The organism is Williamsia sp. SKLECPSW1, from assembly GCF_054332755.1.
This window is the reverse complement of the sequence record NZ_JBTGLI010000001.1, coordinates 3053064-3109549: the sequence shown is the minus strand read 5'-3', so window position 1 is coordinate 3109549 and position 56486 is coordinate 3053064. Positions and strand designations below refer to the sequence as shown.

The window sequence follows — 56486 nt, the reverse complement described above, 5'->3', positions numbered from 1 at the left end:
GCTGCTCCTGCCGCTGTCCCTCTGGTACGGCGGGTGCGCTCTCGCCATCCGCGAGGTGGTCCGCGTCCGGGGCGGCGGTTGGCCGTCGATCGTGCTGCTCGGCCTGGCCTTCGGGCTCGTCGAGGAGGGTCTGCTCACGATGTCGCTGTTCGCGCCGGACTACCTCGGACAGCACTTGACCACACCGGGGCACGTCGACTCGCTCGGCATCGGGGTGCCGTGGACGATCTTCGTCCTCACACTCCATACGGCGTGGTCGATCGCCACGCCGATAGCGCTGATGGAGGAGGCGTCGGGGGGACGGCGGCACGTGCCGTGGCTGAACCGGCGTGGTCACGTGGTGCTCGGAGTCCTCGTCACCATCGGTGCCGTCATGACATCGGTGGCGAACCAGGGGGCGAACGACGGGTACGTCGCGTCGCTGCCGCAGCTCGCGACGACGGTGGTGCTGGTCGTCGTGCTGATCGGTATCGCGCTGTCGCGTCGCGGCCGGGGCGGCACTGCGTCGGCCGACCACCGTTGTCCCCCGGCCGTGGTCGTCGGTGCGTGCACGGTCGCGGCCGGCGTCGTGTTCGAGTCCTCCCGGCCCGCCGGGACCGTCCCGGGCACAGCGATGATGATCGTCGCGATCGCCGTGGTGATCGTCGCCGTCGTCTGGTGGTCCCGCTCCACGGCGTGGGGCGGCGTGCACCGGGTCGCCGTCGCGGGCGGCGCAGTGGCCGTCTACGTGGGGAACGCGTTCTCCACCGGTAGCGGCCTGGGTTCGGCGTCGACGATCCTCGGGCTGGTGACCCATGTCGTGTTCGCGCTCATGGGCGCCGCGATCGTCGCGGTGTGTGCCCGTCGGGCACGCCGGTCGGCCGCCGTCGAGACGCGCACTCTCGCCGGCGTCTGACCGACCCGTCGGAGTCGGCGCGAGGTTCCACACCACTTCGCCGACCGTGCCGAAAACCGCCGCCGAGTGGGCCGAAAACCGCCGCCGACCGTGCCGATGAACGCCGCCGCGTGGCCACCGATCCGACACAGCCGGTGGTGTCGGCCCGCTCGGCGAGCAGTTGTGGCCCAGTCGGCGAGCAGCTGTGGCACGCTCGGCGCACCGGCTCAGCGGCCTTGTCGGTCAGGGCGCGTCGACCTCGTCCCCGTCGGAGCCCGAGGCGTCCGAATCACGAACGGGCAACGGGCGCAGCAGGGCCCACGCCACGAATACCGCGGCCACGGCGGCGAGGATCAGGCCGACCCAGAGGTTGGCTGTCGTGCCCGCCTCGAGGTCGACGCGGTTGGCGTCGGACGGCGTGTGGGACTCGATGCCGAGGACACCCGGCGCCGCACCCCCGACGATCAGGACGATGCCGTAGATGCCGATGAGGGCCGCGACGATGATGCGGATGTCGAACAGGCGGGCGAGGATCTGGGCGCGCCGCCCGAGGGTCGGATGCGGTTGCTCGGTGATCATGCGAGAACTCCTGCGACTCAGTGGAAGACGATGTTGAGGGCGATGACCAGTACCAGGGCCATCCCGGCGAGCGGGACGGGCCTTGCGTACCAGGAGGCGCCGGCGTCGGCGGGGTCGGTGAAGTGTGACTTCGGGGTCTCCGAGTACACCAACCCGACGAGTTCCTTCGCCGGCTTCGGCGCCGTCACCATCGTCACCACCACACTGACGAGGATGTCGACCACGAAGGCCGCGGACGCCGCGACGAACGGCATGCCCTGACCGGGCAGGTTGATCACCCCGACCTCGGAGAGGATGAACACCACGACGGCGGAGAGGGTCCCGGCCACCAGCCCGGTCCACCCGGCGGTCGCGGTCATCCGCTTCCAGAACATGCCGAGCAGGAACGTCGCGAACAGTGGCGCGTTGAAGAACCCGAACAGCGTCTGCAGGTAGTCCATGAGGTTCGAGTACCCCGACGCGATGAGCGCGGTGAAGATGGCGAGCACGGTGGCGGCGACGGTCGCGACGCGGCCCACGCCGATGTAGTAGCCGTCCGGCTTGTCCTTGACGATGTACTGCTGCCAGATGTCGTAGCTGAACACGGTGTTGAACGCCGAGATGTTCGCCGCCATACCGGCCATGAACGACGCGAGCAGGCCGGCGACCGCGACCCCGAGGAGCCCGTTGGGCAGGATGTCGCGGATCATCAGCAGCATCGCGTCGTTGTAGGTGACGTCGGCAGCGTTGGGTCCGGTCTTGAGCGAGATCATGTCGCCGATGACCGCGGCGCAGATCATCCCGGGGATGACGACCACGAACGGGATGAACATCTTCGGGATCGCGCCGATGATGGGTGCACGCCGGGAGGCGTTCATCGAGTTCGACGCCATCGCGCGCTGCACCTCGACGAAGTTCGTCGTCCAATAGCCGAACGACAGCACGAAACCCAGACCGAACACGATGCCGATCACCGACCACACGGGACTGTCGAAACCGCTCAACGCATTCCCGGGCCACGAGGTCACCTGGTCGTGGATGGTCGCGGTGACCTTGTTGTCGCTCGTGGTGGCGACGATCTTCTCCTTCAGGCCGTTCCAGCCGCCGACCTTGATGAGGCCGAAGACGGTGAGCGGGACGAGAGCGGCGAGGATGACGAAGAACTGCAGCACCTCGTTGTAGATGGCCGCCGAGAGACCACCGAGCGCGGTGTAGGTGAGGACGATGACCGCGGCGACGATCAACGAGACCCATTGGCTCCAGCCGAGGATGACGTTGACGATGGTCGCCAGCAGGTACAGGTTGACCCCGGCGATGAGGACCTGCGCGACGGCGAAGCTGATCGCGTTGACGAGATGCGCTCCGGTGCCGAACCGTCGTCGCATGAACTCGGGGACGCTGCGGACCTTCGACCCGTAGTAGAACGGCATCATCACGACGCCCAGGAACAGCATCGCCGGGATCGCGCCGATCCAGTAGTAGTGCATCGTCGCCAACCCGATCTGGGCGCCGTTGGCGGACATGCCCATGATCTCGACAGCACCGAGGTTGGCCGACACGAACGCGATGCCCGTGACCCAGGCGGGCAGGCGCCGCCCGGACAGGAAGAAGTCGAGGCTCGACGAGATCTGGCTGCGGGCCAGATACCCGATGCCGAGGACGAACACGAAGTACAGGGCGATCAGCACGTAGTCCACGGCCCCGGCGTTCAGCCGGAGCACGGAGTCCGCGGCAAGCGTCATTCGACAACTCCTTCGGGTGGGCCACTGCCGTAGTGACCCGGGTCACGAGTGAACACAACCTCACACACTTCCGAACAGATTTCAACATCCAGCTTGTTTGATACTGTTCGTTTCACTTGTTGGCCCCGACAGAGGAGGTGCCGTGCTCCCCGCAGAACGCCGTCGCCGCATCCTCGACGTCCTGGACCGCGACGGCACCGCGCGCGTCACCGACCTCGCGAACGACCTGAACGTCTCCGAGATGACGGTGCGCCGAGACCTCGAGGCGCTGCAGGACGACGAGGCGCTGCACAAGGTCCACGGCGGTGCTGTCGCCCGACACAGCCGAGGTGAGGAGCCGCGGTCCTCGGCCAAGGCCGTCCGCGAGACCGCCGAGAAGCGGGCGATCGCCACATGTGCGGTCGACCTCGTCGAGGACGGCATGACGGTCGCCATCAGCGCGGGGACCACCACCCTCGAGGTCGCACGTCTGCTACGGGACCGGCCCTCGCTGACGGTGGTCACGAACTCGATCCCCATCTTCGTCGAGCTGACGGATCCCGATGTGGCACTGCGACCGACGAGACCGACCGTCGTCCTCACCGGCGGCACCCGCACACTGTCGGACGGGCTCGTCGGGCCCGTCGCCGACGCCGCACTCTCGTCGTTCCGGGTCGACGTGACACTGCTCGGTGTGCATGGGCTCGACATCGACGCCGGCTTCACCACGCCGAACATCGCCGAGGCCGCCACGAACCGTCGTCTCATCGAGATCTGCCGCACACTGGTCGTCGTCGCGGACCACACGAAGGTCGGGGAGGTGGGCGCCAACGTGATCGCGGACGTGGACCGTGCGGACACCCTCGTCGTCGACGACGGCCTGTCCGACGCCGCCCGGACGGTGCTCGGTCGTCGGATCCATGACGTCCGGATAGCGCAGGTGGTCCGGTGACCCCACGCCCTCTGCGCTCACCCGCCGTGACCACGCACCTCGCCGACGGACGGGCGATCGACTTCTTCGCGCTCGACGGGCATGCGCCGCACCCCGTCCCGGATCGGCGACCGCTCCCCGATCGCGCCGGACTGCACTCGGAGATCCGCTTCGACCGCCAGACCGGTGACTGGATCGCCGTCGCCGCCCTGCGTCAGGACCGCACCTACAAGCCGCCGGCCGATCAGTGTCCGCTGTGTCCGTCGCCGGACGGCACCGTCAGCGAGGTCCCGGCTCCCGACTACGACGTCGTCGTCTTCGAGAACCGCTTCCCCAGCCTGTCCGGGGCGGCTCCCGGGCAGCGGTTCGATCTCCCCGATACGGCGTCGGCCGACCTTGTCAGCGCAGCCGGACACGGCCGGTGCGAGGTCATCTGCTTCTCCAGCGACCACACCGCGTCCTTCGCCTCGCTCTCGCACGACCACGCACGCCTCGTCGTCGACGCGTGGCGCACCCGCACGGCCGCGCTGCTCGCTCTACCCGGCGTGGCGCAGGTGTTCTGCTTCGAGAACCGCGGGGAGGAGATCGGCGTGACGCTGACGCATCCGCACGGCCAGATCTACGCCTACCCCTACCTGACCCCACGGACCCGGTCGATGATCGCGCGCGCCGACGAGCACCGAGACCGCACCGGCCGCAACCTCTTCGAGGACATCGTCGCCTCGGAGGTGACGTTCGGATCCCGGATCGTCGTCGACCACCCGCTCGCGGTGGCGTTCGTCCCGTTCGCCGCTCGATGGCCGGTCGAGGTGCACATCCACCCGCGTCGCCGTGTGGCGAACCTCGTCGAGCTGACCGACGACGAACTCGACGCACTGACCACCGTCTACCTCGACGTCCTCGGTCGATTCGACCGCCTCTACGACGCCCCCCTGCCCTACATCGCTGCGTTGCATCAGTATTCGGGTCGTGAGATCGACGCCGAAGGTGCTCTGCACATCGAGTTGATGTCGGTGCGGCGTTCGGCGACCAAACTGAAGTTCCTCGCCGGGTCGGAATCGGCCATGGACGCCTTCATCACCGACGTGACCCCTGAATCGGTCGCCCGACGCCTGCGCGACATCATCGCCGAGGCCGAGGCGTGACCGTCGTCGCGTCCGCACCAGGACGCGTGAACCTGCTCGGTGAACACACCGACTACAACCACGGTTTCGCACTTCCCATCGCACTGACCGAACGCACCGAGGTCCGCTGGTCACCTGACGAATCCCGTCATCTCCTCATCGACGCCGACGGATACGGGCGGCTGTCGATCCCGGTCGGCGTCGCGCCCGGTGAGGTCGACGGATGGGCCGCCTACGTCGCCGGCGTCGCGTGGTCTCTGGGGGTCGAGGGCCGACCGGTGACCGGCGGCCGACTGCACGTCACCAGCGACGTCCCCGTGGGGGCCGGCCTCAGTTCGTCGGCGGCGCTGCAGTGTTCGCTCATCGGCGCCTTCACCGCTGTGACCGGGACACCCGATCGACTCAGCTGGGCCCGAATCGCCCAGCGCGCGGAGAACGACTTCGTCGGTGCCCCGACCGGCCTGCTCGACCAACTGGCGTCGCTGCACGGCGAGGTCGATCGGGCGCTGCTGATCGACTTCGACTCGCTGACCGTCGAACCGGTCCCGTTCGACCCGACCACCGCCGACGTCACCCTCGTCGTGATCGATTCGCACATCACCCATGGACACGCCGGCGGCGAGTACGCCGCCCGTCGGGCGTCGTGTGAACGAGCTGCCGCCGATCTCGGTCTGCCGAATCTGCGCTCTGCGACCCCGGGACACCCCGACGACGTGCTGGCCGCGGTGCGCGACGACGTCGACCGACGACGGGCGCGCCACGTGCTCACCGAGAACACCCGCGTCCTGCGCGTGTGCGAGTCCCTCCGCGACGGTGACCTCGCTGCGGTCGGCGAGATGATGGACGCTTCCCATGCCTCCATGCGCGACGACTTCGAGATCACCACGCCAGGAATTGATCTCATCGCGGCGACCGCGCGCTCGGCCGGTGCGCTCGGCGCCCGGATGACCGGCGGCGGCTTCGGAGGCTGCGTGATCGCCCTCGTCGAGACGGCCCGCGTCGACACCCTTGTCGCATCGGTGGTCGCGGCCGCGGAGCACGCGGGTGGGCCCACACCGACCGCGTTCACCGCGCGCGCCGGCCGCGGCGCCTCGGTCGATCAGGTGCGCTGATCGCCGCGGCCCGCGGCGCCGATGATGTCGAGCAGGTCGTCGGGGCAGTCGCGCATCAGGTTGTGGCCGCCCGCCAACGCATGTGTCGTCCATTCCGTGTCATCGGCCAGTCGGCGATGGGTCGGTGCGAACGGTGAACCCTCCCATCCGGCCGCAAAGACGTAGATCCGCTCGCCGATCGCCGAGAGATCCGCACGCAGGGTGATGCGCTGCATCAGCGACGCCAGCGGGTGGGCCGACGCCCGGGCATCGAAGAACGGCATGGCCGGAACACCGAAACCCGACGCGTCCACCTCGGAATACCACTGTCGCTGTTCATCGTTGGTGAGCATCCAGCACGATTCGCCGTCGCGGGGCACGAACGCGTCGAGGTACACCGCGGCCACCACCCGCTCGGGAGCCCCCAGTCGGTCGACGACTCCGGTGATCACCATGCCGCCGTAGCTGTGCCCGACGAGCACCAGCGGATCGTCGGCAGCGTCGACGGCGAGCGCCGCGACCACATCGTCGATGTGGGTCTCGAGGTTCACGCCACGATCGGCGAGGTGGGCCCTCTCGGACACCCCGGTCAACGTGTAGGCGAGGACGCGGTGTCCGGCCGCGCGCAGTGTCGCGGCGAGTTCGTCGAAGCACCATGCGCCATGGCAGGCGCCGGGGATGAGGACGTAGGTGGGTTGCTGGGTCATGGTCTCTCCCTTCCACCCTCCACGCTGGCCGTCGGGAAACCATAAGTCCAATACATTGCTGCTCTACAAAGAATAACCTCTCGCTATGGAACTACGTCAGCTCGAATACCTGGTGGCCGTGGCGGAGGAATCGAACTTCACCCGCGCCGCGGACCGCTGTCGTGTCGCGCAACCGGCCGTCAGTGCCCAGATCGCGCGCCTGGAACGCGAGCTCGGCCGCCCTCTCTTCGACCGGAGTCGGCGCGTCGTCCGACTCACCGACGCCGGGCAGGCAGCACTACCTCATGCACGTGCAGCCCTGGCGTCCGTCGCCGACGTCGCCGCCGCCGTCGACGAGGTCGGAGCCGTGATCCGCGGAACCCTCCGCATCGGGACCGTCGCCTCGCACGACGTCGATCTCGCGTCGCTCCTCGCGGACTTCCACGATCAGCACCCCGCCGTCGACATCTCCCTGGACACCGACGATTCCGACGCGTTGATCGCACGGCTACGTGACGGCCGGATCGACGTGGCGATCGCGTCGATCGCGGTCGACGACACACCCGCGTCCCTCGCCGTCGAGACCATCACCGATCAGGCGATCGTCGCGGCGGTGTCGACCGGCCATCCCCTCGCGGCGAACGAATCGGTGGGACTCGACGAGCTCGTGGGGCTCCCGTTGATCGCCCTACCGGGCGGAACAGGTCTGCGTCGGCAGTTCGACAGGGCCTGCGCAGCTACCGGGGTGTCGGTACGCATCGCCTTCGAGGCCGGCACACCATCCGCACTGGCCGATCTCGCCGCCCGCGATCTCGGAGTCGCGATCATCCCGGAATCCCTGGCCCGGTCTCGGCCGGACGTCGCGTCCGTCGAACTGCATCCGCAGATCCGGGCCCGCCTCGTGTGGGCGTGGCGGGGCGACGGCCGTGTCGACCCCGCCACCGGGGCCTTCCTGCACAGCGCTCGTCGGCCCGACACGGGTCGGTGGCACTGAGCCGACGACTGCGCCAGGCAGATGCCAACGGCGTCAGAGCCGGTCGAGGACGAGTCCGGTCTTGAGGATGTCCCCGTGGTAGAGCCATCCCTTGCCGTCGGCGATCGAGATCGCCTGCGATCGTAGGTTCGACGCCTCCGACCGGGTGTCGACGGTGAACGAGAGCTCGATCACCGTCTGTGTTCCCGATCCCGATGCCGCGGGCACCGTCACCACCTCGATGCTCGGCTCGGTGCCCTGCCAGGATCCGCGGTAGACCGTGGTGGTCACCGGTCCGTGCGCCGATGAGCCCGAGAGCCGGTCGGTCCCCCAGTGCTTCGCCGTCCAGTCGTCGAGTTTGCCCGGGATCTTCGACACCAGCAGTGATCGCGCGGTGGATTCACCCGGGAGCGTGGTGCCGGGACACGCCGACGCGCTCGATGTCTTGTCGTTGCTGAAGCTGAGCTCCTGCCGGCCGTACCCCCAGTCGACCTGGGCGTCGTAGTTGGTGTCGGAGGAATCGAACCCTGCCGCATCGGCCGTGGTGAGCGCGGCGTCCACGTTGCCGTTCGTCACGTCGAAGCGCTTCTTGTAGTTCACCTCCAGGTCCTTGCCGCTCTTGTGGCGCAGCCGCACGCTCCACCCCTGCCCGGCCAGGGCCCGCGAGTCGGTGTCGAAGTACTCGTAGGAGCGTGTCGAGGCGGATGTCGAGAGGCCGAACGCCGACCGGACCGCCGCGGTCGGGACACCCGATCCGTCGATCGCCGAGGCGAGGAGGTCCAGCTTCACCTCGTAGTCCGGAACGGCATTCGTGTCGGCGTGAGCGGTTGCGGCAGCGGCACCCAGCGAGACGGTCAGGGACGAAGCGATCACCAGTGCGCGGAGACGACGGGTCATGACCGGAGATCGTGCGCCGCGCTCATGAACTGCGGGGGCCACGCCATCCCACCGCCCGTTCACCGTGCCGTCACCGCGTGGCAGCCCCACCTTGGTAGGTCTGCGCGATGCACATCACGCGAGAACCCCTGCTCCGCAGGGCATTGATGGTCGCCGGCACCGCCTGCCTGGTCGCGACGAGCGCATGCTCGTCGGGGTCGTCCGCCGCCGACGACACCCTGGCCGCGGACGCAGGACGCCCCACGACGTTCAGCTACGAGCAGATCCTGCGGGCGACCGGGGGCGCCACTCCCGTGCGGTACGCCGCACCCGCTCACGGGACCATCCGACCGGCATCGGACGGCGGGATCACCTACATCCCCACCGACGGGTACACCGGCACCGACAGGATCGTCGCCACCACGTCGGCGGCGGTCTCGCTGTACCCGTCGGACATCGGCCCCCTGGCCACCGTCGGCGGCGTCCCGATCGGCGGCAGCGGCTACGGCTCGGCGTTCACCCCGGTTCCCGGTACCACCGACGAGTTCTACGGTCTCACCGATCGCGGGCCGAACGTCGACGGACGCACCGACACCGAGAAGGTGCTGCCGCTTCCCGACTTCCATCCGGCGATCGGTCGTTTCCGCCTCGTCGACGGCCGGGCCGAGCTCGTCTCGACCATCACGCTGACAGGGCCGGACGGCAGGCCGCTCAACGGTCGGGTCGACCCCCGGGCGTCCACCGGCGAGACCCTGGTGGACCTGTCGGGGACAGCGCTGCCGACGTCGGACCACGGACTGGACACCGAAGGTCTCGTGGCCCTGCCCGACGGGACCTTCTGGGTCTCCGACGAGTACGGACCGTTCATCGTCCACCTCGACTCGTCCGGCAGGGAGTCGGCCCGTCTCTCCCCGTTCGACGGATCGCTGCCCCGCGAGTTGTCGCTGCGCACACCCAATCAGGGGATGGAAGGCCTCACGATCACCCCGGACGGCACCACGCTGGTCGGCATCATGCAGTCGGCACTGAGGACACCCGGGTTGTCCGGCTCCGCGAAATCGGTTCCGGTGACACGCATCGTGACCGTCGACCTCCGGACGCGCGCGGTCTCGGAATACCTCTACCCCCTGGCGAACCCGCAGAAGACGAAGGTCGCGGTCTCGGAGATCACCGCGCTGAGCGGCACCCGGTTCCTGGTGGACGAGCGTGACGGGAAACTCGAACCCGGCGCGAACAAGAAGCTCTGGATCGCCGACATCTCCGCCGCGACCGACGTCGGCCCCCGTTCGCGCGTCGCCGGGGCGCGCTACGACGCCGGCGCGGGCGGCCTGCTCGTCGGGGGACGCCCGATCGAGACCGTGGTCGGTGTCACCACCGACACCGCCGCCGTCGCGCACCTGCGGTCGATGGGGATCACCCCGGCGAGCAAGACCCTCGACGTCGACCTCGGCGGGCTCGTCACACGCCTCGACCCGAGCGGCGGATTCTTCGGCCACGACAAGGTCGAGGGTGTCGCCGCCCTCGACGGGGGGACGCGACTGGCGATCTCGAACGACAGCGACTTCGGCCTGGCCGGGCTCGCGTCGACGACGCCGCGGTTCACGCTCAGGCCGAAGGTCCTCGCGAACGGCCTGCAGGACTCCGGCGAGGTGCTCGTCCTCGACACGACGCAGCTCTCCGGGACCGGCCGGGACACCGTGCCGACCGCCGAGACCGACATCTCGGTGTCCGTGCGCTGACCAGGCGGCGTCGTCCGCGGTCGGCAGCGTCCACACGCCGTCGGATGCCAGACTGATGCGATGACGCGCTCCCGATGGGTCCCCGTGTCCGTCGCTGCAGCCTGTGCGGTGCTGGTGGGCGGGGTGGCCGCCTGCGGTTCCGACAGCCCGTCCCCGACGTCGGACCCGCCCGCGGTGACCGTGACCGGCACCGGCGAGGTGCAGGGCACGCCCGACACCCTCACCGCGACCGTGGGCGTCACGACACGGGCCGACGACGTGTCGAGCGCGATCGCCCAGGCCGGCAGCAGGGTCCAGGCCGTCACCGCCGCGGTCGAGAAGGCCGGCGTCGACCGCAAGGACGTGCAGACCGAACAGGTGTCGCTGCAGCCGCAGTACGCGGGCTCGGCACCCGGAGTGGGCCCGTCGGTGACGGGGTACGAGGCCACCAACACCGTGCGGATCACCGTGCGCGACCTGTCCCGCGCGTCGACGGTTCTCGGCGCGGCCGTGGACGCAGGTGGCAACGATGCGCGACTGTCCGGTGTGGCGTTCCGCATCGACGACGACTCCCGTCTGCTCGGTGACGCACGACAGCGCGCGTTCGACGACGCCAAGACCCGCGCGGAGCAGTACGCGAAGCTCTCGGGCACCTCGCTGTCGCGGGTCCTGTCGGTGCAGGAGAACGTGACCGGACAGCGACAACCGCTGTCCGCCGACAGTTCCGCGCAGGCGTCGACCGTCCCGATCGAGCCGGGGCAGCAGAGCGTGACCGTGTCGGTCACCGTCAAGTGGGGGCTGCGGTAGGCGCCCACGGTCGCCACACGCCGCGTGCTCGGCGGGTGGTGCTCGTCGTGCTGCTGGTGGCACTGGTGCTGTGCATCGGGGGCGCGGTGGACTCCGACGCCGAGGACGTCCAGGCCAACCGGCGCATCGGTCCGGTGTTCATCGACGGCGACAGTCGCCACACCTGCACGGCGTCTGTCGTGCACTCGACGCACGGCGACCTGATGGTCACCGCGGCGCACTGCCTGACCGGCGTGCACGGCGCGATCACCGTCGCGCCGGGTTACGACCGTGGCCGGACACCGTTCGGCACCTGGCGGGTCGACGCGGTCTACCTCGATCCCGACGTCGCTGCCGAACCCGACGTCCTCGACTTCGCGGTGCTGCGCGTCGAACCCCGCCACGGGCGCTCACTCGAGGCGGTCACCGGCCGCGGGTGGTCGCTGGCGGCGTATCGCGCAGGGATGCGCATCCGCGTCGTCGGGTACGGGGCGGGTGAGGGCGACGCACCGGTCGGGTGCCGTGCGCGGACCGCCACGATCGAGGGCATCCCGACCATCCGCTGCCGTGGCCTGGTCGACGGCACCAGCGGCTCCCCCTGGCTGCGGGGCCGGTCGATGGTCGGGATCGTCGGCGGGTTCCGCCAGGGCGGGTGTGTCAGCTTCATCTCGCATTCGCCCCCGCTGCTGCCACGACTGGCCGTGCTGATCGCCCGCGCCGACCGCGGCGGCCCCGGCGACACACCACCCGACACGTCTCCCGACGACTGCTGACCCTCGGGGTCAGTAGATGTAGACCACCGCGTCGTCTCCCCCGGTGCACGTCACGATGGCGGCCCGGGCGGCGCACCGCATCGTGATCCGCTCGCCGGTCTCGGGGCTGGTCGCGGTCACCGGACGCGGGAGCTGACCGGGGCGCCCGCTCTCGGCGTAGGCACGCCGGACCCGTTCGGCGAAACCACACGTCGTCACCGACGACCCGACCGACGAGGCGCGGTACAGGTCGTAGGGAGGGAACAGGACCGGGCACGGTCGGGAGCCCCGGGGTGCGCCGGCGACGGTCGCGGGCGCCTGTGACGGACGCGTCGACGACGATGTGGACGACGACGGTCCCGATGTCGAGGGTCCCGACGTCGAGGGTCCTGATGCGGTCGACGGAGCCGGGCCGGGGGTGACCGTGACCGTCGAGGGGGACGTCGAGGCGATGACGGTGTCGAATGCCCCGCCCGATCCACCGCGTCCGAGGACCGTGTAGCCGACGATGGCACCGGCCGCGAGCAGGAACACGACGACACCGACGATGAGCACGATGACGGCCACCCGCGTCGGGCCCGCGGGGCGGACAGGGCGCGGCGGCTCGGTCATACCGGCTGATCCTACGGACACCCGGGCCGGGTGACTCGGCTACGGCGCGGTGCGCTGCCTCGACATCTACGGCGCAGTGCGCCAGGAGTTCATCCCCAGGATCACCATCACGAGTTTGCGCTGGGTCCGGGCGATGAGTTCCTCGTCGTCGTCGGCACCGCGGGACTCGAGCAGACTCGCCACCGCCTGCAGCATGACGGTGACGATGAGTTCGGCGGCGAGCTCGAGGTCATCGGCGTTCCAACGCGCCATCTCGGGGATGCGTGAGAGGTCGATGGCCAGTTCCTTGACGAACAACTGCAGCTCGGTGTCGATCGCGCGCCGGATCTCGCTGACACCGCCGTGCTGCTCGCGCACGAGGAACCGGAACTGGGCCTCGTTGGTCCGTACCTGACGGACGAGGATGTCCAATGAGCTGGCGGCTGTCGGGACGGCCGCCCGAGCCGCGAGATCCCGACGGCCGTCACGCAGCATCCGCCGCAGCACCCGCATCGCGTCCTCGACGAGGGTGACGCCGAGATCGTCCATCGACGCGAAGTGACGGTAGAAGGCGGTCGGGACGATGCCGGCGGCCTTGGCCACCTCCCGCAGGCTCAGACTCGAGAAACTGCGCTCGGCGACGAGCGCCAGCGTCTCGTCGAGAAGCGCCTGTCGGGTGCGGCTCTTGCGTGCCGAACGGCTCTCCGAGGCATCCACGGCCGGACGCGCCGAGCCCACGGAGTCGCGCGCTCGACCGTGCGGGCGCGCGGAGGCGTGATCCCTGGGCCGCGGCACGGTGCCGAGTCTAGGCATCTGACCTGTTGTGACAGCGGTTACACGGCTCTGCCCTTGACCGCGTACCGCGCGACGGTGGCACACTGTCAGTGCACACCTGTTCACTGAAATGCCCGCGGGAACCCGCCCGCCCCACACCGCCGACCCCAGGAGGCGACGATGTTCGACCGCTTGCCCACGTTCGTCGGATCGGTCATCGAGGCCGCGCTGGCGCCGCACCCCGTCGACCGCTACCTCGAGCTGGTGGACCCCATGGTCACCTGGGACGAGATCCGCGCGCGTGTCGTCGAGGTCTCGCGTCCCACCCCGCGTGCGGTTCGTCTGACCCTGGCACCCACACGCCAGTGGAAGGGACACAAGGCGGGCCAGTACGTGCAGCTCAGCGTGGTGATCGACGGCGTCCGGCAGACGCGTTGCTTCTCGCCCGCGAACGCCGAGAGCGGCCCCGACGGCACCATCGAGCTGACCGTCACCGCCCACGACGGCGGCCACGTCTCGCGCCACCTCTACGACACCGCGGCGGTCGGCGACGTCGTCGGCCTGACCCCCGCACAGGGCGAGTTCGTCCTGCCCGAGGATCGTCCGCACGCGGTCACCTTCGTCAGCGGCGGCAGTGGGGTGACACCTGTTCTCTCGATGGCCCGCACCCTGCTGGCGCAGGGGTACCGCGCGCCGATCCTCTTCGTGCACTACGCGGCCGGGCCCGACGACGTCGCCTACGCCGACGAGCTCCGAGAACTCGCCGATCGCCACGACACCGTCGACGTGCGGGTCGTCCACACCCGCGTGGACGAGACCGCTGCGCACAGCGGCCATTTCGTCGCCGACCATCTCGTCACGTCGTCCGCCTTCACCGACGACGCCCCCGTGTTCGTCTGCGGCCCGGCCGGGCTCATGGACGACGTCCGCGAGTTCTACTCCGCGCGCGGTGCGCTCGAGCTGGTCCACAGCGAGGCGTTCACCGCCCCGGACGCGTTCGTCCCCGACCCCGACGAACCGGTGACCGGCGAGATCCGCTTCAGCCGGTCCGGCGCGCAGGCCGAGAACGACGGTCGCACCCTGCTCGAGCAGGCGGAGGCGGCCGGGCTCACCCCGGAGTTCGGGTGTCGCATGGGCATCTGCTTCTCCTGCACCGCCCCGAAGAAGTCGGGCTGCACCCGCAACGTGCTCTCCGGCGAGCTGGACACCGACACCGACAAGCACATCCAGCTGTGCATCTCGGCGCCCGTCGGCGACGTCGAGATCGAGATCTGACCCGCACGCCACCGCACCGACCAGGATCCATCGAACGGCGAACCCCAGGAGGATTCGATGACCATCATGACGCTCCCGACCACGGTCGAGACCGACGACACCGACACCACGACGTCGGCGGCGACGGACCCCACGCAGCTCACCCTGTCCTACGAACAGGTCGAGGAACTCGGCCGCGACCTCGACGCCCTGCGCGCCCGGGTCGTCGGCGACCTCGGCCAGTCCGACCGCGACTACATCTACAAGATCATCAAGGCGCAGCGGACCCTCGAGGTCACCGGCCGCGGGATGTTCTTCTTCGGCTGGTTCCCGCCGGCGTGGATCGCCGGTGTCGCGGCACTCAGCGTGTCGAAGATCCTCGACAACATGGAGATCGGCCACAACGTCATGCACGGCCAGTACGACTGGATGCGCGAGCCGTCGCTGAACTCGCGGGAGTTCGAGTGGGACACCGTGTGCCCGGCCGACCAGTGGCGCCACAGCCACAACTACATGCACCACACCTTCACAAACATCGTCGGCGAGGACCGCGACATCGGTTACGGCATCCTGCGCATGGACCGTGACCAACAGTGGAACCCGTACTACCTCGGCAACCTCGTCTACGCCTCGGCGCTGATGGTGCTGTTCGAGTGGGGCGTCATGCTGCACGACCTCGAAACCGAGAACATCGTCGCCGGCAAGCGGAAGTGGAGCGACGTCAAGGGCCTCGTGAAGGGCATGTGGCGCAAGGCGAGCAAGCAGGTCCTCAAGGACTACATCGTCTTCCCTGCCCTCACCGGGCCGCTGTTCCCGCTGACGCTGGCGGGCAACGTCAGCGCCAACCTCGTGCGCAACCTGTGGACGTTCTCGATCATCTTCTGCGGCCACTTCCCGTCGGGTGTGCAGACGTTCACCCCGGAGGAGTGCGAGAACGAGACGAAGGGCCAGTGGTACCTGCGACAGATGCTCGGCTCGGCCAACATCGAGGGCAGCCCGCTGTTCCACATCATGAGCGGGAACCTCTCGCATCAGATCGAGCACCACCTGTTCCCCGACATCCCGGCCAACCGGTACCCGGAGATCGCGCCGGAGGTGCGCGCCATCTGCGAGAAGTACGGATTGCCCTACAACACGGGCGGTTTCACGCATCAGATCGCCTCGACGTGGAAGAAGATCGCGAAGCTGTCGCTGCCGAACTCGTGGACCTCGGACGACGTCGAGTTCAGTGTTAAGGTCGAGCGCCAGAAGGACGCCGCGCAGGCGTCCTGACGTCGCGTCGCACATCCCGGGAGGTCACATGGTCGGGCGGTTCGAACGCAACAAGGACCTGCTGCAGGAAGCAGTCGAGTCCACCGCCACCCACGTGGGTCGGATCGCCACGATCATCACCGGGGCAGTCGCCGACATCACCCGCGAGATCGGCGATCTCGTGACCGACGGTCTCGAGATGCGTGACGCGGCCAAACGCGCACAGCTCGACGATGTCGACGACGTGGCCGCGCTCCCCACGGCACGGTCCGCTGCGGACCAGGATCTCGAGGACCTGGCAGACCTCGACGTCGATCCGACGCGCGAGGGCGACATCGACGACCACCGCGTCTGACCGATCGAGACCGACGGCGGCCCACACCACGTGCGGGCCGCCGTCGTCGTCTCGTCCGTCCGCGCTCGCCCGACTACGCTCCGTCCATGACAACGGCCCACCGGCTCCGCGTGCCGGCGATGATCATCCTGACCTTCGCCATGTTCATGGACCTCATGGACGTCACCATCGTCAACGTCGCGCTCCCCGCGATCCGCGGTGACCTGAACGCCTCACCCTCCCAACTGGAGTGGGTCGTCGGCGGGTACATCCTCGCGTTCGCGTCGGTGCTCATCACCGCCGGTCGCCTCGGTGACCGGTACGGGCGCCAACGCGTCTTCATCGCCGGGATCGTGGGGTTCACCCTCGCGTCACTGCTGGCGTCGCTCGCCCAGAACGGCGACGTACTCGTCGCGTCCCGCGTCGTGCAGGGGCTCTTCGCCGGGCTCATGGTCCCGCAGGTGCTCGCCAGCGTGCAGGCGCTCTTCGCGCCCTCGGAGCGCGCACCGGTCTTCGGCGCCATCGGTGTGGTGACCGCGATGGCCGCCGTGATCGGTCCGGTCCTCGGCGGCTGGCTCGTCACCTCCGACCCGCTGGGCGGGGAATGGCGCTCGATCTTCTACATCAACGTCCCCATCGGCGTCGTCATCGTGATCGCCGCCCTGATCGTCGTGCCCAACACCACCGTCGACCGGCCCTCCCCCATCGACCCGATCGGCGTGGTGCTCGCGGTCGGCGGCATCCTGCTGCTGGTGTACCCGCTCATCGAGGGTCGTCAGCTCGGCTGGCCCGTGTGGGCGTTCGTCCTCATGGCCGCCTCGCCCGTCGTCCTCGCCCTGTTCGTCCTCTACGAACGGCGGCACGGCGCCGACTCCGCGATGATGCCGATGCGACTGTTCGCCGACCGCGGGTTCGTCGGCGGCGTCGCCATCCAGTTCCTGTTCGCCGGGTCGATCAACTCGTTCTTCCTCATCCTCGCGCTGTACGTCCAGACCGGACTCGGCTTCTCCGCCATCGGATCCGGGGTGCTGACGCTGCCGTTCAGCGTCGGTGCCGTCCTCGCCGCCGGCATCGCCGCCGCGTTGGTGTCGAGGGTCGGTCGTGTGCTCCCGATGGTCGGGGGTGTGTTCATCTCCGGTGGGACCGCCGGGGCCATCTGGGTGTTCCACCACGAGGGCGGTGGCTACTCGGGGTGGGACACCGTCATCCCGATGGCGATCGCCGGTGTGGGGCTCGCACTGACGCTCGTACCACTGCTCGACATCGCCCTCGCCACCGTCGCCGGACGGGACTCGGGCGCCGCGTCCGGCGTCCTCAACACGTTCCAGCAGGTCGGCGGTGCCGTCGGCGTGGCGGTGGTCGGTGTCGTGTTCTTCGACAACGTCGGTCGCTACACCCCCGACGACCTGCTGCACGCACTGGTCCTCGCGGCTGCGGTCCCCGTCATCGGTTATGCCCTGGTGGCCGTGGCCTCGATCCTGCTCCCGTCGATCTCGTCGGTGCGGGCACACCTCGCGGCACAGACCGAGGGCGCCGACACCGAACCCGATGCCGACGGTGTCGTCGTCGCGACATAGAACCAGCGTGACGCGAATGGTGGGCGCCCCGATCTGCGATGTCTACCCTGGTCGGGTGCTTCCCGAATCCCTGCGCTTCCCCAACCCGGTCAACGAGTACGCAGCCCGCTCCACCGCAGCTCTGGTGGTCGTGCTGGCGGTGATCGCCATCGTCGTCGACTCCCCGGTGGTGTACGGGATCCTCGCACTGGGGTTCTTGCTCCGCGTCATCTCGGGTCCGACGCTGTCACCGTTCGGCCAGCTCTCGGTCCGGGTCATCGTGCCGGCGTTGAACAAGACCAGGCTCGTCCCCGGCCCGCCGAAGCGGTTCGCGCAGGCGATCGGCCTCACCATCACCGGTCTGGCCTTCGTGTTCAGCCTCGCGGGTCTCGGCGCCGCCGCCCAGATCACCGTCGGGCTCGTCGTGGTCGCCGCGCTGCTCGAATCCGCGTTCGGGATCTGCCTCGGCTGCATCGCCTTCGGGATCCTCCAGCGGAAGGGCATCATCCCCGAGAGCGTGTGCGAGGCCTGCAACAACATCTCGCTGCGCCAGCCCGCCTGAGGGCCCCAGGAGGTCAGGCGCAGGAGGTCAGGCGCTCAGGGCGATCCCGTCGAGGATGTCCTTCTCGCTGACGACGAGCTCCGTGATCCCTGCGCGGTCGGCGAATTCGCGCGCCAGCTCCAGGGTGACGATCGACCCGCCGCCGATGACGTCCACACGACCCGGATGCATCGGCCCCAGGGCCGCGCGCTCGTCGCGCGTCATCCCGACGAGACCCTCACACACCTCACGCAGACGGTCCATCGGCACACGCATCCGGTGGATGCGGTCCGCGTCGTAGGCGGGCAGGTCAGCGGCCAGCGCCGCCAGTGTCGTCATGGTCCCCGCGACCCCCACCCAGGTGCGCGCTCGGTCCACCGGGACCTCGTCGAACGCGGCCTGCAGCTCACCCCGCGCGACCTCGTGCGCGGTGGTGACCTCCTGCGCGGTCGGCGGGTCCGAGGCCAGGACACGCTCCGTGAGGCGGACGCATCCGATGTTCACCGATCGCGCCGCGACGACCTCACCGCCGACACCGAGCACCACCTCCGTCGACCCGCCACCGAGATCGGTGACGACGAACGGCCCGTCGGTCGCCTCGAACTCGCCCACGGCACCCGCGAACGACAGACGCGCCTCCTCGTCACCGGTGATCACCTCGGCCACCGCACCCGCGACGACCGGGGCCAGGACCTCCCGCGTCATGTCGAAGAAGACGTCTCGGTTCGCGGCGTCGCGCGTCGCCGACGTCGCGACCATGCGCACGGCCTCGACCTCGTGCTGACGCATGATCTCCGCGTAGTCCTCGAGCGCCTCGCGGGTGCGGGCAAGCGCCCCCTCGGTGAATCGCCCGGTGGCGTCGACGCCCTCGCCGAGCCGCACGACCCGCATCTCGCGGTGCAGGTCGGTGAGCACGCCGTCGACACGCCGCGCCACCAGCAGACGGATCGAGTTGGTCCCACAGTCGACCGCACCCACCACCGTCACGGTGTGTCCTCCTCGAGGCTGTCGTCGTCGGGAATGTCGTCGTCGGGGATGTCGTCGGGCCAGTCGTCGGGAAGGGCCGCGCCGCGCAGGTGCGGCGACCGCGCGGCGACGGCGACAGCCTCGTCCCCGAGGGGATTGACGCCCGGTCCCTTCGCGAGCGCATGCGCCATCAGCACGTGCAGACACTTCACCCTGTCCGGCATCCCGCCGCCGGAGAACGTGGTGCCGAGCGAGTCGATCGCGTCCCGCTCGGCGAGGTAGCTCTCGTGCGCCCGCCGATATGCCTGTGCGAGAGACGGATCGGACTGCAACCGCGCGGTCATCCGACGCATCAACCCGGCGGACTCCTGACGACTCGCCTCGGCGGTGAGCCGGGGGTCGGTGAGGTAGTAGAGGGTGGGGAACGGGGTGCCGTCGGGCAGTCGTGGTGCGGTCTTCACCACCGCCGGGACGCCGTCGGGCGTGCGGTAGCTGATGGCGAGGACTCCGCGGGGTTCCCGGCCGAGCTGCGCGGCGACGACCGCCAGGTCCTCGGCTGTCGGGTCCTGCGACCCCGGATGTCCTGGGGTCGAGGTCACTGCCCCGCCGGCGTGGACACCGCGTCCAACAGATTCGTGTACCAGGGGTTCGACGCCTGCCGTTCCGCCCGCTTCTGGTCCTCGGACTTCTCGGGTGGCGCGGGGTACTGCATGACGAGCGGCGTCTCACCGGGCATCACGAAGTTCAGACGTTGCCGTGCCTGTTCCCGGATGTAGGAGGGGTCGTTCTGTTCGTCGACCTTCTTCCGCAGGTCGGCGACCTGACGGCTGATCGTCGCGTTCGCCGACCGCAGCTGCTCGGCCTCCGATCGCTGCGCGAAGTACGTGCGCAACGGCACCGCGAGCGTCAACGCGACGGCGCTGATCACCAGCGCGAGGAGGACGGCCTTCTTCGGGCTCAACCCACCGACGGTCAGATGCTCGAGTGAGGCCGGGACACGTCGGCGGGTCGCCACGACCGGTCGCGACCGTTCCCGCGCCTCGACGACCGTGGGTGTGGTGTCCTCGCCGGAGTCGTCGGCGGCCTGTACCGCGTCGAGCGGGTCGGGACCGAGCGCGTCGTCGACGACCTCGTGTCGGGAGGTGCGACGACGCCCCTCCCCCGACCGGTTCTCCGGGCGGCGGCCGGTGGAGCGGCGGTCGTCGACGCGCCGACGCGCGGACGACCCGGCCGACCGGCCGTCCCGTCCGCGCGATCCGGAGCGTCGCTGTGCCATGGGAGTCGTCAGCCCTCGAACGAGAACCGCGGGAAGGCCAGGTCACCGGCGTAGCGGGCAGCGTCACCGAGCTGCTCCTCGATGCGCAGCAACTGGTTGTACTTCGCGACGCGCTCGCTGCGCGCCGGGGCACCGGTCTTGATCTGACCGCAACTGCAGGCGACCGCGAGGTCGGCGATGGTGGTGTCCTCGGTCTCGCCCGACCGGTGGCTCATCATCGTCTTGTAGCCGCTGTTGTGGGCCAGCGCGACGGCGTCGAGCGTCTCGGTCAGCGTGCCGATCTGGTTGACCTTGACCAGCAACGCGTTCGCCGCACCGCGGTTGATGCCCTGCTCGAGGCGTTCGGGATTGGTGACGAACAGGTCGTCGCCGACGAGCTGGACGCGGTCACCGATGGAGTCGGTGAGGGCGACCCAGCCGTCCCAGTCGTTCTCGTCGAGCGGGTCCTCGATGGAGACGAGGGGGAAGTCGCCGATGAGCTGACCGTAGAACGCGGCCATGTCCTCGGCCGAGTGGGTCTTCTTCTCGAAGGCGTATCCGGTACCGGCGGTGTAGAACTCGGTCGCGGCGACGTCGAGGGCGAGAGCGACGTCGGCACCGAGGCGCAGACCGGTCGTGCCGATCGCCTCGCTGATGAGTTCCAGCGCGGCGGTCGTGCCGGCGACGTCGGGGGCGAAGCCGCCCTCGTCACCGAGTCCGGTGGCCAGACCCTTCGACTTCAGCACCGACTTCAACGCGTGGTAGACCTCGGCACCCCAGCGCAGTGCCTCCTTGAAGGTGGGCGCACCGAGCGGCGCGACCATGAACTCCTGGACGTCGACACCGGTGTCCGCGTGCGCGCCACCGTTGAGGATGTTCATCATCGGCACCGGCAGGATGTGCGCGTTCGGACCGCCGAGGTAGCGGAACAGCGGCAGCCCGGCGGACTCGGCGGCACCCTTGGCGACGGCCAACGACACGCCCAGCAGGGCGTTCGCGCCGAGCCGGCTCTTGTCCGCGGTGCCGTCGAGATCGAGGAGAGCCTGGTCGACGACCCGCTGGTCGTCGGCCTCGATGCCGATGACCGCGGGTGCGATGTCACCGAGGACCGCCTCGACGGCCTTCATGACGCCCTTGCCGCCGTAGCGCTCGCCGCCGTCGCGGAGTTCGACGGCCTCGTGCTCACCGGTGGACGCACCCGACGGCACCGCCGCCCGGGTGAACGTGCCGTCCTCGAGTGCCACCTCGACCTCGACGGTCGGGTTGCCCCGGGAGTCGAGGATCTCGCGGGCCCCGACCTGCTCGATGATCGCCACGTGACCTCACCTTTCGTAATGCGCGCCCCTCCCGGCCGCATCGGTAGGCCGGGGTCGTGTCGCGTCAAAGACTAGTGCGTGGGGGTCGACGTGACCGGTCGGACTCGCCCGGGCGGGTCACCCCATCCCTCGCAGATGGTCAGAAACGGACGTTCACCGAGTACGCGTTGGCGTGGTCACGGACGTCGAGCACGTACTTGCGCGAGTTGTTGTACACACGCACGGCCTTCTGCCAGCCCTCGGGTGTGGTCAGGTCGCCGCCGGAGACGCACAGGTACCGGGCCGCGGACAGCGCCGCGTCGTCGATGTTGTCCGGGTTCGCGACACCGTCGCCGTTGGCGTCGACGCCGTACCGCTTCCACGTCTCGGGGATGAACTGGAAGGGACCCATCGCGCGGTCGTGCTCGGCGTCGCCGTCCATCGTCCCGCCGTCGGTGTCACGGATGGTGAGATTGCCCGCGGTGCCGTCGAGTTTCACCCCGCGGATGGGCGGGCTGACGTCGCCGTTCGGGGCTATCCGTGCACCCCGGTAGGTGCCGTGTTTGCTCTCCACGCCGGCGATCCCGGCGAGGGTGGTCCAGGCGATGCCGCATTCGGGGTGTTGCTGACGCTGGATCTCGGCGGCGTTGCCGTAGGCCTCGAGCGCGATCAGCGGGATCCCGGTGCCGGACGCGAGCGGGCGGGCCCAGGCGTCGAGGCGGTCGGCGGTGCGTCCGGGGGCGTTGATTTCGAGGTAGGGAACCGCGGCGCCCGGACCGGGTGGGATCCCGTCGGGGATGTCGACCGAGGGCCGGCCCGGGAGGTCGACGCATGCCGTCGCGCCGAGCGCGATGCCGACGACCACGACGACCGATGCGGCCGACCCGACGACGCGTCGCGGTGCCCGACGGCGAGTGCCCGGCATCTCCTCACCCCTCCTGTGCCCGACGTTCACGGGCTCAGCCTGCCAACTTCTGGGCGGTGATTATGGTTCCCACGCCGCGGAGGGGTACTGTCCGCTGAGGCCAGCCTAACCGAAGGTTGTGCAGCCTAAGCTCTCTCGTCCGTGGCCGGAAGGGGTCGAACCGTGAGCACTCCCTCGGTCACCTCCCAGTTGCTCGGCAGCGGCCTCATCGGGGTCCGCGAGGGCCTCGAGACCGGCATCGTCGTGATGATCCTCGTCGCCTTCCTGGTCAAGTCGGATCGCCGCGACGCCCTCCGCTGGGTGTGGCTCGGGGTCGGTGCCGCGGTCGTCATGGTGCTGGCCGTCTTCGCCGGCATCCACTACGGCACCTCCACCATCTCCGGTCTCGCCGCCGAGGCGGTCGCCGGCGTGGCATCGCTGGTCGCGGTCGTCATCGTCACGGGCATGGTCCTGTGGATGCGGCGCGCGGCCGCACACATCTCCTCGGATCTGAAGGCCGGGATGGGCCGCGCCCTGCAGCTCGGCGCACCCGCGGTCCTTCTCCTCGCCTTCCTCGCGGTGGGCCGCGAGGGCCTCGAGACGGCCCTGCTGATGGTCGGGTACGCCGAGAACACCTCCGGGAGCAGCTGGCCGCTGGTCGGTCTGGTCGTCGGGGTGCTGGTCGCGGTCGTCATCACCATCGGGCTCTACCAGGGCACGGTCCGCATCGATCTGCAGAAGTTCTTCACCTGGACCGGCGCCTTCCTCGTCGTCGTGGCCGCCGGGATCCTCGCCTACGGCGTCCGGGCGATCCAGACCGTCGGCTGGCTCCCGGGGCTCGGCACGCGCGCCTTCGACATCTCGTCGGTGTACGACCAGTCCTCCTGGTACGGCACGCTTCTGGCCGGCATCTTCAACTTCCGCCCCGACCCCACGCTGGGCCAGGTCGTCGCCTGGTGCGTGTACCTGGCCGTCGTGATGACCCTCTTCTTCCGTCCCTCCCCCGCGTCGCGCGTCCGTCCCGACTCCGCGAGCACCCCCGTCCCGGCCGCCTGAGCGGTCGACCGTCGAGAAAGGCACCACCGGTGAAGCGAAGCGTCGTCACCACCTCCGCGGCGTGCGCCGCGATCGCCGCCGTCGCGCTGACGGCAGGTTGCACGGCGAAATCGTCGACGTCCGACGGTGCCATCGCCGTCACGTCGACCGACTCGTCGTGTGACCTCTCACGAGCGCAGGCGTCCACGGGCACCGTCGATTTCGCGGTCACGAACAACGGTGACAAGGTCACCGAGTTCTACGTGTACGGCAACAACAACCGCGTCCTCGGCGAGGTCGAGAACATCGGGCCCGGCCTCACGGGCAAGCTCACCGTCGAGATCGTCGACCCGGGCACCTACCAGACCGCCTGCAAGCCCGGGATGGTCGGCGACGGGATCCGCAAGCAGCTCACCGTGTCCGGGGAGAAGAAGGAGAAGTCGCAGGTCCCCGCCAGTGTGCAGCAGGCCAAGGCGACGTACCTGACCTACGTGCGGGGGCAGCTCGACGGTCTGGCCGCACAGACGAAGTCGTTCACCGACGAGATCATCGCCGGCAACCTCGACGCGGCGCGTGCGCAGTTCGGTCTCACCCGCACGTTCTACGAGCGCATCGAGCCGGTCGCCGAGTCGTTCCCGGATCTCGACCCCGCGATCGACATGCGTTGGGACGACACCGCCGACGGTGCCGATCCGTTCACCGGGTTCCACCGCCTCGAGCGGTTCCTGTGGCCCCCGCAGCAGGCCGACGTCGGCGAGCAGCCCGGTGACGTCGCCCCCGCCGACCTGGCGAACGCGAAGGCCACCGACACCAAGCAGAACATCGACGGCATCGCGCGTCAGCTGAACACCGACGTCGGACGTCTGCAGACCGAGGTGGACAAGCCCGACTTCACGTTCGAGACGCAGTCGTTCGTGAAGGGCCCCCAGGCCCTCGTCGACGAGGTCGCCGCGACGAAGGTCGGCGGCGAGGAGGATCGCTACTCCCACACCGACCTCTACGACTTCGCCGCGAACATCGACGGGTCGGAGACCCTGATCGCCGACATGCAGCCGATCATCTCCGCGAAGAACCCGGCGCTGATGGACAAGATCACGCAGCAGTTCGCCGCGATCCGCGCCGACATCAACGCATTCCGCTCCGGTGACGGCTACGCCTCCTACGACACCGTCCCCGAGGACAAGCGCAAGGCACTCTCCGACCAGATCGACGCGTTGTCGCAGTCGCTGAGCCAGGTGCCGGGGTTGGTCCTGCAACAGTGAGCGGCGGGTTCTCACGCCGGGCACTGCTCGGCGGTGCGGGTGCCGGGGTCGTCGCGGCCGCCGCGGCGGGTGTCGCGGTGGGCCGCAGCACGGTCGACGACACCTCGTCGACACCGGGCGTCGTCCCGTTCCGGGGTGCACGACAGGCCGGCATCACCACCGCCGCCCAGGACCGGTTGCACTTCGCCTCGTTCGACGTCATCACCGACTCACGTGCCGACCTGATCGACATGCTGAAGCGGTGGACCGCCGCGGCCGAGCGGATGACGCGGGGCCAGGAGACCGTCGAGGGCGGCGCCGTCGACCACGGCGAGTACATGCCGCCCGCGGACACCGGCGAGGCCCTGGGTCTCGCCGCGTCGTCGCTCACGCTCACCGTCGGTTTCGGTCCGGGGCTGTTCGGTCCGAGCGCCTCCGACCCCGAACGGCCCGACCGTTTCGGCATCGGCGAGCGACGACCGGCCGCGCTGGTCGACCTGCCGACGTTCGCCAAGGACGCGATCGAACCGTCGCGCAGCTACGGCGACATCTGTGTGCAGGCCTGCGCGGACGACCCGCAGGTCGCGGTCCACGCGATCCGCAACCTCGCCCGGATGGGATTCGGGGTGGTCAGCGTGCGGTGGTCGCAGCTGGGCTTCGGACGGACGTCGAGCACGACATCGTCGCAGCAGACCCCGCGGAACATGTTCGGGTTCAAGGACGGGACCGCGAACATCCGTGCGGACCAGACCGACGTGCTGGACCGATGGGTGTGGGTCGACCCGGCCGACGTCCCCGGCGCCGCGTCGTGGATGGCCGGGGGGTCCTACCTCGTCGCCCGGCGGATCCGGATGGACATCGAACCGTGGGATCGCGCCAACCTCGCCGAGCAGGAGGCCATCGTCGGCCGCACGAAGGGTGTCGGTGCGCCGCTCGGGATGTCGCAGGAGAACGACACGCCGGACTTCTCGATCGCGACCGGGGACGGTCCCGTCATCCCCCGCGACGCCCACGTCCGCCTCGCCCACCCCGACAACCTCGGCGGCGTCCAGATCCTGCGGCGCGGGTACAACTTCACCGACGGTTCCGACGGGTTCGGTCACCTCGACGCCGGCCTCTTCTTCATCGCCTACTGCCGCGACCCCGGCGCCCAGTTCGTCCCCATGCAGCGGGCGCTGGCGTCGAAGGACGCGATGATGGAGTACCTCACCCACAACGGCAGCGCCCTCTTCGCCTGCCCGCCCGGCCTCGGCTCCGGCGAGTGGTGGGGGCAACGACTCTTCGAGTCCTGATCCCATCGGGTGCAGATGTTCCCGCCGAGCGGGAAGAATTGCATCGGATCCGACGTCGGTAGCGTGGACGTGTGGATCTCGATCGGTGGCGCAGTCGACTGCCGGTGCGCCGTCCGTCGGACGGGGAGATCGTCGGATGGACGGTCAGCGACCGCGACGACGACCTCGTCGACGCGGTGAACCCCGTCGGACAACCGGTCGCACACGGCGTCGAGTTCGACCAGGCGCACGACGTCCTGGTGGCGCGGGGCCTCGCGTCACTCAGCGACCGGTGCTGGGCGTTGATGCCGACACCGATCACCCGCGGGACCGACCTCGAACGGCCGCAACCGGACTGGCGGTGGCGACGTGTGGTGCTCACCCAGCTCGACGACACCCAGGTGTGGGTGCGACCGGCCTACCCGTCGTGGCAGGAACGCTTCACCGAGATCCCGCTGTGGCTGCCCGCCGACGACATCCTCCGCCACGACCCGCCCGACACCGACGAGTGATCAGCCCAGCGCGCGGCGCCAGTCGTCGGCGTCGGGGGCGGTGACGCCGGCAGATCGCAACGCCGACTCGGCGGTGCGGACCTGTTCCATGAAGGCGACGACGCGGGTGCGGTGGCGGTCCTCGACGCTGGACTCACCGTCGGCGGCCAGGTCGGCGGCGAGATGCACGGTCAACAGCGACTCCGGGACCAGGCCACGGGGGAATCCCGCCGAGTCGAGGCGTTCGATCACCTTCTGCGTCAACGCGAGAGCGGGTTGCGCGGTGGGGACCCCGTCGAGCACCGAGTCACGATGCTTCTCCGCTGCCTTGTTCTCCTCCCACTGCGCGATCTGCGTCGCGAGGTCGGTCTCACCGGCGAGCACACCCGACGAGCGCAGGGAGATCTTGTCGGTGAAGGCGCGGGCGACGTCGTCGATGTCGAAGGGGTCGTCGTCGCGGTCGGCGCCGATACGCGCGTGGAACAGCACCTGCAGCAACAGGTCCGACAACTCCTCGACGAGATCGTCACGGGTGCCGGCCTCGATGGCGTCGAGCAGCTCGTAGGTCTCCTCGAGCAGGTATCGCCGCAGCGAGTCGTGGGTCTGCGCGCCCTCCCAGGGTCCGACGCGGCGCAAGCGGTCCATCAGGGCGACGGCGTCGAGCAGCGCCTCCCCCGACCGGGGCCGCGGGGTGGTCACGAGGCCTCGGTGACGACGGGACCGCGCATGTCCCGGGAGCCGGGGTCGTTGCCGCTGACGACCGACAGCACATCGGCGACGAACTGGATCAACTCGACGTCGCGCACACGGGCACTGCCGAGACCGGAGGTGCGCGGGACAGGGACCGTCAGCACCTGCGTCGTCGCGCGGTAGGTCGACCCCTGGAACACGCGCTTCACCCGGATCTGCTGACTGTCCTGCAGGTCGAGCGGGGCGATCTTCACCCCGGTCCCCGCCATGCCGACCTCGGTGACACCGCGTTCGCGGGCCAGGATCCGCAGCTTCGCCACCGACACCAGTCGCGAGACCTCCTCGGGCAGCGGGCCGTAACGGTCGAGCATCTCGTCGACGACGGCACGCACGTCGTCGTCGGAGGTCGCTGCGGCGAGCTTGCGGTACGCCTCCAGTCGGAGCCGGTCGGAGTCGACGTAGTCGGCGGGGATGTGCGCGTCGACCGGGAGGTCGATGCGGACCTCCTTCGACTCCTCGCTCGCGATCGGCTGGCCGTCGGCGGCGGCGCGATAGGCCTCGACGGCCTCACCGACGAGCCGCACGTAGAGGTCGAAACCGACGCCCGCGACGTGACCCGACTGCTCCGCCCCGAGGACGTTGCCCGCGCCGCGCAGCTCCAGATCCTTCAGCGCCACCGCCATCCCCGCACCGAGCTCGTTGTTCTGGGCGATCGTCGACAGCCGGTCGTAGGCGGTCTCGGTGAGCGGCTTCTCGCCGCTGTACAGCAGATAGGCGTACCCGCGCTCGCGACTGCGTCCGACCCGGCCCCGCAGCTGGTGCAGCTGCGACAGGCCCAGCGCCTCGGCCCGGTCGACGATGAGGGTGTTGGCGTTGGAGATGTCCAGGCCGGTCTCGATGATGGTGGTGCACACCAGCACGTCGTACTCGCGGTTCCAGAACCCGGCGACGGTGCGTTCCAGCTGATCCTCGTTCATCTGGCCGTGCGCGACGACGACCCGCGCCTCGGGGACCATGTCCTGCACCTGCTTCGCGGTGCGGTCGATGGAGCTGACGCGGTTGTGGACGTAGAACACCTGCCCGTCGCGCAGCAGCTCCCGACGGATCGCCGCGGCGACCTGCTTCGGCTGGTACGCACCGACATACGTCAGCACGGGGTGACGTTCCTCGGGCGGGGTGAGGATCGTCGACATCTCCCGGATGCCCGCCATGGACATCTCGAGCGTGCGCGGGATCGGTGTCGCCGACATGGTGAGGACGTCGACGTGGGTCCGCAGCGACTTGATGTGTTCCTTGTGCTCGACGCCGAACCGCTGCTCCTCGTCGACGATCACGAGTCCGAGGTCCTTCCACCGCACGGCGGTCTGCAGCAACCGATGGGTGCCGACGACGATGTCGACGCCGCCCTCGGCCATCGCGTCGATGATCTCGCGGGACTCCGTGGCGTCGGTGAACCGCGACAGGCCGCGGATCCGCACCGGGAACCCCGACATCCGCTCGGTGAACGTCTGCAGATGCTGTTGCGCGAGAATGGTCGTCGGCACCAGGACCGCGACCTGCTTGCCGTCCTGCACGGCCTTGAACGCGGCGCGGACGGCGATCTCGGTCTTGCCGTACCCGACGTCACCGACGATGACGCGGTCCATCGGGACGGCCTTCTCCATGTCCGACTTCACCTCGCCGATGACCGTCATCTGGTCGACGGTCTCGGTGAACCCGAACGCGTCCTCCATCTCGGCCTGCCAGGGCGTGTCCGGCGCGAAGGCGTGGCCCGGGGCGGCGTGGCGGGCCGCGTACAGCGCGACGAGCTCGCCGGCGATCTCACGAACCGCCTTGCGAGCCTTGCGCTTCGTGTTCTGCCAGTCCGAGCCACCCAGCTTAGACAGCGACGGCTGCTCACCCCCGACGTACCGGGACAGCTGGTCGAGCGAGTCCATCGGCACGAACAGTCGGTCACCGGGGTGTCCGCGCTTCGATGCGGCGTACTCCAGGACGAGATACTCACGACGGGCGCCGCCGATCGTCCGTTCGATCATCTCGACGAACTTGCCGATGCCGTGCTGGTCGTGCACGACGAGATCACCGGCGGACAGAGCCAACGGGTCGACGGTGTTGCGGCGCTTGGCGGGCATGCGTTTGCCGTCGCCCGCCGCGGCCACCCGGGTGCCGGTGAGGTCGGCCTCGGACACCACGACGAGTCCCGCTCCCGGACAGACGATCCCGTGCCGCAGCGGACCGCACATCACCGAGACGACGCCCTCGTCGGGCACAGCGCCCTCGTCGACGACTGCGGCGGGCACCTCCGCCTCGCCCAGGCGTTCGCGGTAGCGCTGGGCGGTCCCCTTGCCCTGCACCACGATCGCGGCGCGCCCACCGGTGCTGACGTGCGCGCGCAGCGACGCGAAGGTCGTCGCGACCTCGTCCTCACTGCCGCGGGGCGCCGGGCCGGGCGAGACGTCGACGGTGACGGTCGTCTCGTCCGCCTCGGGTCCGGTCGCCAACGGTGTGACCGTCCACCACGGACGCTGCGCGGCGAGAGCGATGTCGCGCACCTCGTCGAGCGACCGGTAGGCACTGGCCTGCAGGTCGACACCGCCGAGCGACGATCCGGCCGACGACGAGTCGAGCGGGGCGTCGCCGCCGGCCGCTGCGGCGGTCCACGACGCCTCCAGGAACTCCAGCCCCGTCGCGGAGAGGTCGGCGGCGCGCGTGCGCACCTTCTCCGGGTCGAGCACGACGATGTGGGTGCCGTCGGGCATCACCTCGGCGAGCAGCCGCATGCGGGCGTCGACCAGGGCCGGGATGAGCGCCTCCATCCCCTCCACGGGGATCCCCTCGGCGACCTTGGCGAACATCTCCGCCGTCGCACGGTCGTCGGATGCGGCGTCGGCGAGTGCGGCGGCCCGCGCCCGGACCTGCTCGCCGAGGAGCAGCTCGCGGCACGGGTGCACATGGACCAGGGAGGCGTCGACCTCGGGTTGGCTGCGCTGGTCCGCCACGGCGAACGCACGCTGCTCGGTGATCTCGTCGCCCCAGAACTCCACACGGACCGGGTGGTCGGCGGTCGAGGGGAAGACGTCGAGGATGCCGCCGCGTACCGCGAACTCGCCGCGCTTGCCGACCATGTCGACGCGGGTGTAGGCCAGCTCGACGAGGCGGGCGAGCAGGTCGTCGAAGTCGAACTCGGCGCCCTCCCGCAACACGATCGGCTCGATCGTCCCGGCGTCCGGGGCCATCGGTTGGATCAGCGATCGCACCGTCGTCACCACCACGCGCACGGGTGACCCGTATCCGGCGTCGTCCGGGTGCGACAGGCGGTACAGCACCTGCAGACGGCGGCCGACGGTGTCCGCGCTCGGCGAGAGCCGTTCGTGCGGCAGCGTCTCCCAGGACGGGAAGTCGACGACACCGTCGCCGAGCATGGCCTGCAGCTCGGCCGTCAGGTCCTCTGCCTCACGCCCGTTCGCGGACACGACGAGGATCGGCGCACGCCGGTCGTCGGCGGCCGCGGCGGCGAGCAGGAAGGGGCGCGCCGCGTCGGGCGCGACGATGTCGAGCTGCGGTCGGCCGAGGCGATCGCGGATCTGCGCGATGGCGGGGTCGGTGCAGGCGATCTCGGTGAGACCGGCGAGCGGTGAGCCCACGGCCAGAGTGGATGGCACTCTGTCCATCCTAGTGAAAACACCTCGTCGTCCCGACACCGGCGGTGCGACCATGACCCCATGACGATCTCGGACCCCACCGACCACACCGTCACCTCGACCGAGCAGCTCGAGGCCATCGTCGGCCTGCCGAACCAGCGCGCCGCCACGAAGGTCCGACCGCGGCTCGCCGACGTCCACCGCGAGTGGATCGCCGCCTCGCCGTTCGTCGTGCTGTCGACCGTCGACTCCGACGGCCGGGTCGACGCCTCACCGAAGGGTGATCCCGTGGGGTTCGTCCACGTCCTCGACGACCGCACGATCGCGATCCCCGAGCGGCCCGGCAACCGCCGGGTCGACGGGTACCGCAACATCCTCGACAACCCGCACGCGGGGACGCTGTTCCTCGTCCCGGGTCGCGGCGACACGCTGCGGGTGAACGGCCGGGCACGGATCGTCGCCGACGCCCCGTACTTCGACGCGATGCGGGTGCAGGGCAGACGTCCGATCCTGGCCGTGGAGATCGACGTCGAGGAGGTGTTCTTCCACTGCGCCAAGGCCTTCATGCGTGCCCACCTGTGGGAGCCCGACACCTGGGAACCCGGCGCCCTGCCGAGCCCGGCGGAGATCGCGCACGCGATCAGCGGCGACGACCTCGACGAGCTCCGCGAGCGCTACAGCGACGACAACTACCGTCGCCTCCTGTACTGAACCGGGCCGGCCGTCGGGGATATCGTTCGCCCCATGACCTCCACCTGGACCGCGGCGCAGATGCCCCGCCTCGACGGCCGCACCATCGTCGTCACCGGGGGCACCCGGGGAATCGGACTCGCGACCGCACAGGCGGCGGCCGCGGCCGGCGCGCACGTCGTGGTGACGGGCCGATCGGCGGATGCGGCGACGGCGGTGGCGACCAGGATCGCCGCCGACACCTCCGGCCCGGTCGCCGGGCGGGAACTCGACCTCACCGATCGTGACTCGATCCTGCGTTTCGCCGACACCATCGACGACATCGACGTGGTGCTGCACAACGCGGGCATCATCCCGGCGACGCCGGAGTACACCGCCGACGGTTTCGAGTCGGGGATGGCGACCAACCTGCTCGGGCCGTTCCTGCTCACCAACACGCTGCTGCCGCGCATCCGCGACCGCGTCGTCGTCGTGACGTCGATCACGCACCGGTTGGGAGTGGTCGACCCGACCGATCTGCACTACCAACGCCGTCGGTGGTCGCAGAAGCGTGCCTACGCCGACTCCAAACTCGCCAACGCGCAGTGGGCACTGGAACTCGACCGTCGGCTACGGGCGACGGGATCACCGGTGTCGGCGATCCTGGTCCACCCGGGTGTCGCGGCCACCGAGATCACCAGCCTCACCCCGCTGCAGGCGGTGAACGACGGGGTCATCTGGGCCGCCGGCCGCATCGCCAACACCCCCGAACGCGCCGCCGACTGCGAACTCTACGCCGCGGTGATGCCGGTGCCGCCCGGGTCGTTCGTCGGGCCGAGCAGGCGCGGGATCCGGGGCGCTCCTGCGCTCGTCGGACGGTCGCAGGCCGCGTCGGATCTGCGCGCGGCAGGCCTGCTCTGGGAGGCCGCAGCCGCGCAGACGGGCTCGGACCTCCCGATCGCGACCGAGGTGTCGTGATGACCGTCGACATCCGCCCCGCGGTGCCCGACGACCTCGAGCAGGTGGCGGCGATCTACACGCACTACGTCGAGCAGACGGTCATCACGTTCGATCACACCTCACCGAGCGTGCAGGAGTGGCGCTCCCGGCACGCCGCCATCACCGGACGTGGCCGGCCGTTCCTCGTCGCGGTCGACTCGGACGCACCCGCCGGTGCCGACGTGATCGGTTACGCCTACCTCGGCGACTTCCGGACCAAGACCGCCTACGACTGGACCACCGAGGACAGCATCTATCTGCGACCCGACGCGACCGGTCGGGGTCTGGGGTCGGCGATGTTGCAGGCCCTGCTCACCGACCTCGACACGGAGTCGGTCCGGCGGGTGGTCGCGGTGATCTCGGTGATCGAGTCCGATGCCTCGATCCGACTGCACGAGCGGTTCGGTTTCGAGCGGACCGGCACCCTGCGCCGGATCGGCTGGAAATTCGACCGCTGGATCGACTGTGCCGTACTGCAATACGAGGTCCCCGGCACCTGAGCGCTGTGCGGTCGATCAGCCCTCGCCCATGTGGGGGTCGATCTCCAGGTGGGTCAGGCCGTTCCAGCACAGGTTGACCAGGTGTGCCGCGACGACCTCCTTCGAGGGTTCGCGGACGTCGAGCCACCACTGCGCCGTCACCGACACCATCCCGACGAGTGCCTGCGCGTACAGCGGGGCCAGCGAGGCGTCGAAGCCTCGCCGCTCGAAGTCCTCGGCGAGGAGATGTTCGACCTGACTGATCGCGTCGTTGAGAAGGCTGGAGTACTTGGCGTCGCCGCCGGTCGCCGGTGACCCGTGGACGAGGATCCGGAATCCGTCGGTCCGCTCCTCCATGTACGTGAGCAGGGCCAGGGCGACCTGCTCTACGCGGAACCGCGAGCGGTTGTTCGTCAACGACGACGTGACGCGCTCGAGCAGGGTCTCCATCTCTCGGTCGATGATGACGGCGTAGAGCGCCTCCTTGCCGCCGAAGTGCTCGTAGACGACCGGCTTCGACACGGCCGCTCGCTGCGCGATCTCCTCGACCGAGGTGCCCTCGTATCCACGCTCGGCGAAGAGGCCGCGGGCGACCTCGATCAACTGCAGTCGGCGCTGGGCACCGGTCATCCGGGCTCGCGGCGCGGCGCGGACCTCGCGCTCGGCGTCGGCGGGTCGGTCGACGGCCATCGTCTCCTCCAGGTTAGGGCCGGACGAGAACGTGTTCCACGCCCCGGGTCCGGCCCACTACGGTGACTCCATGCTCAGTGTGCAGGAGATCTCCGACCGACTCGAACTGCAGCAGCTGCTCACCGACTATGCGACCGCCGTCGATCGGCGACGTTTCGACGACCTGCACGAGATTTTCACCGCGGCCGCCCACATCGACTACTCCGCCGTCGGCGGGGCTGTCGGGACACCCGCGGAGATCGTCCCGTGGCTGCGCGAGAACCTGGCGTTGTTCTCCGCCTACTACCACCTGAACGCGAACATCGACCTGCACATCGACGGCGACGAGGCCACCGGGACCGTCATGTGTTTCAACCCGATGGTGTTCGCCGGTGAGGACGCCGGAGTCCTCACCGTCGGCGTCTGGTACCACGACACCTACCGCCGCATCGACGGCCGCTGGCGCATCACGAGCCGCGTCGAGGAGAAGTGCTTCATGCACTGATCGACCTCGCTCGGAGGCCTGAGTAGTGCTCCCCCACCAGGACTCGAACCTGGAATGCCTGAACCAAAATCAGAAGTGTTGCCGATTACACCATGGGGGAACGGCGCGCCGGACGTGCCGATGGAGATTGTGGCACGTCCGACGCGTCGACGGTGGTGTCAGTCCTTGGGCCCACCCGCGACGTAGACGACCTGGCCGGAGACGAACCCGGCGCCCTCGCTGATGAAGAACGACGCGGTGTGCGCGATGTCCTCGGGCTGGCCGACGCGCTGCACCGGGATCTCCTTGGCGTTGAACGCCTTGAAGTCCTCGAACGGCACACCGAGACGCTCGGCGGTCTTGGCCGTCATCTCCGTCTCGATGAACCCGGGCGCGATCGCGTTGGCGGTGACACCGAACTTCCCGAGCTCGAACGCGAGCGTCTTGGTGAAGCCCTGCATGCCGGCCTTGGCCGCGGAGTAGTTGACCTGGCCGCGGTTGCCGAGCGCCGAGGTGCTCGACAGATTCACCACGCGACCCCACTTGGCCTCGACCATGTGCTTCTGCACCGCGCGGGTCATCAGGAACGCACCGCGCAGGTGGACGCCGAGCACCGCGTCCCAGTCCTCGACGGTCATCTTGAACAGCAGGTTGTCGCGCGTGATGCCGGCGTTGTTCACCAGCACCGTCGGGGCACCCAGCTCGGAGGCGACCTTCTCGACGGCCGCCTCCACCGACGCCTCGTCGGCCACGTCGGCACCGACGGCGATCGCCGAGCCGCCCGCCGAGGTGATCGCCTCCACCGTGCCCGAGCACGCGTCGGCGTCGAGATCCAACACCCCGACGGCCAGACCGTCCGACGCCAGACGCTTCGCGACCGCCGCCCCGATACCTCGTGCCGCACCCGTCACAATTGCCGTTCTGCGCTCGCTCACCGGTACCTTCTCTCCTCGACTGATCTGGTGGCCGCCCTGGCCTCACCTAGTTCTATCAGTGCGTAACATCGCCCCCGCGCGCCCGGCCCGAGGGGCGCATGACAGGAGTTCGATGTCAGTGACGACACCCGGGGACCGCAGCGACGACGCCGTCCCGGACGGCGGTTCGGTCGCGGTCCTCGTCCTCGCCGCGGGGGCGGGGACGCGCATGCGGTCGTCCATCCCGAAAGTCCTCCACCGCATCGGCGGGCGCACGTTGCTCGCCCATGCTCTGCACGCGGCCGCCGGGGTCGACCCCGACCACCTCGTCGCCGTCGTCGGCCACGACCGTGAACGCGTCGCCGCGGCCTGCGACGACCTCGCCGACGACCTCGGGCGCCCGGTCACCACGGCGGTTCAGGAGGTCCCGAACGGCACCGGAGGTGCGGTCGCGGCGGGGATGACCGCACTCCCCGACGACATGGACGGCACCGTGCTCGTCACCGCCGGCGACGTCCCGCTCCTGACGGCCGCGGCGCTCGCCGCCCTGCGCGACGAACACCGCGCGGCCGGCGCACACGTCACGGTGATGACATCCACTGCCGCCGACCCGACCGGTTATGGCCGCGTGCTGCGCACCCAGGACGGACAGGTCACGCAGATCGTCGAGGAGTCCGACGCCAGCCCGGAGCAGAAGCGGATCACCGAGGTGAACTCGGGCGTCTACGCGTTCGACGCGCGGGTACTGGCGGAGGCGTTGACCGAGCTGGGCACGCACAACGCCCAGGGCGAGCTGTACCTGACCGACGTGGTCGCGCTCGCCCGAACCAAGGGCCGCACGGTGCGCGCCGCCCATCTGGCGGACGCCGCGCTGGTCGCCGGGTGCAACGACCGGCTGCAACTGTCCGAGCTCGGCGCCGAACTGAACCGACGCATCCTGGCGGACCTCATGCGCTCCGGGGTGACCGTCGTCGACCCGGCCACCACCTGGGTCGACATCGACGTCCGTGTCGAGGTCGACGCCACCCTGCTGCCGGGGACCCAGCTGCACGGACGCACCGTCGTCGGCGAACACGCGGTCGTCGGGCCCGACACCACGCTCACCGACGTCACCGTCGGCGAGGGCGCGCAGGTCATCCGTACCCACGGCAGTGAGGCCGTGATCGGTGACAACGCGCAGGTCGGCCCGTTCGCCTATCTCCGCCCGGGCACCGTCCTGGGCGCCGACGGAAAGATCGGCACGTTCGTCGAGACCAAGAACTCGACGATCGGCGCCGGCACGAAGGTGCCGCACCTCACCTACGTCGGGGACGCGACGATCGGCGACCACTCGAACATCGGGGCGTCCAGCGTCTTCGTCAACTACGACGGGGTCACCAAGAACCGCACCGTGATCGGCTCGCACTGCCGCACGGGGTCGGACACGATGTTCATCGCGCCGCTGACCGTGGGTGATGGTGCCTACACCGGTGCCGGTACGGTGCTCAGGCGAGACGTGCCCCCGGGTGCACTCGCCGTCTCGTCAGGGGAACAACGGATCATCGAGGGCTGGGTCGAGGACCGGCGACCCGGCACCGCCGCCGCACAGGCGGCGCGACGCGCGCGGGACGCGGGCACACAGGACGAACAGGAAGCGGACGAGCAGTGAGCTGGACAACCGACAACCAGAAGAACCTGATGCTGTTCTCCGGTCGCGCCCACCCCGAACTCGCGGAGGCCGTCGCGAAGGAGCTCGGCATCCAGGTGACGCCGCAGACCGCGCGTGACTTCGCCAACGGCGAGATCTTCGTGCGCTTCGAGGACTCGGTCCGCGGATCGGACGCCTTCGTGCTCCAGAGCTGCCCCGCGCCGCTGAACAAGTGGCTGATGGAGCAGCTCATCATGATCGACGCGCTCAAGCGCGGGTCGGCCAAGCGCATCACCGCGATCCTGCCCTTCTACCCCTACGCCCGTCAGGACAAGAAGCACCGTGGGCGCGAACCGATCTCGGCTCGCCTCGTCGCCGACCTGCTGAAGACCGCCGGCGCCGACCGCATCATCACCGTCGACCTGCACACCGACCAGATCCAGGGCTTCTTCGACGGCCCCGTCGACCACATGCACGCGCAGGGCCAGCTGGCCGAGTACGTACGCGAGCACTACGGCACCGACAACGTCACCGTCGTCTCCCCCGACTCGGGCCGCGTGCGCGTCGCCGAGAAGTGGGCCGACGCCCTCAACGGCGCACCGCTCGCGTTCATCCACAAGACGCGAGATCCCTTGGTGCCCAATCAGGTCAAGTCGAACCGCGTGGTCGGCGAGGTCGACGGTCGTATCTGTGTGCTCATCGACGACATGATCGACACCGGCGGCACCATCGCCGGCGCGGTCCGCGTCCTCAAGGACGCCGGAGCCGGCGACGTCATCATCGCCACCACCCACGGCGTCTTCTCCGACCCGGCGGCCGAGCGCCTCGCCACCTGCGGCGCGAAGGAGGTCATCGCGACGGACACCCTGCCGATCACACCGGACAAGCAGTTCGAGAACCTCACGGTGCTCTCGATCGCGCCGCTGCTCGCGCAGACCATCCATCAGGTCTTCGAGAACGGTTCGGTCACAAGCCTGTTCGACGGCGTGGCCTGAGGTCCCCTCGTGTCGGCACCGGCAGCGCGGATCTACCACAACCCGCAGTGCTCGACGTCGCGCAAGACGCTGCAGCGGCTGCGTGACGCCGGCATCGAGCCGGAGGTGGTGCAGTACCTGAAGACTCCGCCTACACGAGATCAGTTGGCGCGCATGATCTCCGACGCCGGATTGACCCCGTCCCAAGCTGTCCGTCGCCGCGAGGCGCTGTTCTCCGAACTGTCACTGGCCGACGCCGGCGACGACGCACTCCTGGACGCCATGGCCGACAATCCCCGGCTCATCGAACGGCCGTTCGTCGTGACCGACAAGGGGACCCGGCTGGCGCGACCCGTCGAGACCGTCGACGAGATCCTCTAGCCCCCGGGACCGTCAGACGCGCGGGAGGTGTGGACGAACACCCGGTGCGACGATGCCCGCCACCCCTCGCGCGACCGCCGAGGCCATCACGCCGGCGTCGACGCTGTCCTCCCAGGCCGCGATCTTCCCGTCGCGGATCCGCGCCATCCCCCGCACCGCGAACTGCAGATGGACCGGACCGACGCGCAGGTGATCCGTCCTCAGGGTGCGCACGACGTCGACGGCACCCGCCCGGGGCTGCGACGAGACGTCGTCGGGCGGATCCGCCGTCACGTCGTGGATCGCGACGTCGAACCGGCCGACCCCGCCCGCGAACCGTTGCAGGACCTGCGACACCTGCTCACGACCACGCCCGATCCGCACGCCGGCGAACCGGTAGCGGACCTCCGGGGCGAGCAGATGGCGGGCGATCTCGGCGTCCCCCACGGCCAACGACTCCAGGAACCGGATCGCCACGTCCTCCGCCGACCACAACAGGCAGTGCTGCATCGACGTCATCGCGATCACCTCCCTCGACGGCCGTACGGGTGTCCCCGTGGGACGTCCATGGTCCGCGCGCAGCGCGACACCGGCGCCAACTCGACGTGTCCACCCGGCGAACAGTCCCTGAGGACAGCCTGGGAAACGCACTGGTCGAGAGGCCGCGGGGTCCGGAGGCGATGTGACACGGGACGCGGCGCTGCAGTACCCTTGCCGACGTTGTCACGGCGAGGGTGGGCCGGTTCCCACCGTCATCGGCGCGGCTGCACCGGGTCCGTCCCCGACCTCTCCGGTGTCCGCTGCCGTGTCCGTGCGGACCAGCCACCACCGGATCGAGGAGAACCATGGCGAACGACACCCCCCAGCTCACCGTCGGACTGCGTGACGAGCGCGGCAAGGGCGCAGCACGCCGTGCGCGCCGCGAGGGCAAGGTCCCCGCGGTGCTCTACGGCCACGGCTCCGATCCCCGCCACCTCGCGCTCCCGCAGCTCGAGTTCGCCGCGATCCTGCGCGCCAACGGCACCAACGCCGTCATCGAGCTCGACATCGAGGGCACCACGCAGCTCGCCCTGACCAAGCAGGTCGACGTGCACCCGGTCCGCAACTTCATCCAGCACGCCGACCTCCTCGTCATCACCCGTGGCGAGAAGGTCGTCGTCGAGGTCACCGTCTCCGTCGAGGGCGAGGCCGCCCCGGGCACCCTCGTCACCCAGGAGCTCAACTACATCGAGGTCGAGGCCGACGTCATGTCGATCCCCGACGGCTTCGTCGTGTCGGTCGAGGACGCCGAGGTCGGCCTCCAGGTCACCGCCGCCGACCTGGACCTGCCGACCGGTGTCACCCTGCAGACCGACCCGGAGACCCTCATCGTCGCCGTCAACGCCGCGCCGACCAGCCAGGACCTCGAGGCCGAGCTCGATCAGGACCTGCTGCCCGACGAGTCGGACGAGGCCGGCGAGTCCGCCGAGGGCGACGCCGACGCCGCCGACGAGAAGTCCGACGACGAGTAGGTGCGACTGATCGTCGGCGCGGGCAATCCCGGCCCCCGCTACGCCGCCACGCGCCACAACATCGGCGCGATGGTGGCCGATGCGCTGGTCGCCCGCGCCGGCGAGCGGTACCGGGTCCACAAGAAGTCCGGCGCCGAGGTGGCGTCGCTGCGCATCGGCGACGAGCCGGTGGTCGTCGCGCGGCCCCGCGTGTTCATGAACGAGCTGGGCCGCCAGGTCGGGCCCCTCGCCTCCTTCCACAAGGTCGCACCGGCCGATGTCGTCGTGCTGCACGACGAGCTCGACATCGACTTCGGCCTGGTGCGGCTCAAGCGCGGTGGCGGCGAGGGCGGACACAACGGGCTCCGGTCCATCAGCTCGTCGCTGGGCACCCGCGACTACCTGCGGGTGCGGTTGGGGATCGGTCGGCCGCCGGGCCGTATGGACCCGGCCGACTTCGTCCTCAAACCGTTCCCCGCGGCCGATCGCGCCGAGGTGGAGTTGCTGGTGACCAACGGCGTCGACGCCGTCGACCTGGTCCTCACCCGCGATCTCGAGGACGCGCAGAACACGGTGCATGCGTGGTGAGTCACAACACGACCACACCGCCGCGCACCGGAGCACCGCACGTGTGACAACCGCCGGCCCGGCGACGACACACAGGCGACAATGACCCCGCTGGTACGGGGACACCGACATCGATCACCGCGCCAGCGGGGAGAGTGAGTGGGGGAACATGGCCACCATCAAGAGCAACACCGGCCGCCAGAACGTCGCGATGCTGGGAATCGGCGCGTACCGCCCGAGCCGAGTGGTCACCAACGACGAGATCTGTCAGACGCTCGACTCGACGGACGAGTGGATCTACGAGCGGACCGGCATCCGCAGTCGTCGCTGGATCTCCGGTGACGAGTCGGCGCGGTCGATGGCCGTGGCCGCTGCGGAACGGGCGATCACCAACTCCGGTGTGCCGCGCGAGAAGATCGGCGCCGTCCTGCTGTCGACCCTGAGCTGGAAGACGAAGATCCCGCACGGTGCACCGCAGATCGCCTACGACCTCGGGATCAACGGAGTCCCCGCCGTCGATCTCGCGTCGGGCTGCAGCGGGTTCGGCTACGGCCTGGGTCTCGCCGCCGACATGGTGCGCTCCGGCTCCACCGAGTACGTCCTGCTGATCTGCGTCGAGACCCTCTCGATCGTCCTGGATCCGACCGACCGCAACACCGCCTTCATCTTCGGCGACGGGGCCGGTGCCGTCGTCGTCGGACCGAGCGAGGAGAACGGCATCTCCCCGACCGTGTGGGGCAGCGACGGCGAGAACGGCGAGGCCATCGGCCAGAGCTACGACATCATCGAGTACATGGACCGGGCGCAGGAGATGCAGTCGCTCGACCCCGCCGAGGCGCCGCTGGACCGGATGGTCGTCACCATGCAGGGCTCCCGCGTCTTCCGCTGGGCGGCCATCGCCCTGCCCAAGGCCCTGTCGAGCACGCTCGAGGAGTCCGGCATCACCGCCGACGACATCGAGGTCTTCGTCCCGCACCAGGCCAACGCCCGCATCAACGAGCTGATGAAGAAGAACCTCGGGTTGCGCGACGACATCCCGATGGCCAACGACATCGAGCAGACCGGCAACACCTCCGCGGCGTCGATCCCGCTGGCGATGGAGGAGATGCTGGCGACCGGCAAGGCGAAGGGCGGCCAGACCGCACTGCTGCTCGGGTTCGGTTCCGGCCTGAGCTACGCCGGGCAGGTCGTCACCCTCCCGCCGGCACCCGTCGAGACCAGCCTGTAGGACACTGCTACCCGGCCGGGGTGAGCTGCCGGTTCGGTGACGGGGTTAACACCCGGGGGTTCAGCTGCGACAGTGTTACGGGGCGACGAAAGGACCACGGAGATGACCGCGATCGCGGAGACCACGGGGATCAACACCATCGGCATGCTCGGGATCGGTGCGTACCGGCCCGAACGGGTGGTCACCAACGAGGAGATCTGCGAGCAGATCGACTCCTCGGACGAGTGGATCTACACCCGCACCGGCATCAAGACCCGACGCTTCGCGCGCCGGGACGAGGACGTCACGCAGATGGCCGTGGCGGCCGGTCGTACCGCGATCGCCAACGCCCTGCTGCAGGGGTCCGACATCGACGCGGTCATCCTCGCCACCAACACCCACCTGCTGCTGACGCCGGCCGGTGCGACGAAGGTCGCCACCGAGCTCGGGGCGAACGGTGTACCGGCCTTCGACGTGACCGTCGGGTGCGCGGGCTTCGGCTACGGCATGGCGCTCGCGTCGGACATGGTCCGCGGCGGCAGCGCACAGCACGTGCTGGTCATCGGCGCCGAGCAGCTGTCGGTGACCCTCGACATGACCGACCGCGGCAACTGCTTCATCTTCGGTGACGGTGCCGGCGCGGTCGTCGTCGGTCCGACCGACGACCAGCAGCTCGGCCCTGTCGTGTGGGGATCCGACGGCTCGCAGTACAACGCGATCCGGCAGGACTTCGACTGGGTGACCTTCCTCGACGGCGACCGCAAGCAGCGTCCGTTCCTGCGGATGGAGGGCACCTCGGTCTTCCGGTGGGCCGCGTTCGAGATGGGCAAGGCCGCGCAGCGCGCGCTCGAGGCCGCCAAGGTCGGTTCCGAGGACCTCGACGTCTTCATCCCGCACCAGGCCAACGCCCGCATCAACGAGCTGCTCGCGAAGAACCTGCACCTCAAGGAGGGCACGGTCGTCGCCGACGACATCGAGTTCACCGGCAACACCTCCGCCGCGTCCATCCCCCTCGCGATGGAGAACCTGCTCTCGACCGGTCGCGCGAAGCCCGGCCAGACGGCTCTCCTCCTCGGCTACGGCGCCGGCCTCAGCTACGCCTCCCAGGTCGTCAAACTCCCCCCGGTCCCCTTCGAGTGATCGCCCATCCGTAGCAGTTCGTGTCGTCTGCCGACACGAACTGCTACGGATCTGGCCGTCTGGAACCGGATCGACATCCTCGGCGTCCAATGTCACGTGGAGCTGAGAGAGGTCCTGGCCGCGAACGACGGAGTCATCACCCTCGCCCAAGCCGCTTCCTCGGGTCTCGACAGATCGGCGGTCCGTCGACGCGTCCGCAGCGGCGAGTGGCGTCACGTCGGTCGTGGTGTGTACTTCGCCTCGGACCGCCGCATGGGCGACCGGGCCCGGATCCGAGTCGGCCGGGCCGACGCGGGCGAGCGCGCCGTCGTGCACGGCGCCTCCGCGGCATGGTGGTTCCGGATGCTCGATCGCGCGCCGACTCAGGTCACCGTGTGCGTTCCGAGGGGCCATCACGGGGGCCGGCGCACCGTCGCGTCCGTTGTCAGCCGTGACCTCGATCCGGCCGACGTCGTCACCGTCGACGGTCTCACAATCGTGTCGCGGCCCTTGGCCGCCCTCGAAGCATCTGTCACCCACGGCGCCGAGGTACTCGACAGAGCGCTCCTGCGGCGCATGGTGACGCTCGAAGAGGTCGTCGCCGTGCACGGGCGCTACCCCTCTCGGCGGGGTGCCGGCCGAGCCACTGCGATCATCGATGCCTGTCTCTCCGGCGCCCGCTCGGAGGCCGAGAGGATTGCGCACCGATTGTTGGAGGAGGCAGGCATCTCCGGCTGGACGGCCAACGCCCCGGCAGTCGGATACGCAGGCGACATACTGTTCGACGACGCGCGACTCGTCGTGGAGATCGACGGTTTCGCGTTCCATTCCGGCGCCGAGGCGTTCCAGCGTGATCGGACCCGCCAGAACGCCCTGGTTGCCGCAGGGTGGACCGTTCTGCGCTTCACGTGGGCAGACCTCACCGAGCGACCCGACCACGTGATCGCCGTGCTCCGCCACGCTCTCCGACGTGCTGCGTAGCAGTTCGTGTCGCCTGACGACACGAACTGCTACGGATCGGGACGGAACGGGCGTCGAGTAAAGTGTCACGGTGAGTTCTGAAGCCATCGCACGTGAGGTGGCACGTCGTCGCACCTTCGCGATCATCTCCCACCCGGACGCCGGCAAGTCGACGATGACCGAGGCGTTGGCGTTGCACGCGAAGGTGATCGGTGAGGCCGGCGCGATCCACGGCAAGGCGGGTCGCAAGTCGACCGTCTCCGACTGGATGGAGATGGAGAAGGCCCGCGGCATCTCCGTCAGCTCCACCGCGCTGCAGTTCACCTACGGCGACGCCGTCATCAACCTCGTCGACACCCCCGGCCACGCCGACTTCTCCGAGGACACCTACCGTGTGCTGACCGCGGTCGACGCGGCGGTGATGCTCATCGACGCCGCGAAGGGGCTGGAGCCGCAGACGCTCAAACTGTTCCAGGTCTGCCGCCACCGCGGGATCCCCGTCATCACGGTGATCAACAAGTGGGACCGGCCCGGTCGCACACCCCTCGAGCTGATCGACGAGATCGCCGAGCGCATCGGGCTGACCCCGACGCCGCTGTACTTCCCCGTCGGCATCGCCGGCGACTTCCGGGGCCTGCTCGACCGACGCGACGGCGGCTACGTGCGGTTCACCCGCACCGCGGGCGGCGCGACCATCGCCCCCGAGGAACTGATGTCCGCCGACGACGCCGCCGCGCGCGAGAGCGACGAGTGGACCGCGGCCGTCGAGGAGTCCGACCTGCTCTCGGAGATGGGACAGGACCACGACCAGGAGCTGTTCCTGGCCGGCGAGACCTCGCCGATGATCTTCGCCTCGGCGATGCTGAACTTCGGTGTGCGCCAACTGCTCGACGCCCTCGTCGAGCTCGCTCCCCCGCCCGCCGGGCGTGAGTCCGTCGACGACGTCGTCCGCGAGGTGACCGATCCGTTCTCGGCAGTCGTGTTCAAGGTGCAGGCCGGGATGGACGCGTCGCACCGGGACCGGTTGGCGTTCATGCGCATCGTCTCCGGTGAGTTCGAGCGCGGGATGGTCGTCACCCACGCACAGACCGGCAAACCGTTCGCGACGAAGTACGCGCAGGCGGTCTTCGGCCGCGACCGTTCGACCGTCGACACCGCATTCCCCGGCGACGTCGTCGGCCTCGTGAACGCCATGACACTGGCCCCCGGCGACACCCTCTACTCCGATCCGGCGGTGCAGTACCCGCCGATCCCGTCGTTCGCGCCCGAGCACTTCGCGGTGCTGCGCGCCGACAGCGCGGGCAAGTACAAGCAGTTCCGCAAGGGCATGGACCAGCTCGACTCCGAGGGGGTCGTGCAGGTGCTGCGCAACGACCTCCGCGGCGACGCGTCACCGGTCCTCGCGGCCGTCGGGCCGATGCAGTTCGAGGTCGTCACCGCCCGGATGAAGGCCGAGTTCGGTGTCGACACCTCGGTGGAGTTCCTCGGGTTCTCCCTCGCACGCCGCACCGACGACGACAGTGCCGGCGAACTCGACCGTCAACGCGGCGTCGAGGTGTTCACCCGCAGCGACGGCGTCCGACTCGCCCTGGTCAGCGACAAGTGGCGGCTGCAGTACATCGAGAAGGAACACCCGGATCTGACGCTGGACCCGCTCGTTGCGACGGCGGACTGACACCCGCCTGACGCCGTTCGCGCTGATGGCGTCGTGCGCGGTGCTCGCGACGGCCTGTGCGTCCACCCCACAGGACGCCGGACCCCGTGTGTCCGAGGCCAGTTCGACGACGGCCCCCACGCCGACGGTCGGCCGGGTCGACGACCGGCGTTGCGACACCCCGCCGTCTCGGGGGACGGTGACGCGGCCCCAGGGTCCGTTGCGCCTCACCGACGGTGAGGTCGTCGTGTCGGTGCGCCGGCTGCCCGCCGCCCAGGCCCCCGATCGCACCCCGGGTGAGTCGGGGCCTTCCGACGACGTCGTCTGCCTCCGCTACCCGCACCGGGGCCCGCCCGATCCGGTGTTGCCGGTGGACAGTGTGGTGCTGACCTTCCGCGACAGCGGGTCCGACGGTGTCGTCGTCGAGATGCCGCTGACCGACCTGGTCGCGCGTCCGCGCCTCACGGCACAGGTCGGGGTCGTCGTCGACGGCCGCCACTACCAGGCGTCGACGTGCTCGCTCGAGACGACCGATCTCAGCGAGACACGCGCTGCGGGCGTCTTCACCTGTCCCAGTGCGGTTCTCGACGAGACCAACCCGTTCGCACCGAGCGACGACATCGCTCCGAGCGACCGATCCCCGGAGCCCTCCCCGGATCCGGGCATCGCGCCGCCGCCGACAGCGGTCCCGACCCCGGTACCGAGCGCGACGCTCACCGGGTGGTACCGACTACAGGGCTGACCCGCCCACCCCGGTGACGATCCGGACGATCTCGTCGGCGTCGACCTCGTCGAGCGTCGGCGGACGGAACGCGGGGTTCCTGTCCTTGTCGACGAGGACAGCGCGCACACCCTCGGCGAAATCGGGGGTGGCGCAGATCCGTTCTGCCGCATGTAGTTCGCGATCGAAGCACTCGGCGAGCGTGGAGCGCCCACCCGCCTCGATCATGGCCGCGGTGACCAGCAGGCTGGTCGGCGACGCCGACTCGAGAGCGGCCACCATCGACTGCGCCCACTCGTCCCCGACAGCACCGTGCAGTCCACCGACGATCCCGGCGACCGAGGTGTCGTCGAAGTACTTCGCGATGGTGGTGAGCGACAACTCGCCGCGCGGCGGCGCAGCCACGTCGGCGAACACCTCGGGCAGCGGTGTGCCGCTGCGGATCCGATCCGCGACGGCGCCGAACCCGTCGGCGGGGACGAAGTGTGTCGCCATCCCGACCGCCACGGCGTCGGCACCGTGGATGCGGGAGCCGGTGAGCCCCAGCCACATCCCGACGCCGGCGGGCAGTCGCGGGAGGAAGTAGGTGGCGCCCACGTCGGGGAAGAAGCCGATCGCCGTCTCCGGCATCGCCATCATGGTCGAGTCGGTGACGACGCGCACCTCGCCGTGGACGCTGATGCCCAGACCGCCGCCCATGGCGGCGCCGGCGATCATCGACACGTAGGGCTTGGGATACTCCGCGACCAGCAGGTCCAGCTCGTACTCCGACCCGAAATACCGTGTGATCGCCGCGGAGTCGCCTGCGAGGGCGTTGTCGCGGATGGCACGGATGTCGCCGCCTGCGCAGAACGCGCGCTCCGACGACGACGTCACCAGCACGGTCTCGATCGCGTCGTCGTCGGCCCACCGACGGAGGATGTCGGTCATGTCGTCGATCATCGACTGATCGAGTGCGTTGAGGGCCTTGGGACGGTCGAGGACGATCTCGCCGACACCGTTGCCGACGTGGGTGGTGATGAACGACATGGCCGTCACCCTACTCAGCCCCACTCCTCGGCCAGTTCCAACCACTGCGCCTCCGCCGATTCCTTCTCTGCGACGACACCGGACAGTTCGGCGTCGAGGGCGATGACCTTGTCGGCGTCGGTCGCGGCCTCGGCGAGCCGGGCGTGCAGATCCCGTTCCCGGTCGTCGAGTCTGGCGATCTGCCGTTCGAGCCGCTTCATCGTCTTCTGCGCCTCACGTTCGGCGGCGGCGTCCCCGGCGCGCCCGGCTCCCGTGCCCGTCGAACCGGCGCGGCTGGCCGTCGACTCCCCCGTCGACTCGACGGCGTGCATCGCCGCCCGTCGGTGCAGGTACTGCTCGATGCCACCGGGCAGGTTGGTGAGGCCGCCGTCGCCGAACAGCGCCCAGGTGCTGTCGCAGATCCGCTCGATGAGGTAGCGGTCGTGACTGATCACGACCATCGTCCCGGCCCAGCCGTCGAGGATGTCCTCGAGTTGCTGCAACGTGTCGATGTCGAGGTCGTTGGTCGGCTCGTCGAGCAGGAGCACGTTCGGCTGCCCCATGAGCACACGCGTCAGCTGCAGTCGACGCCGCTCGCCGCCCGAGAGGTCACCGACCGGCGTCCGCTGCCGCGCGGGTGAGAACCCGAGACGCTCGGCGAGCTGCCCCGCCGAGATCTCCTTCTCCGCCGACGTGCCGGCCCCGATGACGATGCGCGTGGCGATCTCCTCGACCGCCTCCAGCACACGGATGTCGGTGGGCAGGTCGTCGAGCTCCTGTCGCAGCCACCCGATCGAGACGGTCGCACCCTCGATGCGGCGGCCGGGGGCGACGGAGCTCTCCCCACCGAGCGCACGCAGCAGCGTCGTCTTGCCCGAGCCGTTGATCCCGACGAGGCCGATGCGCTCACCGGGCGCGAGACGCCAGGTGAGCCCGTCGACGAGGACCTGTCCGTCCGGTGTCGTCAGTCGGGCGTCCTCGAGTTCGACGACGACCCGGCCGAGCCGACGCTTGGCGAACGACGACAACGCCACCGAGTCCCGCGGTGGCGGGACGTCGGCGATGAGCTTCTCCGCCGCCTCGACGCGGTATCGCGGCTTGGACGTCCGGGCGGGCGGCCCGCGCCGCAGCCAGGCCAGCTCCTTGCGGGCGAGGTTGCGGCGGCGTTCCTCGGCGGCGTCGGCCAGTCGCGCGCGTTCGGCGCGGGCGAAGATCCAGTCGTTGTACCCGCCCTCGTACTCGGCGACGGACCCGTGCGCGACCTCCCACGTCCGGGTCGCGACGGTGTCGAGGAACCACCGGTCGTGGGTGACGACGACGAGCGAGCCACGACGGTTCACCACGTGGTCGGCGAGCCACTGCACGCCCTCGACGTCGAGGTGGTTGGTCGGCTCGTCGAGGATGAGCAGGTCGAGGTCCTGTACCAGTGCCGCCGCGAGCGCCACACGTCGGCGCTGCCCGCCGGAGAGCGACGTCACCGGACGGTCCAGCGGCGACGATCCGCCCTCGGGCGGGCTGAGCCGGTCGATCCCGATCCCCGCGAGGACCGATCGGATCCGGGCGTCCGACGCCCACTCGTGCGTCGCGACGCCGAGCGGGCCGAGGACGATGTCGCCGACGGTGGATCCCGGCGGCAACTCGCCGCGCTGGGTGACCACCGCCATCCGCAGGCCGCCCTGCCGCGACACCCGCCCCGAGTCGGGTTCGGTGATGCCGGCGAGGATCTCCAGCAGGGTCGTCTTGCCGCCGCCGTTCAGGCCGACTACCCCGATGCGCTGGTTCTCCTGCACCCCGAGGCTCACCGACTCCAGCAGCGGGGTGATGCCGAAGCTCTTGCTGATCTTCTCGGCGTTGACCAGGTTGCTCATCGGGCGACTCCTGTCGGCTCGTCGTCGACGACGCGGGCACCGCCGACCGGGCCCGACGCCGTACGGACGGCGCGGGTGACGCCTGCCCCGGAGAGTTCCGCTGCGACACGCACGGCGTGGTCGGCGTCGGCGCAGAGGAACACGCACGTCGGCCCCGACCCGGACACGATCCCGGCGAGCGCGCCGGCCTCCACGCCGGCGCGCAATGTCCGCCGCAACGCGGGCATCATGCTCAGCGCCGCGGGCTGCAGATCGTTGACGAGGGCCTCGGCGAGACGATGCGGATCCCCGGCGGCGAGAGCGGTGAGCACGTCGTCGGGCGCGCCGGCACGCCGCAGCGGCTCCGATCGCTCCGCCGCGCGCAGGTCGTCGAGTTCGCGGTAGACCGCGGGCGTGCTCAGTTCGCCGGCGGCGACGGCGATCACCCAGTGGAACGCCCCGCGGGAGAGCACGCGAGTGAGGCTCTCCCCACGCCCGGTGCCCAGCGCGGTACCGCCCTGCACGGAGAACGGGACGTCGCTGCCGAGCCCGGCCGCGAGGGAGGCGAGGTCGTCGCGGTCGAGGTCGAGGCGCCACAGACGGCTCAGCCCGACGAGGACGGCGGCGGCGTCGGCGCTCCCGCCGGCCATCCCGCCGGCGACGGGGATCCCCTTGGTGATGTCGACGGCGACCTCGCCGTGCGCGTCGTCGCCGACGTGCTCGCGCACGGCGTCGACGGCCTTCCAGGCGAGGTTGTCGACGTCGAGCGGCACCGACTCGAGAGCGCGGTCGGCGACGCCGCCGGGACCGGTGACGGTGATGGTGCGGGTGTCGGCCGGGCTCAACCGCACCTGATCGGTCAGCGAGACGGCCTGGAAGACGGTGAGGAGTTCGTGGTAGCCGTCGGGGCGCAGGTCACCGACACCGAGGTGCAGGTTGATCTTCGCGGGCGCCCGGACGACGACGGGCGAGGGGACGACGGACAGCACGTCATCCCACACTAGTGAGCGCGAGCCGGACGAACTCGGCCACGTCGAGTCGTTCGCCGCGCAGGGTGGGGTCGATCCCGGCGGCACGCAGGCGTTCCTCGGCGGCCGCGGGCGAACCGGCCCACCCCGCGAGCGCGGCCCGCAGCGTCTTGCGTCGTTGGGCGAACGCCGCGTCGACGGCGGCGAACACCGTTCTGCGTGTCGCGTCGTCGGTCGGCCACGGCATCTCGCGACGGTCGATGCGCACGAGGCCCGACTCCACCTTCGGCACCGGCCAGAACACCCCGGCACCGACGGTCCCGGCCCTGCGGACGTCTCCGAAGAAGCGGGCCTTCACGCTGGGCACCCCGTAGGTGCGGCTGCCCGGCCCGGCCGCGAGGCGCTCGGCGACCTCCAGTTGCACCATCACGAGCGCGGTGCGGATACCCGGGCACTCCGCCATCAGGTGCAGCAGCACCGGGACGGCCACGTTGTACGGCAGGTTGGCGACCAGCACCGACACGTCGCCCAGGTCGTCGGCGGTGACGTCGAGGGCATCGCGGCGCAGGACCGTCAACGACGACGCCTGCGCGGGCGCGAGCTCGGTGACCGTCCGTGGCAGCGCCTCGGCGAGGACCGGGTCGATCTCGACCGCCGTCACGCGCCCCGCCGAACCCAGCAGCGCGAGGGTGAGCGAACCCAGGCCGGGACCGACCTCGAGCGCATGATCGTCGGCGGTGACGCCGGCCTCGGCGACGATCCGCCGCACGGTGTTGGCGTCGTGGACGAAGTTCTGCCCGAGCGACTTGGTCGGGCGGACGCCGAGTTCCTCGGCGAGCGCTCGGATACGTACGGGACCCAGGAGACCGGGTGTCGGATCCCCCGACGGGCGTTCCGGTGTGGGTCGAACAGGGTCGGTCAGCGCAGGCCCCCGCCGGAGGCGAGGATCACCGGAGACCCAGCTTGGCCGAGCAGGAGGGCCACGCACCCCAGCCCTGTGCCGCGAGCGTCTTCTCCGCGATCGCGATCTGCTCCTCGCGGGTGGCGAGGTCGGCCCGCGGCGCGTACTCCTGGCCGCCCCAGCGGTCCCAGGTGTTCTGGTCGAACTGCACGCCGCCGTAGAAGCCGTTCCCGGTGTTGATGGCCCAGTTGCCGGTCGACTCGCACTGCACGAGGCGATCCCAGACCGACCCGTAGGGCACGAACGGCGCCCCGGGCTTCGTCCCGACCTTGACCTCGGCGGCGACCGGCTGGGTGAGCTCCGTGGCGCCCAGCTTGACCCGCTTGGTCTCCTTGCCGTCCACGGTCGTCACCGAGTAGGTGACCTCCTGCGTGCCCGGCTTGCCGGGGGTGGTGACCTCGCGCTTGTCCTTGACCAGCGTCGGGTCGGGCGTCTCCTTGTCCGGGGCGGTCAGCGGCTCGGTGGCGGTGACCTGCTCGGTGCGGATACGGGTGACGGCGATCCGCATGTTCGGGGTGACGGGGGTGTCCGCGGCCGGGGTCACGATGTCGTCGCCGGCGAGGGGGGCACCGAGGTCGGCCAGCAGCTCGCCGACGGTCTTGGCCGCGACGGTCGGCGTGGACACCTTCTTCGCGTCGATCACCGTGACGGGCTTCGGCAGGATCACCGACACCTCCGCACCGTCGACGGGCAGCGGGGCGGTCCGCGACGCCTCGACGTCGACCGTGGGGCCGCCGAGGTCCTGCTGGGCCAACGCCTGCTCGACGGTGACCGCGTTGGTCTTGATCTCGCGCGGGGTGCCGTCGACGTTGAGGACGACGGTCTTGAGGCGGTGGAACGTGATGGTCTCGCCGTTGCCGAGGCCGGCCGACGGGGCGGGGCGGACCAGGTCGCCGCCGGACGGGTGCAGACCCTGGTCGGCCAGCACGTCCTCCACCGAGGACCGCATGGTCGAGACGGTCATGATCTTGCCGTCGACGTCGATGCGCACGGTCTTGTGGCGCATGATGCCGAGCACGCCGCCGGCGACGAGGGTCGCCAGCAGCGCGGCGATGGCGATCCGCACGCGCACGGAGTTGGACTCATTGATTCTGTTCAGGAAAGACACACGTCAACTTCTGGTCGGCGGTCATGGTCTCGGGATCCCCCACGCAGCACCGATCACCGGTTGGGATCGCTGCGATCACAGGAATATAACGAGGGCACGCGTCGGGCGCAAAGTCATCCCTCAGATCCGGGGCACCGTCACCCGGTAGGCGCGCTCCGCGTTGGACGTCAGCTGACGGGCCAGATCGGCCGCGTCGTCGCCGCGGACCTCGGCCAGCGCGCGCACCGTGTAGGGCAGGCAATACGACTGATTCGGGTGCCCACGGTAGGGGTGCGGGGTGAGGAACGGGGCGTCGGTCTCCACGAGCAGCAGCTCCGGCGGCACCACACGGGCGGCGGCCTGGAGCGCCGCGGCGTTGGTGAAGCTCACCGTGCCCGAGAAGGACAGCAGGTAGCCCCGCTCCACGCACTCCCGCGCGATTGCCTCGTCCTCGGAGAAGCAGTGCATGATCACCGTCTCGGGCGCCCCCTCGTCGGCGAGGACGTCCAACACCGCGCGGCCCGCGTCGCGGTTGTGGATCATCAGCGGCTTGTCGACCTCCTTCGCCAGGGCGATGTGCCAGCGGAAGGAGTGCTCCTGCTGCGCCGCCGGGGCGCAGTCGTCGGAACGTTCGAGCCAGTACCAGTCGAGTCCGGTCTCCCCGACGGCGACGACCCGGGGATGGCGGGCCATGGTCGTGAGCTCGTCGGCGGTCTCCGCGGTGAGATCGCCCGCGTGGGTGGGGTGCAGTGCGGTCGCGGCCCACACCCTGTCGTCCCATTCCGCGGCGGCGACCGCCCAGCGGGCGTCGACCATGTCGTCGGCGACGGTGACGACACCAGCGACCCCGACGGTGCCGGCATGGTCGAGGATCGCACCCACGGCTGCGGCGTCGCGTCCGCCGCACGCGGCCAGATGGGTGTGCGCGTCGACGAGCGGCGCGAGCGGTTCGGGGTCCGGTGGCGGTGGCCGGCGTCTGCTCACAGGGTCACCGTGCCCGCGATCGTGGTCGTCGAGGCGCCACCCACCCAGATGTGGGTGCCGTCGTCGACGACGCTCACCCGCCCGGCCCGTCCGAGGGCGGTGCCCTGCGCGGCGACGTAGGACGCCGGCACCTCGCCCGTCGCGCGCAACCACACCGCGAACCCCGCGTTGAGGCTGCCGGTCACGGGGTCCTCAGGAACGCCGTCGCCCGGCGCGAAGGCGCGGACCTCGTAGTCGGCGTGGGCATCGCCGTCGCGAAGTGCCCCGATCAGGCCGACCTCGTGATCACCGAGAGCGGAGAAATCGGGATCGACGTCGAGGACCTTCTGAGCGGAGGTGAGCATGAGGCCGATCCACCCCGGGCCGTTGTCGACCCAGTTGCTCGCCACGACGTCGGACGGCGTCAGCCCGAGCGCGTCGCGGATCGTGGCGAGCACCGACTCGTCGACCGGCCCCGACCGGCGCAGCGGCGGCGCGGCGAACGCCAGTCGTGCGCCGTCGCGGCGGATGGTCACCGGACCGATGCCGCATTCCTGGACTATCGCGTCGCCGGCGGGGACACCGCCCGCCTCGAGCCAGGCGTGCGCCGACCCCAGCGTCGGGTGTCCGGCGAACGGGAGTTCGCCGCCGGGGGTGAAGATGCGCAAGCGGTAGTCGGCACCCGCCTGCGTGGGCGGCAGCACGAAGGTCGTCTCCGACAGGTTCGTCCAGCGGGCGAACGCCGCCATGGTGGCGTCGTCGAGGCCCGTCGCGTCGAGGACGACCGCGACGGGGTTCCCGGACAGCGGGCCGGACACGAAGACGTCGACCTGGGCGAAGGGGCGGGTGGTCGGTGAACTCACCGGGCCATCGTGTCAGGTGGCATCGCGCGCGGGCGACGAGGTTTCCCGGCGTACCGTTCCGGATCGATGTCCTCTGAACACCCGTCGCACGCGGTGCGGGTGACGCGGGTCGGCGACGACGACGCCGACCTCGCCGAGCTGCTGCGTCGCGCCGTCGCCGAACTCACCGCCCGCTACCCCGACTATCACCCCGACCCGTTCGTCAGCCACGCCGAGTACTTCGTGGCCCGCGTCGACGGGCGGCCCGGCGGATGTGTGGCGCTGGTCCGCCACGACGACCTCCCCGACGCCGTCGAGGTGAAGCGGCTCTACGTCGACGCCACGGCCCGCCGTGCAGGCGTGGCGCAGGCGCTGATGACGGCGCTGGAGAACCGTGCGCGGGACCTGGGACGAACGCGGGTGGTGCTCGAGACCGGCAACCGCCAACCCGAGGCGGTCACGCTCTACGAACGCCTCGGCTACGCGGTGACCGAGCCGTACCACCCGCAGGGTTGGAACGAGGTCAGCATCTTCATGGCACGCGACCTGCCCGGCTGACGCGTCTCTGCCCGTTCCGACCGCGCCGGCGACCGCTGACTATCGTCGATCGCATGCAGATGCGAACCGGCACGGCGCGGGTGGGGACCGCGGAGATCGAGGGCGCCACCCACGAGATCGACATCTACTACGAGGACCTCGGTGATCCCTCGGACCCGCCGATCCTGCTGATCATGGGACTGTCGGCGCAGTTGACCGTGTGGCCGGTCGGGTTCTGCGACGCCCTCGTCGAGGCGGGTTTCCGCGTCATCCGGTTCGACAACCGCGACATCGGGCTCTCGACGCACCTCGACGGTGTCCGCGTCCGCGGTGGCCTGGTGCCGCGGCTCATCCGCACCGAGCTGGGCATCGGCAGCCGGGTCCCGTACACCGTTCCCGACATGGCGACCGACGCGATCGGACTGCTCGACCACCTCGGCATCGACCGCGCGCACGTCGTCGGCGCGTCGATGGGCGGGATGATCGCCCAGGTCGTCGCGGGCGGATACCCCGAGCGCACTCTCTCGGCCGCGATCATCTTCTCCTCGACGCTGCAGATGTTCCTGCCGCCGCCGGCGCCGGAGAAGCTCCTCGCACTGCTCAGCGGACCCGGCAAGGGCGCCTCGCGCGAGGACTACATCGCGGCGTCGGCGAAGGCACTGCAGACCATCGGCAGCCCCGGGTACCCCCTGTCCGACGACGAGGCGTGGGAGTTGGCCGCGTCGTTCCACGACCGCGCACACGACCCCGCAGGCATCCTGCGCCAGACGGCCGCGGTGATGGGCAGCGGCAGCCTGCGTCGCTACGCCCGTGCCATCACCGCACCCACCGTCGTCGTGCACGGGAAGGGCGACGGCCTGATGCGGCCGTCGGGCGGCAAGGCGATCGCCCACGCCGTACCCGACTCGCGACTGCTGCTGCTCGACGGGATGGGACACGACCTGCCCGAGCCGCTGTGGCCGCAGATCATCGGCGCCATCACCGACAACATCGCCCGGGCGGCGACTGTCTAAGCTGTCCCCACCATGGCTGAGGACCGCGCGACCCCGTTCTATGTCACGACCGCCATCGCGTACCCCAACGGCGCGCCGCACATCGGTCACGCCTACGAGTACGTGGCGACCGACACCATCGCGCGCTTCAAGCGACTCGACGGCTTCGACGTCCGGTTCCTCACCGGCACCGACGAACACGGTCAGAAGATGCAACAGACCGCTGCGGCGGAGGGGATCTCGACGAGCGCCCTCGCCGACCGCAACGCGACGGCGTTCCGCACGATGCAGGAGACGTTGGGCAGCAGCTTCGACCGCTTCATCCGCACCACCGACGCCGACCACGAAGCCGCCTGTCAGGAACTGTGGCGTCGGATGGACGACGCCGGCGACATCTATCTCGACACGTTCAGCGGCTGGTACTCGGTGCGCGACGAGGCCTACTACGCCGAGGACGAGCTGACGACACTCGAGGACGGCAGCCGCGTCGCCACCGCGACCGGCACGCCGGTGGAGTGGACCGAGGAGGCCAGTTACTTCTTCCGCCTCTCGGCCTACGGCGACAAGCTGCTGGCGCTCTACGAGTCCACACCCGAGTTCATCGGTCCGGCCACGCGGCGCAACGAGGTCGCCAGCTTCGTCGCCGGGGGTCTCCGCGACCTGTCGATCTCGCGCACCACCTTCGACTGGGGAGTCCCCGTCCCGGGCGACCCCGGTCACGTCATGTACGTCTGGGTGGACGCCCTGACCAACTACCTCACCGGCGTCGGATTCCCGGACACCGATCCCGCACTGCTGGAACGGTTCTGGCCCGCCGATCTGCACATCATCGGCAAGGACATCGTCCGGTTCCACTGTGTCTACTGGCCCGCCTTCCTGATGAGCGCCGGCATCGAGTTGCCCAAACGTGTCTTCGCGCACGGCTTCCTGTTCAACAAGGGCGAGAAGATGAGCAAGTCGGTCGGCAACGTCGTCGACCCCGCGTCGCTCGTCGAGAGGTACGGGCTGGACCCGCTGCGGTTCTTCCTGCTGCGCGAGGTGTCGTTCGGCCAGGACGGCTCGTACTCCCACGAGGCGATCGTGGCCCGCATCAACGCCGACCTCGCCAACGAGTTCGGCAACCTGGCGCAGCGCTCACTGTCCATGATCGCCAAGAACTTCGACGGTGCGGTGCCCGAACCCGGCGAGTTCACCGACGACGACACCGC

Annotated in this window: 57 protein-coding genes and 1 tRNA gene (2 of these 58 cut by a window edge); 34 read left to right on the top strand and 24 right to left on the bottom strand. The window is 69.9% G+C overall.

The window, feature by feature from the left end; genetic code table 11:
* A protein-coding gene (locus tag ACXVUM_RS14625; RefSeq protein ID WP_458522502.1) for a hypothetical protein crosses the window boundary here: on the top strand, nt 1-895 show its 3' portion. It extends 122 nt beyond the left edge of the window; the window shows 895 of its 1017 coding nt (coding positions 123-1017); its start codon lies off the left edge, out of view; it ends in the stop codon at nt 893-895.
* A 222-nt stretch (nt 896-1117) separates the two neighbouring features.
* Here the strand turns inward: ACXVUM_RS14625 and ACXVUM_RS14620 are convergent, their stop codons facing one another.
* Both ACXVUM_RS14620 and ACXVUM_RS14615 read right to left on the bottom strand, forming a co-directional pair.
* Entirely contained in the window at nt 1118-1453 is a 336-nt protein-coding gene (locus tag ACXVUM_RS14620) for a hypothetical protein (RefSeq protein ID WP_458522501.1), read from the bottom strand.
* 17 nt (nt 1454-1470) lie between these two features.
* A complete protein-coding gene (locus tag ACXVUM_RS14615; RefSeq protein ID WP_458522500.1) occupies nt 1471-3174 on the bottom strand; it encodes a sodium:solute symporter family protein in 1704 nt (567 codons plus the stop codon).
* A 142-nt stretch (nt 3175-3316) separates the two neighbouring features.
* Between ACXVUM_RS14615 and ACXVUM_RS14610 the strand changes: the two genes are divergently transcribed.
* The 3 genes from ACXVUM_RS14610 to galK are packed head-to-tail and all read left to right on the top strand — an operon-like array spanning nt 3317 to nt 6320.
* Nucleotides 3317-4105 (top strand): DeoR/GlpR family DNA-binding transcription regulator, encoded by a 789-nt coding sequence (locus ACXVUM_RS14610; RefSeq protein ID WP_458522499.1) that lies wholly within the window; start codon nt 3317-3319, stop codon nt 4103-4105.
* A complete protein-coding gene (gene galT / locus ACXVUM_RS14605) occupies nt 4102-5229 on the top strand; it encodes a galactose-1-phosphate uridylyltransferase (RefSeq protein WP_458522498.1) in 1128 nt (375 codons plus the stop codon). Before ACXVUM_RS14610 ends, galT begins: the two co-directional genes overlap by 4 nt.
* On the top strand, nt 5226-6320 hold the full coding sequence (gene galK, locus ACXVUM_RS14600) for a galactokinase (RefSeq protein WP_458522497.1): 1095 nt from the start codon (nt 5226-5228) through the stop codon (nt 6318-6320). Before galT ends, galK begins: the two co-directional genes overlap by 4 nt.
* Here the strand turns inward: galK and ACXVUM_RS14595 are convergent.
* Nucleotides 6308-7006, bottom strand: a complete 699-nt coding sequence (locus ACXVUM_RS14595) for an alpha/beta fold hydrolase (protein WP_458522496.1) — start codon at nt 7004-7006, stop codon at nt 6308-6310. The two genes, galK and ACXVUM_RS14595, sit on opposite strands and share 13 nt — an antisense overlap.
* Before the next feature lie 85 nt (nt 7007-7091).
* On the opposite strand from ACXVUM_RS14595, the gene ACXVUM_RS14590 reads away from it, so the two are divergent.
* Complete coding sequence (locus tag ACXVUM_RS14590; protein WP_458522495.1) at nt 7092-7979, top strand: LysR family transcriptional regulator; 888 nt, start codon at nt 7092-7094, stop codon at nt 7977-7979.
* Nucleotides 7980-8012: 33 nt separating this feature from the next.
* Here the strand turns inward: ACXVUM_RS14590 and ACXVUM_RS14585 are convergent, their stop codons facing one another.
* Nucleotides 8013-8855: a hypothetical protein gene (locus ACXVUM_RS14585; RefSeq protein WP_458522494.1), complete on the bottom strand. Its 843-nt coding sequence runs from the start codon at nt 8853-8855 to the stop codon at nt 8013-8015.
* A gap of 107 nt (nt 8856-8962) precedes the next feature.
* On the opposite strand from ACXVUM_RS14585, the gene ACXVUM_RS14580 reads away from it, so the two are divergent.
* From ACXVUM_RS14580 to ACXVUM_RS14570, 3 genes are read left to right on the top strand one after another with little or no spacing between them, the layout of a single operon-like run.
* Nucleotides 8963-10573 carry an esterase-like activity of phytase family protein gene (locus ACXVUM_RS14580; RefSeq protein WP_458522493.1) on the top strand — a complete coding sequence of 537 codons (1611 nt, stop codon included), beginning with the start codon at nt 8963-8965 and terminating at the stop codon, nt 10571-10573.
* A 60-nt stretch (nt 10574-10633) separates the two neighbouring features.
* On the top strand, nt 10634-11359 hold the full coding sequence (locus ACXVUM_RS14575; RefSeq protein WP_458522492.1) for an SIMPL domain-containing protein: 726 nt from the start codon (nt 10634-10636) through the stop codon (nt 11357-11359).
* A 35-nt stretch (nt 11360-11394) separates the two neighbouring features.
* Nucleotides 11395-12111, top strand: a complete 717-nt coding sequence (locus ACXVUM_RS14570) for a trypsin-like serine peptidase (RefSeq protein WP_458522491.1) — start codon at nt 11395-11397, stop codon at nt 12109-12111.
* Between the two features lie 9 nt (nt 12112-12120).
* Here ACXVUM_RS14570 and ACXVUM_RS14565 read toward each other — a convergent pair whose 3' ends face one another.
* Together ACXVUM_RS14565 and ACXVUM_RS14560 are read right to left on the bottom strand one after the other, a co-directional pair.
* Nucleotides 12121-12702: a hypothetical protein gene (locus ACXVUM_RS14565; protein ID WP_458522490.1), complete on the bottom strand. Its 582-nt coding sequence runs from the start codon at nt 12700-12702 to the stop codon at nt 12121-12123.
* 66 nt (nt 12703-12768) lie between these two features.
* Nucleotides 12769-13476, bottom strand: a complete 708-nt coding sequence (locus tag ACXVUM_RS14560; RefSeq protein WP_458522489.1) for a TetR family transcriptional regulator — start codon at nt 13474-13476, stop codon at nt 12769-12771.
* A gap of 159 nt (nt 13477-13635) precedes the next feature.
* Between ACXVUM_RS14560 and ACXVUM_RS14555 the strand changes: the two genes are divergently transcribed.
* From ACXVUM_RS14555 to ACXVUM_RS14535, 5 genes are all read left to right on the top strand, one after another.
* On the top strand, nt 13636-14730 hold the full coding sequence (locus ACXVUM_RS14555) for a ferredoxin reductase (protein ID WP_458522488.1): 1095 nt from the start codon (nt 13636-13638) through the stop codon (nt 14728-14730).
* A gap of 57 nt (nt 14731-14787) precedes the next feature.
* Nucleotides 14788-15981, top strand: a complete 1194-nt coding sequence (locus tag ACXVUM_RS14550; protein ID WP_458522487.1) for a fatty acid desaturase family protein — start codon at nt 14788-14790, stop codon at nt 15979-15981.
* Between the two features lie 28 nt (nt 15982-16009).
* Nucleotides 16010-16315 (top strand): hypothetical protein, encoded by a 306-nt coding sequence (locus tag ACXVUM_RS14545; RefSeq protein ID WP_458522486.1) that lies wholly within the window; start codon nt 16010-16012, stop codon nt 16313-16315.
* A gap of 86 nt (nt 16316-16401) precedes the next feature.
* Nucleotides 16402-17871 (top strand): DHA2 family efflux MFS transporter permease subunit, encoded by a 1470-nt coding sequence (locus tag ACXVUM_RS14540; protein ID WP_458522485.1) that lies wholly within the window; start codon nt 16402-16404, stop codon nt 17869-17871.
* Between the two features lie 16 nt (nt 17872-17887).
* The gene (locus ACXVUM_RS14535; RefSeq protein WP_458522882.1) at nt 17888-18412 is read left to right on the top strand and encodes a DUF4395 domain-containing protein; all 525 of its coding nucleotides are present in this window, start codon (nt 17888-17890) and stop codon (nt 18410-18412) included.
* Nucleotides 18413-18439: 27 nt separating this feature from the next.
* On the opposite strand, the gene ACXVUM_RS14530 is transcribed toward ACXVUM_RS14535, so the two are convergent.
* The 5 genes from ACXVUM_RS14530 to ACXVUM_RS14510 all read right to left on the bottom strand — a co-directional run bounded on the left by ACXVUM_RS14530 (nt 18440) and on the right by ACXVUM_RS14510 (nt 22832).
* Nucleotides 18440-19378 (bottom strand): Ppx/GppA phosphatase family protein, encoded by a 939-nt coding sequence (locus tag ACXVUM_RS14530; protein ID WP_458522484.1) that lies wholly within the window; start codon nt 19376-19378, stop codon nt 18440-18442.
* Nucleotides 19375-19956 carry a DUF501 domain-containing protein gene (locus ACXVUM_RS14525; protein WP_458522483.1) on the bottom strand — a complete coding sequence of 194 codons (582 nt, stop codon included), beginning with the start codon at nt 19954-19956 and terminating at the stop codon, nt 19375-19377. Before ACXVUM_RS14525 ends, ACXVUM_RS14530 begins: the two co-directional genes overlap by 4 nt.
* On the bottom strand, nt 19953-20633 hold the full coding sequence (locus ACXVUM_RS14520) for an FtsB family cell division protein (protein ID WP_458522482.1): 681 nt from the start codon (nt 20631-20633) through the stop codon (nt 19953-19955). The genes ACXVUM_RS14525 and ACXVUM_RS14520 overlap by 4 nt, the downstream gene beginning before the upstream one ends.
* Nucleotides 20634-20641: 8 nt before the next feature.
* A complete protein-coding gene (gene eno, locus ACXVUM_RS14515; RefSeq protein WP_458522481.1) occupies nt 20642-21928 on the bottom strand; it encodes a phosphopyruvate hydratase in 1287 nt (428 codons plus the stop codon).
* A gap of 139 nt (nt 21929-22067) precedes the next feature.
* Nucleotides 22068-22832, bottom strand: a complete 765-nt coding sequence (locus ACXVUM_RS14510) for a lytic transglycosylase domain-containing protein (protein ID WP_458522480.1) — start codon at nt 22830-22832, stop codon at nt 22068-22070.
* A gap of 162 nt (nt 22833-22994) precedes the next feature.
* Here ACXVUM_RS14510 and efeU point away from each other — a divergent pair, with 162 nt between their 5' ends.
* The 4 genes from efeU (at nt 22995) to ACXVUM_RS14490 (ending at nt 26870) form a co-directional block, all read left to right on the top strand.
* Nucleotides 22995-23867 carry an iron uptake transporter permease EfeU gene (gene efeU / locus ACXVUM_RS14505; RefSeq protein WP_458522479.1) on the top strand — a complete coding sequence of 291 codons (873 nt, stop codon included), beginning with the start codon at nt 22995-22997 and terminating at the stop codon, nt 23865-23867.
* A 29-nt stretch (nt 23868-23896) separates the two neighbouring features.
* Nucleotides 23897-25108: an iron uptake system protein EfeO gene (gene efeO, locus ACXVUM_RS14500; RefSeq protein ID WP_458522478.1), complete on the top strand. Its 1212-nt coding sequence runs from the start codon at nt 23897-23899 to the stop codon at nt 25106-25108.
* Nucleotides 25105-26379, top strand: a complete 1275-nt coding sequence (gene efeB, locus ACXVUM_RS14495; protein WP_458522477.1) for an iron uptake transporter deferrochelatase/peroxidase subunit — start codon at nt 25105-25107, stop codon at nt 26377-26379. The genes efeO and efeB overlap by 4 nt, the downstream gene beginning before the upstream one ends.
* A gap of 71 nt (nt 26380-26450) precedes the next feature.
* Nucleotides 26451-26870 carry a hypothetical protein gene (locus tag ACXVUM_RS14490; RefSeq protein WP_458522476.1) on the top strand — a complete coding sequence of 140 codons (420 nt, stop codon included), beginning with the start codon at nt 26451-26453 and terminating at the stop codon, nt 26868-26870.
* On the opposite strand, the gene ACXVUM_RS14485 is transcribed toward ACXVUM_RS14490, so the two are convergent.
* Both ACXVUM_RS14485 and mfd read right to left on the bottom strand, forming a co-directional pair.
* Entirely contained in the window at nt 26871-27548 is a 678-nt protein-coding gene (locus tag ACXVUM_RS14485) for a MazG family protein (protein ID WP_458522475.1), read from the bottom strand.
* Nucleotides 27545-31201 (bottom strand): transcription-repair coupling factor, encoded by a 3657-nt coding sequence (mfd, locus tag ACXVUM_RS14480; RefSeq protein ID WP_458522474.1) that lies wholly within the window; start codon nt 31199-31201, stop codon nt 27545-27547. The genes ACXVUM_RS14485 and mfd overlap by 4 nt, the downstream gene beginning before the upstream one ends.
* A gap of 60 nt (nt 31202-31261) precedes the next feature.
* On the opposite strand from mfd, the gene ACXVUM_RS14475 reads away from it, so the two are divergent.
* The 3 genes from ACXVUM_RS14475 to ACXVUM_RS14465 are packed head-to-tail and all read left to right on the top strand — an operon-like array spanning nt 31262 to nt 33348.
* On the top strand, nt 31262-31891 hold the full coding sequence (locus ACXVUM_RS14475; protein ID WP_458522473.1) for a pyridoxamine 5'-phosphate oxidase family protein: 630 nt from the start codon (nt 31262-31264) through the stop codon (nt 31889-31891).
* Nucleotides 31892-31924: 33 nt separating this feature from the next.
* Nucleotides 31925-32827, top strand: coding sequence for an SDR family NAD(P)-dependent oxidoreductase (locus ACXVUM_RS14470; protein ID WP_458522472.1), 903 nt, complete (start codon nt 31925-31927; stop codon nt 32825-32827).
* Nucleotides 32827-33348, top strand: a complete 522-nt coding sequence (locus ACXVUM_RS14465; protein WP_458522471.1) for an N-acetyltransferase family protein — start codon at nt 32827-32829, stop codon at nt 33346-33348. Before ACXVUM_RS14470 ends, ACXVUM_RS14465 begins: the two co-directional genes overlap by 1 nt.
* 15 nt (nt 33349-33363) lie before the next feature.
* Here ACXVUM_RS14465 and ACXVUM_RS14460 read toward each other — a convergent pair whose 3' ends face one another.
* The gene (locus ACXVUM_RS14460) at nt 33364-34017 is read right to left on the bottom strand and encodes a TetR/AcrR family transcriptional regulator (protein WP_458522470.1); all 654 of its coding nucleotides are present in this window, start codon (nt 34015-34017) and stop codon (nt 33364-33366) included.
* A gap of 70 nt (nt 34018-34087) precedes the next feature.
* On the opposite strand from ACXVUM_RS14460, the gene ACXVUM_RS14455 reads away from it, so the two are divergent.
* Entirely contained in the window at nt 34088-34501 is a 414-nt protein-coding gene (locus tag ACXVUM_RS14455; RefSeq protein WP_458522469.1) for a nuclear transport factor 2 family protein, read from the top strand.
* Nucleotides 34502-34529: 28 nt separating this feature from the next.
* Here the strand turns inward: ACXVUM_RS14455 and ACXVUM_RS14450 are convergent.
* Nucleotides 34530-34601: transfer RNA gene (locus tag ACXVUM_RS14450), tRNA-Gln, on the bottom strand.
* A gap of 58 nt (nt 34602-34659) precedes the next feature.
* The gene (gene fabG, locus ACXVUM_RS14445) at nt 34660-35415 is read right to left on the bottom strand and encodes a 3-oxoacyl-ACP reductase FabG (protein ID WP_458522468.1); all 756 of its coding nucleotides are present in this window, start codon (nt 35413-35415) and stop codon (nt 34660-34662) included.
* A gap of 112 nt (nt 35416-35527) precedes the next feature.
* Between fabG and glmU the strand changes: the two genes are divergently transcribed.
* The 3 genes from glmU to arsC are packed head-to-tail and all read left to right on the top strand — an operon-like array spanning nt 35528 to nt 38376.
* On the top strand, nt 35528-37042 hold the full coding sequence (gene glmU / locus ACXVUM_RS14440; RefSeq protein WP_458522467.1) for a bifunctional UDP-N-acetylglucosamine diphosphorylase/glucosamine-1-phosphate N-acetyltransferase GlmU: 1515 nt from the start codon (nt 35528-35530) through the stop codon (nt 37040-37042).
* Nucleotides 37039-38016 (top strand): ribose-phosphate diphosphokinase, encoded by a 978-nt coding sequence (locus ACXVUM_RS14435; protein WP_458522466.1) that lies wholly within the window; start codon nt 37039-37041, stop codon nt 38014-38016. The genes glmU and ACXVUM_RS14435 overlap by 4 nt, the downstream gene beginning before the upstream one ends.
* Nucleotides 38017-38025: 9 nt before the next feature.
* Nucleotides 38026-38376, top strand: a complete 351-nt coding sequence (gene arsC / locus ACXVUM_RS14430; protein ID WP_458522465.1) for an arsenate reductase (glutaredoxin) — start codon at nt 38026-38028, stop codon at nt 38374-38376.
* A 12-nt stretch (nt 38377-38388) separates the two neighbouring features.
* On the opposite strand, the gene ACXVUM_RS14425 is transcribed toward arsC, so the two are convergent.
* On the bottom strand, nt 38389-38874 hold the full coding sequence (locus tag ACXVUM_RS14425; protein ID WP_458522464.1) for a limonene-1,2-epoxide hydrolase family protein: 486 nt from the start codon (nt 38872-38874) through the stop codon (nt 38389-38391).
* A gap of 326 nt (nt 38875-39200) precedes the next feature.
* Here ACXVUM_RS14425 and ACXVUM_RS14420 point away from each other — a divergent pair, with 326 nt between their 5' ends.
* The 7 genes from ACXVUM_RS14420 (at nt 39201) to ACXVUM_RS14390 (ending at nt 46094) form a co-directional block, all read left to right on the top strand.
* Nucleotides 39201-39866 carry a 50S ribosomal protein L25/general stress protein Ctc gene (locus tag ACXVUM_RS14420; RefSeq protein ID WP_458522463.1) on the top strand — a complete coding sequence of 222 codons (666 nt, stop codon included), beginning with the start codon at nt 39201-39203 and terminating at the stop codon, nt 39864-39866.
* Nucleotides 39867-40433: an aminoacyl-tRNA hydrolase gene (pth, locus tag ACXVUM_RS14415; protein WP_458522462.1), complete on the top strand. Its 567-nt coding sequence runs from the start codon at nt 39867-39869 to the stop codon at nt 40431-40433.
* Between the two features lie 148 nt (nt 40434-40581).
* Complete coding sequence (locus tag ACXVUM_RS14410) at nt 40582-41640, top strand: beta-ketoacyl-ACP synthase III (protein ID WP_458522461.1); 1059 nt, start codon at nt 40582-40584, stop codon at nt 41638-41640.
* A gap of 102 nt (nt 41641-41742) precedes the next feature.
* Nucleotides 41743-42759 carry a beta-ketoacyl-ACP synthase III gene (locus ACXVUM_RS14405; protein ID WP_458522460.1) on the top strand — a complete coding sequence of 339 codons (1017 nt, stop codon included), beginning with the start codon at nt 41743-41745 and terminating at the stop codon, nt 42757-42759.
* 96 nt (nt 42760-42855) lie between these two features.
* Nucleotides 42856-43719: a type IV toxin-antitoxin system AbiEi family antitoxin domain-containing protein gene (locus tag ACXVUM_RS14400; protein WP_458522459.1), complete on the top strand. Its 864-nt coding sequence runs from the start codon at nt 42856-42858 to the stop codon at nt 43717-43719.
* A gap of 70 nt (nt 43720-43789) precedes the next feature.
* Nucleotides 43790-45373 carry a peptide chain release factor 3 gene (locus ACXVUM_RS14395; RefSeq protein WP_458522458.1) on the top strand — a complete coding sequence of 528 codons (1584 nt, stop codon included), beginning with the start codon at nt 43790-43792 and terminating at the stop codon, nt 45371-45373.
* The gene (locus ACXVUM_RS14390; protein WP_458522457.1) at nt 45357-46094 is read left to right on the top strand and encodes a hypothetical protein; all 738 of its coding nucleotides are present in this window, start codon (nt 45357-45359) and stop codon (nt 46092-46094) included. Before ACXVUM_RS14395 ends, ACXVUM_RS14390 begins: the two co-directional genes overlap by 17 nt.
* Here the strand turns inward: ACXVUM_RS14390 and ACXVUM_RS14385 are convergent.
* The 7 genes from ACXVUM_RS14385 to ACXVUM_RS14355 form a co-directional block, all read right to left on the bottom strand.
* The gene (locus ACXVUM_RS14385; protein ID WP_458522456.1) at nt 46083-47102 is read right to left on the bottom strand and encodes an enoyl-CoA hydratase/isomerase family protein; all 1020 of its coding nucleotides are present in this window, start codon (nt 47100-47102) and stop codon (nt 46083-46085) included. The genes ACXVUM_RS14390 and ACXVUM_RS14385 overlap by 12 nt on opposite strands.
* Nucleotides 47103-47116: 14 nt before the next feature.
* Nucleotides 47117-48949, bottom strand: coding sequence for an ABC-F family ATP-binding cassette domain-containing protein (locus ACXVUM_RS14380; RefSeq protein ID WP_458522455.1), 1833 nt, complete (start codon nt 48947-48949; stop codon nt 47117-47119).
* Nucleotides 48946-49917 carry a 4-(cytidine 5'-diphospho)-2-C-methyl-D-erythritol kinase gene (locus tag ACXVUM_RS14375; RefSeq protein ID WP_458522454.1) on the bottom strand — a complete coding sequence of 324 codons (972 nt, stop codon included), beginning with the start codon at nt 49915-49917 and terminating at the stop codon, nt 48946-48948. The genes ACXVUM_RS14380 and ACXVUM_RS14375 overlap by 4 nt, the downstream gene beginning before the upstream one ends.
* Nucleotide 49918: 1 nt before the next feature.
* Nucleotides 49919-50884 (bottom strand): 16S rRNA (adenine(1518)-N(6)/adenine(1519)-N(6))-dimethyltransferase RsmA, encoded by a 966-nt coding sequence (rsmA, locus tag ACXVUM_RS14370; RefSeq protein WP_458522453.1) that lies wholly within the window; start codon nt 50882-50884, stop codon nt 49919-49921.
* Nucleotides 50844-51965 carry a transglycosylase family protein gene (locus ACXVUM_RS14365; RefSeq protein WP_458522452.1) on the bottom strand — a complete coding sequence of 374 codons (1122 nt, stop codon included), beginning with the start codon at nt 51963-51965 and terminating at the stop codon, nt 50844-50846. The genes rsmA and ACXVUM_RS14365 overlap by 41 nt, the downstream gene beginning before the upstream one ends.
* A 120-nt stretch (nt 51966-52085) precedes the next feature.
* Complete coding sequence (locus ACXVUM_RS14360; RefSeq protein ID WP_458522451.1) at nt 52086-52928, bottom strand: TatD family hydrolase; 843 nt, start codon at nt 52926-52928, stop codon at nt 52086-52088.
* On the bottom strand, nt 52925-53770 hold the full coding sequence (locus ACXVUM_RS14355) for a PhzF family phenazine biosynthesis protein (RefSeq protein ID WP_458522450.1): 846 nt from the start codon (nt 53768-53770) through the stop codon (nt 52925-52927). The genes ACXVUM_RS14360 and ACXVUM_RS14355 overlap by 4 nt, the downstream gene beginning before the upstream one ends.
* 66 nt (nt 53771-53836) lie before the next feature.
* Between ACXVUM_RS14355 and ACXVUM_RS14350 the strand changes: the two genes are divergently transcribed.
* The 3 genes in view from ACXVUM_RS14350 to metG are tightly spaced (at most 53 nt apart) and all read left to right on the top strand, a layout consistent with a single transcriptional unit that may run on beyond the window.
* Entirely contained in the window at nt 53837-54307 is a 471-nt protein-coding gene (locus tag ACXVUM_RS14350; RefSeq protein WP_458522449.1) for a GNAT family N-acetyltransferase, read from the top strand.
* 53 nt (nt 54308-54360) lie between these two features.
* Complete coding sequence (locus ACXVUM_RS14345) at nt 54361-55299, top strand: alpha/beta fold hydrolase (protein WP_458522448.1); 939 nt, start codon at nt 54361-54363, stop codon at nt 55297-55299.
* A gap of 12 nt (nt 55300-55311) precedes the next feature.
* Nucleotides 55312-56486, top strand: partial view of a methionine--tRNA ligase gene (gene metG / locus ACXVUM_RS14340; RefSeq protein WP_458522447.1) — the 5' portion only. Its footprint extends 379 nt past the window's final position; the window shows 1175 of its 1554 coding nt (coding positions 1-1175); it begins with the start codon at nt 55312-55314; its stop codon lies off the right edge, out of view.

Excerpts from the sequence above, each read along its gene's own strand:
- ACXVUM_RS14620 (WP_458522501.1), bottom strand. The coding sequence starts at position 1,453 with ATGATCACCGAGCAACCGCATCCGACCCTCGGGCGGCGCGCCCAGATC.
- ACXVUM_RS14615 (WP_458522500.1), bottom strand. The coding sequence starts at position 3,174 with ATGACGCTTGCCGCGGACTCCGTGCTCCGGCTGAACGCCGGGGCCGTG.
- ACXVUM_RS14595 (WP_458522496.1), bottom strand. The coding sequence starts at position 7,006 with ATGACCCAGCAACCCACCTACGTCCTCATCCCCGGCGCCTGCCATGGC.
- ACXVUM_RS14590 (WP_458522495.1), top strand. The coding sequence starts at position 7,092 with ATGGAACTACGTCAGCTCGAATACCTGGTGGCCGTGGCGGAGGAATCG.
- ACXVUM_RS14585 (WP_458522494.1), bottom strand. The coding sequence starts at position 8,855 with ATGACCCGTCGTCTCCGCGCACTGGTGATCGCTTCGTCCCTGACCGTC.
- ACXVUM_RS14580 (WP_458522493.1), top strand. The coding sequence starts at position 8,963 with ATGCACATCACGCGAGAACCCCTGCTCCGCAGGGCATTGATGGTCGCC.
- ACXVUM_RS14575 (WP_458522492.1), top strand. The coding sequence starts at position 10,634 with ATGACGCGCTCCCGATGGGTCCCCGTGTCCGTCGCTGCAGCCTGTGCG.
- ACXVUM_RS14565 (WP_458522490.1), bottom strand. The coding sequence starts at position 12,702 with ATGACCGAGCCGCCGCGCCCTGTCCGCCCCGCGGGCCCGACGCGGGTG.
- ACXVUM_RS14555 (WP_458522488.1), top strand. The coding sequence starts at position 13,636 with ATGTTCGACCGCTTGCCCACGTTCGTCGGATCGGTCATCGAGGCCGCG.
- ACXVUM_RS14550 (WP_458522487.1), top strand. The coding sequence starts at position 14,788 with ATGACCATCATGACGCTCCCGACCACGGTCGAGACCGACGACACCGAC.
- ACXVUM_RS14545 (WP_458522486.1), top strand. The coding sequence starts at position 16,010 with ATGGTCGGGCGGTTCGAACGCAACAAGGACCTGCTGCAGGAAGCAGTC.
- ACXVUM_RS14540 (WP_458522485.1), top strand. The coding sequence starts at position 16,402 with ATGACAACGGCCCACCGGCTCCGCGTGCCGGCGATGATCATCCTGACC.
- ACXVUM_RS14535 (WP_458522882.1), top strand. The coding sequence starts at position 17,888 with ATGGTGGGCGCCCCGATCTGCGATGTCTACCCTGGTCGGGTGCTTCCC.
- ACXVUM_RS14520 (WP_458522482.1), bottom strand. The coding sequence starts at position 20,633 with ATGGCACAGCGACGCTCCGGATCGCGCGGACGGGACGGCCGGTCGGCC.
- ACXVUM_RS14510 (WP_458522480.1), bottom strand. The coding sequence starts at position 22,832 with ATGCCGGGCACTCGCCGTCGGGCACCGCGACGCGTCGTCGGGTCGGCC.
- ACXVUM_RS14475 (WP_458522473.1), top strand. The coding sequence starts at position 31,262 with ATGACGATCTCGGACCCCACCGACCACACCGTCACCTCGACCGAGCAG.
- ACXVUM_RS14470 (WP_458522472.1), top strand. The coding sequence starts at position 31,925 with ATGACCTCCACCTGGACCGCGGCGCAGATGCCCCGCCTCGACGGCCGC.
- ACXVUM_RS14465 (WP_458522471.1), top strand. The coding sequence starts at position 32,827 with ATGACCGTCGACATCCGCCCCGCGGTGCCCGACGACCTCGAGCAGGTG.
- ACXVUM_RS14460 (WP_458522470.1), bottom strand. The coding sequence starts at position 34,017 with ATGGCCGTCGACCGACCCGCCGACGCCGAGCGCGAGGTCCGCGCCGCG.
- ACXVUM_RS14455 (WP_458522469.1), top strand. The coding sequence starts at position 34,088 with ATGCTCAGTGTGCAGGAGATCTCCGACCGACTCGAACTGCAGCAGCTG.
- glmU (WP_458522467.1), top strand. The coding sequence starts at position 35,528 with ATGTCAGTGACGACACCCGGGGACCGCAGCGACGACGCCGTCCCGGAC.
- ACXVUM_RS14425 (WP_458522464.1), bottom strand. The coding sequence starts at position 38,874 with ATGACGTCGATGCAGCACTGCCTGTTGTGGTCGGCGGAGGACGTGGCG.
- ACXVUM_RS14420 (WP_458522463.1), top strand. The coding sequence starts at position 39,201 with ATGGCGAACGACACCCCCCAGCTCACCGTCGGACTGCGTGACGAGCGC.
- ACXVUM_RS14410 (WP_458522461.1), top strand. The coding sequence starts at position 40,582 with ATGGCCACCATCAAGAGCAACACCGGCCGCCAGAACGTCGCGATGCTG.
- ACXVUM_RS14405 (WP_458522460.1), top strand. The coding sequence starts at position 41,743 with ATGACCGCGATCGCGGAGACCACGGGGATCAACACCATCGGCATGCTC.
- ACXVUM_RS14385 (WP_458522456.1), bottom strand. The coding sequence starts at position 47,102 with ATGTCGTTCATCACCACCCACGTCGGCAACGGTGTCGGCGAGATCGTC.
- ACXVUM_RS14380 (WP_458522455.1), bottom strand. The coding sequence starts at position 48,949 with ATGAGCAACCTGGTCAACGCCGAGAAGATCAGCAAGAGCTTCGGCATC.
- ACXVUM_RS14350 (WP_458522449.1), top strand. The coding sequence starts at position 53,837 with ATGTCCTCTGAACACCCGTCGCACGCGGTGCGGGTGACGCGGGTCGGC.
- ACXVUM_RS14345 (WP_458522448.1), top strand. The coding sequence starts at position 54,361 with ATGCAGATGCGAACCGGCACGGCGCGGGTGGGGACCGCGGAGATCGAG.